Annotated in this window: 38 protein-coding genes and 1 tRNA gene; 29 read left to right on the forward strand and 10 right to left on the reverse strand. The window is 36.3% G+C overall.

The genetic code is table 11. The features are described from left to right. The 7 genes from RU96_RS10390 to RU96_RS10420 form a co-directional block, all read left to right on the forward strand. A partial coding sequence (locus RU96_RS10390; protein WP_143350965.1) for a L,D-transpeptidase family protein occupies positions 1 to 1,280 on the forward strand: 1,280 nt, incomplete at its 5' end. A 527-nt stretch (positions 1,281 to 1,807) separates the two neighbouring features. Beyond that, complete coding sequence (gene uvrC / locus RU96_RS10395; RefSeq protein ID WP_095006343.1) at positions 1,808 to 3,601, forward strand: excinuclease ABC subunit UvrC; 1,794 nt, start codon at positions 1,808 to 1,810, stop codon at positions 3,599 to 3,601. A 310-nt stretch (positions 3,602 to 3,911) separates the two neighbouring features. Then, complete coding sequence (locus RU96_RS10400) at positions 3,912 to 4,202, forward strand: hypothetical protein (RefSeq protein WP_249024180.1); 291 nt, start codon at positions 3,912 to 3,914, stop codon at positions 4,200 to 4,202. Positions 4,203 to 4,450: 248 nt separating this feature from the next. Further along, positions 4,451 to 4,762 (forward strand): PadR family transcriptional regulator, encoded by a 312-nt coding sequence (locus RU96_RS10405; RefSeq protein WP_071865453.1) that lies wholly within the window; start codon positions 4,451 to 4,453, stop codon positions 4,760 to 4,762. 60 nt (positions 4,763 to 4,822) lie between these two features. Continuing rightward, on the forward strand, positions 4,823 to 5,326 hold the full coding sequence (locus RU96_RS10410; protein WP_071865454.1) for a DUF2812 domain-containing protein: 504 nt from the start codon (positions 4,823 to 4,825) through the stop codon (positions 5,324 to 5,326). Positions 5,327 to 5,532: 206 nt separating this feature from the next. Then, complete coding sequence (locus tag RU96_RS10415) at positions 5,533 to 6,432, forward strand: ABC transporter ATP-binding protein (RefSeq protein WP_071865455.1); 900 nt, start codon at positions 5,533 to 5,535, stop codon at positions 6,430 to 6,432. Then, positions 6,425 to 7,681 (forward strand): ABC transporter permease, encoded by a 1,257-nt coding sequence (locus RU96_RS10420; protein ID WP_071865456.1) that lies wholly within the window; start codon positions 6,425 to 6,427, stop codon positions 7,679 to 7,681. The genes RU96_RS10415 and RU96_RS10420 overlap by 8 nt, the downstream gene beginning before the upstream one ends. Positions 7,682 to 7,844: 163 nt before the next feature. Here the strand turns inward: RU96_RS10420 and RU96_RS10425 are convergent, their stop codons facing one another. Both RU96_RS10425 and gloA read right to left on the reverse strand, forming a co-directional pair. Then, positions 7,845 to 8,555: a gamma-glutamyl-gamma-aminobutyrate hydrolase family protein gene (locus RU96_RS10425; RefSeq protein WP_071865457.1), complete on the reverse strand. Its 711-nt coding sequence runs from the start codon at positions 8,553 to 8,555 to the stop codon at positions 7,845 to 7,847. A gap of 129 nt (positions 8,556 to 8,684) precedes the next feature. Further along, on the reverse strand, positions 8,685 to 9,059 hold the full coding sequence (gene gloA, locus RU96_RS10430) for a lactoylglutathione lyase (RefSeq protein WP_071865458.1): 375 nt from the start codon (positions 9,057 to 9,059) through the stop codon (positions 8,685 to 8,687). 132 nt (positions 9,060 to 9,191) lie between these two features. On the opposite strand from gloA, the gene RU96_RS10435 reads away from it, so the two are divergent. From RU96_RS10435 to RU96_RS10455, 5 genes are all read left to right on the forward strand, one after another. Continuing rightward, positions 9,192 to 9,635 (forward strand): NUDIX hydrolase, encoded by a 444-nt coding sequence (locus RU96_RS10435; protein WP_071865459.1) that lies wholly within the window; start codon positions 9,192 to 9,194, stop codon positions 9,633 to 9,635. Positions 9,636 to 9,829: 194 nt separating this feature from the next. Continuing rightward, complete coding sequence (locus tag RU96_RS10440; RefSeq protein WP_071865460.1) at positions 9,830 to 11,545, forward strand: ABC transporter ATP-binding protein; 1,716 nt, start codon at positions 9,830 to 9,832, stop codon at positions 11,543 to 11,545. A 380-nt stretch (positions 11,546 to 11,925) separates the two neighbouring features. Continuing rightward, the gene (locus tag RU96_RS10445; protein WP_071865461.1) at positions 11,926 to 12,828 is read left to right on the forward strand and encodes an ROK family protein; all 903 of its coding nucleotides are present in this window, start codon (positions 11,926 to 11,928) and stop codon (positions 12,826 to 12,828) included. 35 nt (positions 12,829 to 12,863) lie between these two features. Continuing rightward, positions 12,864 to 15,107 carry a helix-turn-helix domain-containing protein gene (locus RU96_RS10450; protein WP_071865462.1) on the forward strand — a complete coding sequence of 748 codons (2,244 nt, stop codon included), beginning with the start codon at positions 12,864 to 12,866 and terminating at the stop codon, positions 15,105 to 15,107. A gap of 159 nt (positions 15,108 to 15,266) precedes the next feature. Continuing rightward, the gene (locus RU96_RS10455; protein WP_071865463.1) at positions 15,267 to 16,595 is read left to right on the forward strand and encodes a family 20 glycosylhydrolase; all 1,329 of its coding nucleotides are present in this window, start codon (positions 15,267 to 15,269) and stop codon (positions 16,593 to 16,595) included. 395 nt (positions 16,596 to 16,990) lie between these two features. Here the strand turns inward: RU96_RS10455 and RU96_RS10460 are convergent, their stop codons facing one another. The 4 genes from RU96_RS10460 to RU96_RS10475 all read right to left on the reverse strand — a co-directional run bounded on the left by RU96_RS10460 (position 16,991) and on the right by RU96_RS10475 (position 21,449). Then, positions 16,991 to 18,292, reverse strand: a complete 1,302-nt coding sequence (locus RU96_RS10460; RefSeq protein WP_071865464.1) for an alpha-L-fucosidase — start codon at positions 18,290 to 18,292, stop codon at positions 16,991 to 16,993. Positions 18,293 to 18,318: 26 nt separating this feature from the next. Then, positions 18,319 to 18,825 (reverse strand): hypothetical protein, encoded by a 507-nt coding sequence (locus RU96_RS10465; protein WP_071865465.1) that lies wholly within the window; start codon positions 18,823 to 18,825, stop codon positions 18,319 to 18,321. A gap of 33 nt (positions 18,826 to 18,858) precedes the next feature. Further along, positions 18,859 to 20,736: a beta-N-acetylhexosaminidase gene (locus tag RU96_RS10470; protein WP_071865466.1), complete on the reverse strand. Its 1,878-nt coding sequence runs from the start codon at positions 20,734 to 20,736 to the stop codon at positions 18,859 to 18,861. Positions 20,737 to 20,813: 77 nt separating this feature from the next. Further along, entirely contained in the window at positions 20,814 to 21,449 is a 636-nt protein-coding gene (locus tag RU96_RS10475; RefSeq protein ID WP_071865467.1) for a YesL family protein, read from the reverse strand. Positions 21,450 to 21,736: 287 nt separating this feature from the next. On the opposite strand from RU96_RS10475, the gene RU96_RS10480 reads away from it, so the two are divergent. The 7 genes from RU96_RS10480 (at position 21,737) to RU96_RS10510 (ending at position 30,020) form a co-directional block, all read left to right on the forward strand. Next, complete coding sequence (locus RU96_RS10480; RefSeq protein WP_071865468.1) at positions 21,737 to 23,080, forward strand: alpha-L-fucosidase; 1,344 nt, start codon at positions 21,737 to 21,739, stop codon at positions 23,078 to 23,080. 87 nt (positions 23,081 to 23,167) lie between these two features. Next, positions 23,168 to 24,124: an ABC transporter permease gene (locus RU96_RS10485; RefSeq protein WP_071865469.1), complete on the forward strand. Its 957-nt coding sequence runs from the start codon at positions 23,168 to 23,170 to the stop codon at positions 24,122 to 24,124. Positions 24,125 to 24,139: 15 nt separating this feature from the next. After that, a complete protein-coding gene (locus RU96_RS10490) occupies positions 24,140 to 25,048 on the forward strand; it encodes a carbohydrate ABC transporter permease (RefSeq protein ID WP_071865470.1) in 909 nt (302 codons plus the stop codon). A gap of 37 nt (positions 25,049 to 25,085) precedes the next feature. Then, positions 25,086 to 26,714 carry an extracellular solute-binding protein gene (locus tag RU96_RS10495; protein WP_071865471.1) on the forward strand — a complete coding sequence of 543 codons (1,629 nt, stop codon included), beginning with the start codon at positions 25,086 to 25,088 and terminating at the stop codon, positions 26,712 to 26,714. A 220-nt stretch (positions 26,715 to 26,934) separates the two neighbouring features. Then, positions 26,935 to 28,320, forward strand: coding sequence for a glycoside hydrolase family 1 protein (locus tag RU96_RS10500; RefSeq protein WP_071865472.1), 1,386 nt, complete (start codon positions 26,935 to 26,937; stop codon positions 28,318 to 28,320). Positions 28,321 to 28,416: 96 nt separating this feature from the next. Further along, on the forward strand, positions 28,417 to 29,244 hold the full coding sequence (locus RU96_RS10505; protein WP_071865473.1) for an MBL fold metallo-hydrolase: 828 nt from the start codon (positions 28,417 to 28,419) through the stop codon (positions 29,242 to 29,244). 143 nt (positions 29,245 to 29,387) lie between these two features. After that, the gene (locus RU96_RS10510; protein WP_071865485.1) at positions 29,388 to 30,020 is read left to right on the forward strand and encodes a YitT family protein; all 633 of its coding nucleotides are present in this window, start codon (positions 29,388 to 29,390) and stop codon (positions 30,018 to 30,020) included. A gap of 109 nt (positions 30,021 to 30,129) precedes the next feature. Here RU96_RS10510 and yidA read toward each other — a convergent pair whose 3' ends face one another. The 3 genes from yidA to RU96_RS10525 form a co-directional block, all read right to left on the reverse strand. Continuing rightward, entirely contained in the window at positions 30,130 to 30,942 is an 813-nt protein-coding gene (gene yidA / locus RU96_RS10515) for a sugar-phosphatase (protein ID WP_071865474.1), read from the reverse strand. A gap of 137 nt (positions 30,943 to 31,079) precedes the next feature. Next, a complete protein-coding gene (locus tag RU96_RS10520) occupies positions 31,080 to 32,438 on the reverse strand; it encodes an HD domain-containing protein (protein ID WP_282956608.1) in 1,359 nt (452 codons plus the stop codon). A 54-nt stretch (positions 32,439 to 32,492) separates the two neighbouring features. Beyond that, positions 32,493 to 33,299: a lipoate--protein ligase family protein gene (locus RU96_RS10525; protein WP_071865475.1), complete on the reverse strand. Its 807-nt coding sequence runs from the start codon at positions 33,297 to 33,299 to the stop codon at positions 32,493 to 32,495. A gap of 271 nt (positions 33,300 to 33,570) precedes the next feature. On the opposite strand from RU96_RS10525, the gene RU96_RS10530 reads away from it, so the two are divergent. The 4 genes from RU96_RS10530 to RU96_RS10545 all read left to right on the forward strand — a co-directional run bounded on the left by RU96_RS10530 (position 33,571) and on the right by RU96_RS10545 (position 36,698). Continuing rightward, positions 33,571 to 34,005 (forward strand): YwiB family protein, encoded by a 435-nt coding sequence (locus tag RU96_RS10530; protein ID WP_071865476.1) that lies wholly within the window; start codon positions 33,571 to 33,573, stop codon positions 34,003 to 34,005. A gap of 75 nt (positions 34,006 to 34,080) precedes the next feature. Next, positions 34,081 to 34,692, forward strand: a complete 612-nt coding sequence (rpoE, locus tag RU96_RS10535) for a DNA-directed RNA polymerase subunit delta (protein ID WP_071865477.1) — start codon at positions 34,081 to 34,083, stop codon at positions 34,690 to 34,692. Between the two features lie 176 nt (positions 34,693 to 34,868). Then, positions 34,869 to 35,393 carry a hypothetical protein gene (locus tag RU96_RS10540; RefSeq protein WP_245812943.1) on the forward strand — a complete coding sequence of 175 codons (525 nt, stop codon included), beginning with the start codon at positions 34,869 to 34,871 and terminating at the stop codon, positions 35,391 to 35,393. Continuing rightward, the gene (locus RU96_RS10545; protein WP_071865478.1) at positions 35,394 to 36,698 is read left to right on the forward strand and encodes a glycosyltransferase family 2 protein; all 1,305 of its coding nucleotides are present in this window, start codon (positions 35,394 to 35,396) and stop codon (positions 36,696 to 36,698) included. It begins immediately after the preceding gene. A gap of 79 nt (positions 36,699 to 36,777) precedes the next feature. On the opposite strand, the gene rpoN is transcribed toward RU96_RS10545, so the two are convergent. Beyond that, a complete protein-coding gene (rpoN, locus tag RU96_RS10550; protein WP_071865479.1) occupies positions 36,778 to 38,100 on the reverse strand; it encodes an RNA polymerase factor sigma-54 in 1,323 nt (440 codons plus the stop codon). Positions 38,101 to 38,152: 52 nt separating this feature from the next. Here rpoN and RU96_RS10555 point away from each other — a divergent pair. The 6 genes from RU96_RS10555 (at position 38,153) to eno (ending at position 44,366) form a co-directional block, all read left to right on the forward strand. Beyond that, a tRNA-Arg gene (locus RU96_RS10555) sits at positions 38,153 to 38,224 on the forward strand. A 478-nt stretch (positions 38,225 to 38,702) separates the two neighbouring features. Further along, positions 38,703 to 39,800, forward strand: a complete 1,098-nt coding sequence (locus RU96_RS10560; protein WP_211269912.1) for a sugar-binding transcriptional regulator — start codon at positions 38,703 to 38,705, stop codon at positions 39,798 to 39,800. Between the two features lie 38 nt (positions 39,801 to 39,838). Next, complete coding sequence (gene gap, locus RU96_RS10565; protein ID WP_071865481.1) at positions 39,839 to 40,840, forward strand: type I glyceraldehyde-3-phosphate dehydrogenase; 1,002 nt, start codon at positions 39,839 to 39,841, stop codon at positions 40,838 to 40,840. A gap of 103 nt (positions 40,841 to 40,943) precedes the next feature. Then, positions 40,944 to 42,134 (forward strand): phosphoglycerate kinase, encoded by a 1,191-nt coding sequence (locus RU96_RS10570; protein ID WP_071865482.1) that lies wholly within the window; start codon positions 40,944 to 40,946, stop codon positions 42,132 to 42,134. A 54-nt stretch (positions 42,135 to 42,188) separates the two neighbouring features. Next, on the forward strand, positions 42,189 to 42,944 hold the full coding sequence (tpiA, locus tag RU96_RS10575) for a triose-phosphate isomerase (RefSeq protein WP_071865483.1): 756 nt from the start codon (positions 42,189 to 42,191) through the stop codon (positions 42,942 to 42,944). Between the two features lie 117 nt (positions 42,945 to 43,061). After that, positions 43,062 to 44,366 carry a phosphopyruvate hydratase gene (eno, locus tag RU96_RS10580; protein WP_071865484.1) on the forward strand — a complete coding sequence of 435 codons (1,305 nt, stop codon included), beginning with the start codon at positions 43,062 to 43,064 and terminating at the stop codon, positions 44,364 to 44,366. Positions 44,367 to 44,433: the final 67 nt, after the last annotated feature.

The following is a 44,433-nucleotide window of genomic DNA, read 5'->3' on the forward strand; positions in this document are numbered from 1 at the left end:
GTCAAAGTATGAATTATTCAGGTCAGCACTTTAACGGTAAAAAGTACTACACTCTTTATGAAAATAAAAACAAAAAAGATACTTGGGTAGGTTATCTGGAAGCTAAAGATATTAAACTTGCTGCTGGTAGTCAAGGTGTCTATCAAAGTTTGAATCGTTATGTCACCATTACCAATAAAAACTATAATACTTGGAGTAATTTTAGTTGGAAAAAACGTGCGACGACTGCTTCAATGGCAACCAAAACTTACTTGGCTAAAGGTATGTATCGCCATTACAATGGGGCAACTTATTATAGTTTAAGCGATAATAAAAATCATTGGGTGGGCTACTTAAATGCTAGTGCTGCAAAACAAGCTACAAGTGCTGGCGGAATTGCCCAAAAAGAAAATCGCAAAGTAAGAATTAATTCAAAAACAGCAACTTTCTGGCGTAACTTTAATTGGCAGAAAAAAGAAAGTGCCGCAAAATACTATGGCAAAGTTTATACAGTGAAATGTAAATATCGTCATTTTAATGGTGCTTGGTATTATTCCATTTATAACGGCAATACTTGGATAGGCTATTTAAATGCAGGTTTTACCGGAACACCTCATACAATTTACAGTACTAAAAACATTAATCGTTACGTCCGGATTAATTCCAATAGTGGTAATTTTTATAGTCAGGCAGATCCCAACAGTAGTAAAAAAGGCGCGAAAAAGACTTATAAAGGCTACATGGCGCAAGCGACAAAAGAGGCAAAAACAAGTAGCGGTACGTATTATTATGTGGTCTTACCAGGTGGAGCTTTGGGCTGGTTAAAGGCAAGTGAAACGACGAATGTTCATAATCGTTTTTACATGTATACTACCGGTGGACGCTATCCTTCTTTAAAAGTTAAAAATTTGAATATTCAAGTTTCAGTCAAAAAACAACGGGTATATATTCGTTCAGGTTCTAAGACGATTTATACCATGTTATGTTCAACGGGTTTGGGCTTGTGGCCTAATAATTTAAGTACGCCTTATGGCAATTTCAAAATTCAAGCAGAACGAGGAAATTCCTTCTGGTTTGGTGGCTCTGGTGGTGCGTTTTATCGTTCTTACCACCAACATGGTGTGTACTTGTTCCACACTGTTCCAATTGCTTATCCTGGTACAACGACTGCCTTTAATCATATTGAAGGTATGAAATTAGGACGGCGGGCATCTCATGGTTGTATTCGGATGTCAGTAGCAGATGCGAAATGGTTCTATTATAATATGCCAGGAAACACACCAGTAAAAATTTATTATTAAATTGACACAAGTAAAAGCAGCGAAAAAATCTTTTCGCTGCTTTTGGCTTTTCCAGAGAGCTAAACGAGTTCCTTTAGCTTTTCTTATGATCCAGCACAGGCAGCAACTCTTCGGGAAAAATTCAAAAATTAGTTTCTGGTATAGTGCACCAGAAAGCAAATTTCTGAGATTTTTCCAAAGAGCTAACCACTGCCTTTAGCTTTTCTTTGATCTAGCTTCATGAACTAGCTCTCTACGGCAATAAGCCAAAATCTTGCGAAATTTGAGAAACAATTTAACAAGATTTCGTCTTATTGCTTGAGAGCTGAACGAGTTCCTTTAGCTTTTCTAGTGATCCAGCACAGGCAGCAACTCTTCGGGAAAAATTCAAAAATTAGTTTCTGGTAAAGTGCACCAGAAAGCAAATTTCTGAGATTTTTCCAAAGAGCTAACCACTGCCTTTAGCTTTTCTTATGATTTGACGTGCATGTTATAATGGAAGGTGCTTTTAAAGCATACCATTAGCAAAAGAAATGGGTGAAAAAGACGTGAATGAACGAATTAAAAATAAATTGGCACTTTTACCAGATCAGCCTGGCTGTTATCTAATGAAAGATAAAAATGGCACGATTATTTATGTCGGAAAAGCCAAAATTTTGAAAAATCGAGTCCGTTCTTACTTTACCGGTAGCCACGATACTAAAACAGAGCGACTGGTATCTGAGATTGAAGACTTTGAATATATTGTGACCGAATCAAATATTGAAGCGTTATTGCTTGAGATTAATTTAATTAAAAAGAACGATCCCAAATACAATATCATGTTAAAAGATGATAAGACGTATCCTTTTATTAAAATTACTAATGAAGCGTATCCACGCTTATTAATTACTCGTAAAGTTTTAAAAGATAAAGCGTTATATTTTGGGCCGTATCCAGATGTGGGAGCAGCTAATGAAACCAAAAAACTTTTAGACCGTCTTTTTCCTTTACGAAAATGTAAAGTATTACCAAAAGAAGTCTGTCTGTACTACCATATGGGGCAATGTTTAGCACCTTGTGTGTTTGATGTCCCAACGAAGGTTTATGAAGAAATGGTTGCTGAAATTAAACGCTTTTTAAGTGGAGGACACACGGAAATTCGCGACAATATTGCAGCAGAAATGGAAACGGCCGCTGCAAATTTGGAATTTGAAAAAGCAGCGGAATTACGGGACCAAATTAAAGCAATTGATACGGTAATGACCAAGCAAAAAATGACCCAAACTGACTTTATGGATCGCGATGTTTTTGGTTATGCAATTGATAAAGGTTGGATGTGCGTCCAAGTCTTTTTTGTCCGCCAAGGTAAATTAATTGAACGCGATGTTTCCATCTTTCCTTTTTATAATGAAGCCCAAGATGATTTTTTAACCTATATTGGACAATTCTATCAAGAAAACGAACATTTTATTCCAAAAGAAGTTTTAATCCCTGATGATATTGATAAAGAGTCTGTGGAAGCTTTATTGCAAACTAAAATTTTACAGCCTAAACGCGGTGAAAAGAAAAAATTAGTAGAATTGGCGAATAAAAATGCTGGCGTTGCGCTAAAAGAAAAATTTGATTTAATTGAACGTAAAGAAGAGCGAACAATTGGCGCAATTGAAAGTCTGGGAAATGCGATGGGTATTCCTACTCCTGTTCGAATTGAGGCCTTTGATAACTCTAATATTATGGGGACAAATCCGGTTTCTGCGATGGTAGTTTTTATTGATGGCAAACCGGCTAAAAATGAATACCGCAAATATAAAATTAAAACCGTAACAGGGCCAGATGACTATGCATCGATGCGGGAAGTGATTTATCGGCGTTATTCTCGTGTTTTAAAAGAAAACCTTCCTTTTCCTGATTTAATTGTCATTGATGGAGGCAAAGGACAAGTAGATGCGGCTAAGGAAGTTTTAGATAACCAGTTGGGGCTTGATATTCCGATTGCTGGTTTAGCAAAAAATGAGAAACATAAAACTAGTGAAATGCTCTTTGGCCCTGAATTAGAAGTGGTACCACTGGAACGAAATTCACCTGAATTTTTCTTATTACAACGAATTCAAGATGAAGTCCATCGTTTTGCGATTACTTTTCATCGGCAGCTTCGCAGTAAGAATAGTTTCGCGTCAAAATTAGACGGTATCGCAGGTCTTGGGCCCAAACGAAAAAAAGCTTTATTAAAAGAATTCAAATCGTTAAAAAATATTCAAGCTGCTTCATTAGCAGAAATTAAAGCGATTGGTATTCCAGAGGCAGTAGCCAAAACGATTCAAACAACATTAGCTGCAGATAAAAAAAATGAAGAACAATAAATTTTATGTTTTTTATCGTTTGGGACAAAAGGTTACTAGACTGTAAATGCAAACAGCTTAGTTATTTCATCCCAATTGTTAAAGCGTAAAAAACATCTAATCGTTCCAGACGAAATAAGTGGATTGATTTCAGCATAAGAAGCAATCTTAGAAAATTGCTACTCAAATTTTGGTGAAATTTCGGTTTATTTAAGAAGTTACTTCTTTCAATCCATTTGTTTAAAATTGGGGGTGTGACAAGCTTTTGTCACGCCTCTTTTTTGACAAAATCATTATTTTTTTCGTTGTTAAATTAAAGGGGGAAAAAATAATGTATTTGATTGTTAGTCCCAATCAACTGGGATATTTTAAGCCAGAAACAACAGCGCGACGTTTAAAGACGTTTTTACAAGCCGAATCAGATGAAGCTCTTTTTTTGGCGTACATTGATTTTATTCAAATTTGTCATAAATTGTTTGTTAAAGTCGCCCCTTTAAAACCTGCTCTTTATCAAAAAGAAGTCGATACAATTTATCGGCGCCCCGATTGGACACCGTATATGGCTTTTTATTTTGAAAAGTTAAGTGTTTTTTTCATAAGGATACTTGGGTTTATCTGTTAAAAAAATACCAACTATATCAACGGCAATTTTTAGTTCGCTTACTTTTTTTGCAAGCAGAAAGAAAAAGAATAAAAAGTTGGTTACGTTGGCATTTGATTTTGACAAATCCAGTTGGTTACAAGAATAGTAGCTAATTAAAAAAGCAAATAGGAGTGAAAAAAACAGCTTTCTATGATTGACAGTAGTGAAAGTCTAGCATACTATATCATTAAGTGATATATCATGGTGTGATATAGAGGAGGGTTAAAATGGAAGATGCGCTGTCAGATAGTGTATATGTGATTTTGCTCGTATTGTTAAAACCCCAACATGGTTATGGAATTATGAAAGAAATTAGTGAAATAACTAGTGGCGAAATGGAAATCGGTCCGGCTAGCATGTATACGAACTTAAAAAAATTACAAAAGGCTGGATTTATTACACTGACAGAAAATTCGGATCGCAAAAAAGTTTATCAGATTACAGCAAAAGGAAAAAAAGCATTGGCCAAAGATGTCCAAAGACGACGCATTTTTTATGAAGCTGGTGCAACGTTACTTGCAAATCACGACATTTACTGATTAAAAAAGTTGCCATAAAAGTGGTTCTTTTGACAGGTTATTTAAAAGTGAGGGGTATGTATGAGAATTGGGAATAGAAAATATTTATTAAGTTTAGGCGTTGCTTTTTATCCTGAAAAAGAAATGCTGCGCTTAAACCAGCAGGCACAGCTAGGCTGGCATTTTGTTAAGATGAACGTATTTGGCTTATTAGTCTTTCAAAAAGCAGCCCCGCAAAATCTTTTTTATGCGGTAGATTATTTTGCAGGACCAAAAGAGGAATTAGCTGACTATCTGGCGTTATATGCCAGTAGTGGTTGGAACCATGTCACGACATTTGGCAAACGTTATTGTTATTTTGTCAGTACTAATAAAAGCATACCACTTTTTACCGATGAACAAAGTTATCGTAGTCGAATTTTGCAAGAATGGCAGCAGCAATTACTGCGCTCTTGCTGGGCAACACTATTGGGAATTATTTTTTATTTTTGTGGCAAAATAATATTCGGTAGTGATTTGGTTACTTGGCCCCTTCTTTTTTTGGCGGCAACTTTATTGCTAGCCAGTTTTCCTGTTATTTTTTAATGTGTATGCTCACAACGAAATTAATCTATCAAAAAAGAACAGCCTATTATAAACAACCACTTAAATTTGCAAAAAAACAAAATATTATTCGCGACACACTAATATTGATGATTTTAGGAGGGCTTTTTGGCGCTTTATTAGCCTTTATTGTAATTTAGACAATTTTTTTATGATGGAACATAAACGAAATTAGGAGGAGTGAAGAAATGCTAACGGTTAAAAATTTGGAAAAAAGATTTGGAGATTATACAGCAGTTGATAACCTTTCTTTTACGATTCAAGATGGAACAATTATGGGATTGATTGGCCAAAATGGCGCGGGAAAAACAACGACTTTTCGCTTAATTTTAGATTTTTTGACGCCAGATAAAGGTGAAATTTTATGGAATGGGGAAAAGATTGGCAGTAAAGACTACAATATTATTGGTTACTTACCAGAAGAACGTGGACTCTATCCTAAAGTGACGATTGAAGACCAACTGATTTATTTTGCGGAATTACGAGGAAAAAAACGTAAGGATATTTTACCAGAAATCGACAAGTGGATGGATAAATTCGAAGTAAAAGGAAAAAAAACAGATAAAGTAAAGTCGTTATCAAAAGGGAACCAACAAAAAGTACAACTCATCGCCACTTTAATTCATGAACCGAAACTGGTTATTTTAGATGAACCGTTTAGTGGCTTGGATCCGGTTAATGCTGAACTTTTAAAAAATGGCATTATTGAATTGCGACAAAAAGGAGCCTGTGTCATTTTTTCCAGTCACAATATGGATAATGTGGAGAAAATATGCGATCACCTGATTATGTTAAAAAATGGTCAGACAGTTTTAAATGGTAAAGTCCATGAAATTCGTGAATCATTTGGCCGCAGCAAGCTCTTTTTAGAATCGTCTTTAACAAAAGAAGAGGTGGAAGGAATTGATGGGGTAGCTGAGGTAGTTAAAGCAGAAGATAATACCTTAGCCATTACCTTAAAAGATCCGGCGGCAGGGAAAGAAATTTTCATGCGCGCGACTCAAAATGGCTATATTCCGATGTTTAATCAGCAACCCCCAACCTTAGAAGAAATCTTTAAATGGAAAGCAGGTGATGACCATGAATAAGTTTTGGGTGATTGCAAAAGATGTTTATAAGAAAAATGTAAAGTCAGTCAGTTTCTTAATCTTAATTCTTGCACCCTTTATAATGGGAGCTTTTTATTACTTTACAGGTCAGCTGGCAGATAATTCAAGCGTTAATAAAATTGGTGTCTATTCTGAAAATGAAGCTCTAGCAAAGGCCTTTACCCAATTGAATCATGATGATTATGAATTCCAAGTAATTTCTTCAAAAGAAAAAGCTGAAAAAGAATTGTCAGCAGAAAAATTGGATGCCTTTTTAGTTTTAACCGCCAAAGAAGATAGTTTTACCGGCAAAGTCTATGCTGAGTCTTCGGTGGGACAAACGACGCAAATAATGTTACAACAACTATTAAGCCAAATGCAAAGTACTTCACGGGCAAAAGAAATTGGTCTAACTTCAGCAGAAGTAGCGCGTTTAAGTGAACCAGCCCAGCTCACCACACAAAAGGTCTCATTTGATAAGGCTGGTAATATGTCAGCAGAAACCGATCACAGTAGTTTACAAATGATTGTAACCAATGTTTCGGCGATTATTTTATTTATTTTTGTCGTAACGTATTCAAGTATTATTGCCCAAGAAATTGCTTCTGAAAAAGGTACTCGGATTATGGAAGTTATTTTATCAAGTACTAAAGCCCAGACCCATTTTTATGGGAAATTAACCGGTGTTTTAATGGTGGCCTTAACTCAGCTGGTGATTTATGGCGTCATGATTGTCTTTGGTTATCAGAAATTTAAAGATATGGATATTGTTAAACAATTCATCGGTGATACTTCTTTGGAGAGTCTTTTTGGTCCATTTCTAATTTTCTCAGCTATTTTTGTAATATTGGGAATTTTATTGTATGCCGTTTTAGCAGCGCTTTGTGGTTCTTTAGTGAATAAAGCCGAAGATACGTCAAAAGCGATTATTCCCGTGACTTATTTGTCAATGGGTGCTTACTTTTTAGCATTGTTTGTGGGAATGTTTGATCCGCAAAATATTGCGCTACGGATTTGTTCTTATATTCCTTTCTTTTCTTCTTTTGCGATGCCAGTACGTTTAGCCAATGATACTGCTAGTATCTCTAGCGCTATTGTTTCAGTGGTCATCTTAGCTGTCTTCACTATTTTCTTAATGCTGATTTCATCTGGTTTGTATAAATCAAATGTTTTAGTTTATAACGAAAATGGTGTGATTGCCGCCTTAAAACAATCCTTTACCATGATGAAATCAGAAAATAAAAAATAAAAGAAACAGCTTGTCTGAGGACGGATCGTTGTGGCGGTGTGACAAAAATTTTGTCACACCGTCTTTTTTGTAATACAGTTCTGACCAAAAAATTTCTGTCACAACTTTATTACAACAATCTCTCAGATAAGCTGTTTCCAATTTTGGCTTTCCTTACGAGTAATTAAGCAAACTTTTGCACGAAATAATTGAAAAATTCGCGTTCTTTTTCAACAGTAAAATAAGCTAATTCTGGATGCCATTGAACCCCCATAATCGAATGGTTGATACTTTCAATACCTTCAATAACGCCATCTGGTGCTGTTGCAGTGACGATAAATTCATCTGCTAGTGTATCTATTACTTGATGGTGAAAAGAGTTGACTTGGTAAGTTTGAGGAAGAAATTCTCCCAAGCGCGTATTGATATCAATTTCAACGGTATGAGTTGGTAGCTCAAATGGTGTTGGCACTTGTACATGTTTTAAAAGCGGGGCGTCTGCTAAACTTAAATCTTGTAAAAGGGTACCACCAAAAGCAACGTTTAGCAGTTGCATACCACGACAGACGCCAATAATCGGTTTTTTTGCTTTGAGGGCTTCTTTAACGAGTGCCATTTCAAATAAATCACGGCGATGATTGGTTGCTCCTAGTTTTTGATGAGGCAAAGCACCGTAACTTTCTGGCGATACATCTTGGCCCCCTGCTAAAAGTAATTTATCAATTTGTTGAACATAGCTTTTGGCATCTTCTACTGAACCAATGGGTAAGAGTAGCGGTAAACCACCGGCATTTTGTATGCCAGATACAAAGTTGCGGGGAGTATAGCTAATCCAGTGACTATCTGTGTCAATCATGGTTTGTTCATTGGCGGCAATGCCAATAATTGGTTTCATATTTTCACGTCCTTTTAAAAGAGAACTGTTATTAAAGAAGTTGACTAAAAATTGTACCGAGCATTTTTTAGTGAAAACTAAAAGTTAAAGGTAATGAAGGCCTTTATTAACAGTTCAATTTAAATCCTACTATTTTTCTCGGATAACTTCGATTTTATAACCGTCAGGATCAACTACAAAATAATAAGAAGGAGCCGTACCAGGTAAGCCTTTTAAGTCAGTTAGATTATATCCTGCTTCTTTTTGCTTTTTGTGTAAGGCTTCTAAATCACTAACGGCAATTGCAATATGACCATAACCATCACCCAAATCATAAGCACCATGATCGTAGTTATATGTTAATTCTAACTCGTAATCATCTTCTGGTAAGCTTAAGTAAACCAAAGTAAATTTATTTTCGGGAAAGTCACGGCGACTTTTTTCAACAAAGCCAAAAGCTCCCTCATAAAAGGCTAATGAAGCCTCTAAGTCTTTGACACGTACACAAGTATGAGCCATTTTCATAAAAAATCAGTCCTTTCTATTTTATAAAATCATCTTATCATAGCCAGTTAGCCCTGATAAGAAATACGCTTTGGCTTGTGAAAATAACAACATTTCGGTAAAATAAACAAAATGAAAAGTGGAGGTTGCAAAATGGAACCAGTGTTTGGGAAAAAGGAGCAAGACAAAACCTATCAAGCGCGCTATGGTGCTTATGTCGTAGTAAGTCGCAAAAAAGGACAAGAAGTTATTTTGGTACAAGCTCCAAATGGTGCCTATTTTTTACCGGGAGGAGAAATTGAAGGGGCTGAAACGCATCTTGAAGCTATAAAGCGGGAAATGTTAGAAGAATTGGGCTTTGAGGTTGTAGTGGGAAATTATTTAGGTGAAGCAGTAGAATATTTCTATTCAAGCCATCGGGATACATATTTTTATCATCCTGGTTATTTTTATGTGGTCAACAGTTGGGAAAAAGTTGCCGCCCCCACTGAAAAGACCAATAATTTACGTTGGGTGACACCTGATGAGGCGATGCTTTTGTTAAAACGGGGCAGTCATCGTTGGGCAGTGCAAAAGTGGATGCAAATAGAAAATTAAAAAATTACCGGACTTTAACCAAGCTAATCTTTTTGGTTGAAGTCTTTTTGTATTTTTACCAGAAAGAGGCGCGAATTGTACTGTGTTTTTGCCAAAATTTCGTTATAATGGATAAAGTTGTCTGCTGTTTTCGTGTTTCTGACAAGAAAAATCATCAGCGGTTTGTAGTAAATTATGTGTAAAGGAGAAAAAAGATGCTAAAACGTTTTTTTAAATATTATCGTCCTTATAAAGGACTATTCATCCTAGATTTTACCTGTGCTGTTTTAGCTGGTCTATTAGAGTTGGTATTTCCAGTGGCAGTCAATGAAGTTATTGATAAAATTATGCCCCAAAAAGAATTTCGCATTATTCTAATGGCTTGTTGCGCACTGTTTTTATTTTATATATTAAATACTGTTTTACAATATATCGTGGTCTTTTTTGGTCATAAATTGGGGGTTAACATTGAAACAGACATGCGTAAGGAATTGTTTGCGCATTTACAAACCCAACCGTATGAGTATTACGACAATCAAAAGACTGGTAAATTAATCAGCCGTTTGACCACCGATTTATTTGAAATTTCAGAAGTTGCCCACCATGGTCCAGAAGATATTTTTATTACGCTTATGACGTTAGCGGGTTCATTTTTATTAATGTTACATACCCATGTGAAACTAGCAATTGCAACTTTTGCTTTATTGCCTTTAATTACGATTGCACTAGTGTTTTTCAATAAAAAAATGACGAAAGTAAATACGCGCATATACGAAAACTTAGGCGAATTTAACGCTGGGGTTGAAGCTTCGGTTAGTGGTATTCGAGTAACCCAATCTTTTGCAAATGAAAATTTTGAGGCAACTCGTTTTGCGGGCTTGAGTGAAGCCTATCGACAATCGAAGATTTTGTTTTATCGTGTGATGGCGGTAAGTTCAGCTTATAACTATTTACTAATTCGGCTAATTAATTTATTTACTTTAATTTTTGGTTCTTATTATGTAATTCAAGGTGAGTTAACGAACGGTCAATTTGTTGGTTTTATATTATTAGCCAATGTTTTTGTGCGACCGATTGAAAAAGTGAATAATATGATTGAAAGTTATCCCAAAGGCATTGCTGGTTTTAAACGTTTAACAGAAGAATTAGATAAAAAACCTAATATTTTAGATCGTCCCGATGCTATTGCGGTGAAGGAATTAAAAGGCGATATTTTATATCGGGATGTTTCATTTTCTTATGGAGGCGAAAAACCAGTTTTAGACCATATTAATTTGGCTATTGCACCGGGAGAAACGGTGGCTTTTGTCGGTCAAAGTGGTTCTGGTAAAACAACTTTATGTAACTTATTGCCCCGCTTTTATGATGTAACCGGTGGTGCCATTACAATTGATGGCATCGATATTCGGCAAATGACATTAAAATCGTTACGCAATCAAATTGGGATTGTGCAACAAGATGTTTTCTTATTTCCAGGCAGTATTAAAGAAAATATCGCTTATGGTCGTTTAGATGCAAGCGATGAAGAAATCATGGCAGCCGCTAAGCTTGCTCATTTGGATGGCGTCTTAGCGCAAATGCCTGATGGAATTGAAACTCAAATCGGAGAACGTGGGGTAAAATTATCTGGGGGACAAAAACAAAGAGTTGCCATTGCACGCATGTTTTTAAAAAATCCGCCAATCTTAATATTAGATGAAGCAACTTCAGCGCTTGATACCGAGACAGAACAAGTCATTCAAGAATCGCTTAATTCGCTGGCTAAAGGCCGGACAACTTTAATCATCGCCCATCGATTAGCTTCTATTAAACACGCTAGCCGAATCGTTGTGGTCAGTCCAAAAGGAATCGTAGAACAAGGTAGCCATGAAGAATTAATGGCAAAAGGCGGCGCTTATCGGGCGCTTTATGAAGCACAGTTTAGAAAATAATAAAAAAATCGCTATTAAAGATTAGCCCCTACGTTAGATTAAAATCTATGTTAGGGGTTTTTATATAGCATAATCTGCTGGCGAGCGGCTAAAATTTGTTATGTAAGTACTAAAGTTTGTTGCTATAAATTTATTTATTTTATCCGTATACTAAAACAGTGTTATCGTGTTTTTGAACATAGAATCAAAAGTCTTTTAATTAATAAATTTTAGTGAATAACAAAAAAATGAAAGCGTAGACAACGTTATTTTAATACGTTATAATCAAAGCTGTTGCAAAAGCATACAAAATGTGATTTTTAAAAGTAATTAAGATTTCACATTTTGTTGCGATTTTACATAGGAAAAAGAAAACGAGTGAAGGAAAACGAGGTGCCAAAATGAAGATTGTCGCAGTTGATATCGGCGGAACAGGGGTAAAAACTGGCTTGTTAAAATTAAACGGAGAAATAATGCAAAGCCATGATTTTAAGACACCAAGAGAAAATTATGCGCTTTTAACCGAGCAACTTATTGCGCATATTACGAAATATTACGACCGTCAGTTTGATGGTATTGCCATTAGTAGCACGGGCTTAGTCGATCCGCTAACACAAGAAATTGGGATGAGCTCACCTATTTATGAACCTTTTGGTAAAAAATTAGTAAGTACATTATATAACCATTACCACGTTCCGGTGAGTGCAGAAAATGATGGGAATTGTGCGTTATTAGCCGAAAAATGGTTAGGAAATGGCAAAAATTGTCAAGATCTCGCGTTGATTGTCTTAGGGACTTCAGTCGGTGGGGCAGTTATGTTGAACGATCAATTGGTTCGTGGCAAACATTTATTGGCAGGGGAATTTGGTTTTATGCTATTTCCTGTTACATCCCCGCATAAAAAGTGGGAGATTTGGAGTATTACCGGTGCTACGCGTAGTTTAGTAAATGAGGTTGCTTGTAAAAAAGGGATAGCGGCTGAAAAATTAGATGGTCAAAAAGTCATAAAACTCTATCAAGCCAAAGATAAGAGTGCAATTTTAGCAATGGATCACTTCATCGAAGAACTAGCGGTTGCTTGTTACAATTTACAGTATATTTTAGATCCAGAAAAAATTTTAATTGGTGGGGGAATTTCAAAAGCGGAAATATTGTTACCGCTATTACAAATAAAAATCAATGAATTGGCGGCTAAAATTCCCAGCAATGTTTTAATCCCTAAAATTGAAAATTGCGCCTTCTTTAATCAATCTAACTTGTTGGGGGCTTGTTATGATTGGCAACAAAAATATCATTTGGATTAGCTAAAAGACGGTAGAAAAGTGATAGGGGAGAAAAAATGAAATTGAAGTTGAAGAAATTACCATTATTTCGTATGACTGGGCTGACGCGTTCCATTTTGTCTTATTTAGTCGTTTTTTTATTTCCATTTTTAATTGTTTCAGGAATTTGGTTTAAAACATCCAAAGACAGCATTAATCAACAAGTCACATTATCTGCACGCAATCATTTATTACAATTACAATCAGCCTTTGAGAATAATTTGATGCAATTAAATGATTTATCCCATCAAATTCCTTTTGATAACAAACTCTCTTTGGCACAAACAAATCATGCCTATTACGCCACAGAAGGACAACAAAGTCTAAAGAAAAGCCGATTAGCAGGTAGTATCGTAGCGGATGTCTTTTTGCTTTATTATGATAAGCCAGAGGCGCTTTTTTCGGCTGACGGTTGGCTTTCTCTTGATGTCTTTTTAAAAGAAGCTAAGGCAGAAAGCTTTGCTAAAAACCAAGTGGCAGAATTATTTCAAACTAAAGTACCAAAACTGGTTAATTTAGCGTCAAAAACAGCAATCAGTAAGCGCCTTTATTATCTTGTTCCCTTACAAAATCAAGACCAAGTAGCTTATGGAACAGCTATCTATGCCATTAAAGACTCCAGTATTCAACAACTTTTAGACCAATCAACTTTTGGTGAAGAAAGTTCCAACTTTATTGTCAATAAACAAAATGAAGTCTTATTTCATACTGGCAAAAAAGAACTCTTGACCTACTTGAAAGAAAAAGAACAACTGCAACAAGTAACAAAAAAGACTCACGTAAAAATTGAGCAACAAGACTATCAAATCCAAGCTTTGGACAAGTCTAGCTTTGATTTAGCTTATATTTCTTTAGTAGATCCTAATAATGCACTAGACTCAGTAAATCAAGTGCAGCGAAATTTGCTTTATTTTATTGGTTTTATTTTAATCATTGGGGCTATGGTAGTTTATGTCTTAGGCAGGCGCAGCTATCAACCGATGCGTCAGTTGGAAAAATTGATTGCAAATTACACGACCCAAGAAGTGAAAGAAGGGGAATATGCGCCGTCATTTGTGCATGAAAGAATTGAACAATTTCTAGACGAAAATAAAGCACTCCACCAAGAAATTAAACGACAAACACCCCATGCCAGAGAACAAGTTTTACGTAAATTAATTGGGGATAGGATTAAAACACAAGCGCAGTTGCAACTTTTATTAGACTCGGTGCACGTAAAACTGACTGGTCAACACTTTTTTGTTATGACAATTAGTACAAAAGAAAACACATTAAACGAATTTTCAACAGAGCATGACTTATTAATCGAATATTTACAAACGGTTAAAGGAAAAGGTTATACCGCCTATGCCACGGAAATTTTATCAACACAAGTGATTGCAATTTTAGTGGGCTATGAAGAGATAACTGGTGCCAAACGCATTGCAGAAGCTTTCCATCATGAAATTTTTGATTTAGTTGGGTTGCAGTTAACCATTGCCATCGGAGATCCGGTGGATAACTTGATTGAAATTAACCGCTCCTTTATTGAAGCATTGGCAGCTTTGGAATATGCCTATAGTCAAAAAAGTCAAAAAATTATTTTTTACGATGCATTAAAAGATGAAACGAAAAAAGCTGGGATTCATTATCCTGACTCAGAAGAAATGAAACTAGTACAAAGTTTAACGCAAGGGGATTATGCAGTAGCCACAGAAACCATTCACGCTTTAATTGAAGTGGGAGTAAAACAGGGCTCCCCGAATGCCCAAAAAATGTTTGGTTTTTATTTATTAAATACACTAACCAAGTTTGCTAGTAAAATTGATAGTCACGACGCGCTAATGGTGGCTGAAAAAGCGACTGATTTTCATAGTTTATATGATTTAGAACCGAATCTGTTGCAAATTGCTCAGCTTCTTTGCGCATTAGTGCAGGAAAAGCCACAAAATAAAGAATCGCAATTAAAGCAAGAATTATTTGACTTTATCAATAAAAATTATGCCGCCTCACAACTATCTTTGGAGTGGTTGGCTGAAGAATTTGACATGTCTGTTTCTTATTTAAGCCGTTTTATTAAAAAAGAAAGTGGGCTCACTTTCTCAAAATACATTCAAGAACTACGCTTAAATAAAATTAAACAAGCTTTAGTTGAAACCAATCGTCCGATTAAAGATATTATTCGTGATGCAGGATATTACGATGTTTCCAATTATACCCGTAAGTTTCGGACAATCGTAGGTGTAACGCCAGGGCAATACCGCACCTTACATCAAAATTAGCAGCCAGTAAATAGGTACAAACGGTATTTTATTATTATAGGAAAATAAAACATATAAATGAGAGCTTAAAATGACAAGCGAAGTTAAAGTCACACATTGTGGCAAAGACAGTAGCCTTTTATGATAAAAAAGTAAATAGAAATAAAGGAGCTTAATAAAATGATAACAGCCAGTAAAAATAGTCTAGCCAATGTGACCAAACGAATTAACTTACTTTGCCAAGAGCTACAAGTGGAAAAACCGAATTTTATTTTTGAACTCACTGATAATGTCACAGCTGATTTTGAAATTAAAAAAGAAGCAAATGGCATTTATATCAAAGCCCAAGAGGAAAAACAACTTTTTTACGGTGCCACCAAAGTCATGCAATCTCTACTGGTGAAAAGAAACTATAATAGCAGTTACAAAGGGGCGATTGCAGAACGCTGTGTGATGATTGACATGGGGCGTAAATTCTTTTCTTTGGCACAGTTAAAACAGTTAATTCGCAGTTTAGCGCTATTTCAATTCACACATCTACAACTCCACTTTTCTGAAAATGAAGGATTTCGGATTGAATCGGAATTGCATCCAGAAGTCGTGTCAAAAGCGCATTTAAAAAAATCAGAAGTAAGAGAAATTATTGCTTATGCAAATTACTTCTTTATTCAAGTTATCCCAGATTTTGATACGCCGGGGCATTTGCAAAAAATTTTGGCCCATTATCCTCAATATCAATTAACGTGTTTTGATGAAGCGGGAAATTTAACCAAAGACAAAAAAGCGTTAAATATCCTTGATCCGGCTGCCGTTAAATTGATTCAAGATTTTTATCGGGAGTATGGAGAGCTATTTGCTGAAAGTTGCTATTTTCATATTGGGGCTGACGAGTTTGTCGATTTTGATCAAATCGAGCGCTATCCGACTTTAAGTGCTTACGCAAAGGAAAAATATGGGACTGAGGCCAGTGGGATTGAAGTATTTATCGAATATGCGAACCAAACAATCGACTTTGTGCGTCAATTAGGTTTTATTCCGCGGGTTTGGAATGACGGCTTTTTCCGTTTGAATCGCTCAGAAAAGTTATCTCTATCACCAGACTGCGAAATTTCTTATTGGACGCGCTGGAATCAAAATATGGCACCGGTAGAAACTTTCTTTGAGAAAGGGTATGAAGTCATTAATCATAATGATAACTTTTTTTATTACGTTTTAGGAGAAGCTGCGAGTTATACTTATCCGACTTATGAAAAAATCAGTCAAGATTTTACTTTAACGACATATGCCGGCAATCAAGTAGTCGCCGAACAATACCTTTTACAAACGCCCCAAATTGCTTTAGCTATTTGGTCTGATATTCCGCAAGCTAAAACACAAGCAGAAGTTATTGCAGATGTTTTTTATCTGCAAGCTGCGCTCAGTCAAAAAGTATTTGCTGAAGAGCCTTTAAAAAAGACTGATTTTGAGCCACTTTTTGACATTTGGCAACAGTCTTTAAAAGTTGAATAAACGTATTTAACTCGCAAGTAATAAGCTGGAATTTCCGAAAAATGCTACTCAAATTTTTGCGAAATTTCAACTTATTACCGTAGAGAGTTCGTTTGTGAAACTAGACAATAAGAAAAGTTGAATAAACGCGTTTAACTTGCAAGTAATAAGCTGGAATTTCCGAAAAATGCTACTCAAATTTTTGTGAAATTTCAACTTATTACCGTAGAGAGTTCGTTTGTGAAACTCGACAATAAAAAAAGTTGAATAAACGCGTTTAACTTGCAAATAGAAGAAATAATTTAATAAATTATTCTTCACAGCGCTAAAATTTTTGACATATTTAGTCAGAAGTTGCTTCTTTCACATTGTTTATTCGCAAAAAAAGCTGTGACAAAAAGTTGTCACAGCTTTTTTTAGTCTTTTAATGTGATTTCAATGACTGGAACTAAGACAGGTGGTTTTTCAACCGGTAAAGTAATGACGATATCATCAGGGTCAATGATAGCCTCAGTGGAAGTGATGACTTCGTCTTTGTCAAAACCACGGTAAAAAATTTCTGATCCATCATTTAATAAACGAATAAATGAAACATCTTTTGCTAATCCTTTTAAATGCAGATTGCGATAAGGATAAGAAAAGAGGTGTAAATATAGTTTATTTGCATTTTGCGTATAACGACAATCAAGTGGTGCTTCATAGTTGGCCTTTGTACAGCCGATTATAGCATCCTGATGAAGTCGCATCCAATCCCCGATTTCTCTTAAGCGTAGTGCTGTTTTGTCATCAATTTCGCCCCGCGGATTCGGCCCAATATTCATTAAGAAATTCCCATTTTTAGCAACCGTATCAATTAACATTTTTAATAACATTTCACTTGATTTCCATTCGTAATTATCTCGATCGTAACCCCAAGTGCCATACATCGTTTGGCAAGCTTCCCACAAGACTGATTTTCCATCTTTTATAAATGGTTTGTCGGGTTGGAATTGTTCGGGGGTGGTCACGCCTCTGTTTAAATCAAGCCGGTCATTGATTAAAATATGGGGTTGTAACTGTAAGCAAAGTGCCTCTAGTCGCTCACTGTCCCAATCGAATGCGCCTTTACCTTTTGCAAAGCCCCAATCGCGGTGGGCATAAGAAAAATCAAACCAAATATAATCAATTTTCCCATAATCTGTTAGTAATTCTTCGACTTGGCCTGCTAAGTAATCTTGATATTTTTTTAGCTGGCGTAATTCATTACTCTTTTGATAAGTTTCGTTATTCCGCATTGGATGTAAGCCGTCGATGGGAAAATCTGGATGATGCCAATCAATTAAAGAGTGATAGAGTCCAATTTTAATGCCTACTTTTCGAAAGGCTGGCAAAAGTTCGGCTAAAAAATCCCGTTTAAAAGGTGTATTGGTAACTTTATAATCGGTTAAGTGGGAATCCCACAGTGCAAAACCTTCGTGGTGTTTAGTGGTAAAAACCATGTATTTTACCCCACAGTCTTTAGCTGCTTGCGCCCATTTTGTAGCATCAAATAAATCGGGATTAAAGTTTTTGAAATATTTTGCTTGATATTCTTTTGGATCGATTTGTTCTTTAGTCATAAACCACTCATGACGTGCGCCAACACTAAATAAACCAAAGTGAATAAATAAGCCAAAGCGATCATGAATAAACCAGCTGGGATCAGGGTAAGTACTAGGCCAATTGGCAAAATTTGTCATTTTAAGAGAACTCCATTTCTATTATGTTAATCAATGAAACTTGTGTCTGCCATATTTGTTTCTTTAATTTTCCAGCTACCATCTTCTTTGACAAATAAATGCCGTGCTTCTGAGATATGGTTGCGGTATTTTTCTTTTCCTTGATTGATAGTTTTTTGTTGTGCTTTAATTACCATTTGATTTTGCTCTTGTTTGATTACCTCAAAGCTCAACAGTTCGTGATGTAAATCGTAGGAGGCAAAAAATTTATCCATCTCTTTTTTAGTAGCGGCTTGGGCTTTTTTGATTAAAGTATCTGCATAAGCGGTGCTATCTTTAGCATTGGCGGCTTGTAGATTTTGTTGTAACAAGGTTAAGCCAGCTTTTGCCGCTTTTTGGTCCGTAATTTTACCAGTAATTTGGATACTTTCTGTCTTATCTTTTGATGGCGTAATAATAGCTTCTGCTGCCTTTTGATGGGGAAAAACATAGAAGAAAATAACGCCTGACAAGATAATAAGAGTTAAAATAAGTTTGCGATAACTTTTATTCATAACAACACTGCCTTTCTAATTTTTGTAAAATTTTTATACGTCAGATAACTTACTAGCAGAATAGATGCCATAAAAGAGGTTACGGCCAATCGTGCCAGGATCTAATGGATAAGGTCCGTCAAAAGGTAATCTTGGTGCATTGAGTTCTTCAAGCGTGTTAATTTTTCCTGTTACATATTGTTCTATACGCCAAATTGCCGTTTGACAGCGTTTTATTAATCCTGCATAACGTAACTCTAAAATTTCCCAGCCAAAAGGTTTGTACCATTCAAACCATAAATCGCGATGGGCTAGATGGAGTTTTTCTAGTGATAAAACCAATTCTTTTAGCTGTAAAATACTCTGTTTCAATTCCTCATCATTGTGATGTTGGTACGCCAAAAGAGTTGCAGTATTAATCGTTGCCTTTTTAGCTAAGACGTTTGCAAGTTGCTGGTAGTAAGCAAATAAAGTAGCACTTACGGTGGTTGGCTGAACAGTTTTTAAAGTTCTAGCTAAGTTTTTATACCAGTTTTTTAAATCATAGGGCTGTAACGTTTCTTCATAAAGCCCAAAAAGCAGATCTTGATAGAGAAGCAATTTACTAACATTGGAACCACCGGGATTATTTTTTGCCACGCCTGGTGTTTGATCAAAGCTATCTAGAAGTAGATAGTCATGAGCTGTTTGCCTATGAAAAAGTTTAAATCGTTTTTCTACTAATTGTTGACTAGGGCTTTTTGTATATTGTGCTTCGGCGAAATACTGAAGGCCTAAAAGTGCGGCAATATGCGCTGTTTCTTGGCCATCGTCACCCCATAACGTAGCGTAGACTTGTTTAATTTGTTGCTTTTTAGCAGCGCTAAGGCCCGCGCTAAGAGTAGCAATCGACTTGCCATAGTTTGGCGCTAAGCCATTCCAAGTCCAAACGCCACTTGCAAAAATTACGGGTTTTGCTAATTTTTTGTGATTTTTAAAATTTGTAAGATAATCTTTTTCTTCATGGTGATAATAATCCCAATAGACCATGGCAACGTTTGGGATATTTTGCACCAATGTTTTTTGGAAATGAACTTCAGGATCATAATAGTCTCCAGATTTACTACCAATCCGAAAGAACATATCACTCCACATCATTGCCTCTAAGCCATATTTTTCGCAAATAGGAATGACTTTATTTAAGTGTTTAGACATAATGCTAAAGGGATCTTCTAAACTATGTTGTTTTAAATAGCGGCCCAGACCTAATTGGTGGGCTTCATCCATACCAATGTGAATTTGTTTTGAGCGAAAAGAATTTGCACAAGTTTTAATCATACTTTCAATCAATAAATAAGTATTTTTATCATCCACTAAAAGAATGTCGGAAGTATCTTTTAGCTTGCGGGCGTAATTCCAACGTAACGGGTTACTAAGATGGGCTAATGTTTGAATCGCTGGAATTAATTCCACCCCCAAAATAGCAGCAAAATCATCTAATTCTTTTAATTCCGCTTGCGTATATCGGCCTCTAAAATGGCCAAAATAAGGATATTCTTCTATTTCATAAGTATCTTCTAAGTACAACATACAACTGTTTAATCCCATTTTTGCGATTAAAGTGAGCATTTTTTTTAATGCAGGTACCGTCATAACTGCATTGCGGGAAAAATCTAATAAGGGACCAATTTTTTCAAAATGAGGCTGTTCTTCATAATTAAAATGCTCGCCACACCGATTATGCCAAAGGGTGAGGGCGCGAAATAATTGCGGTAAATTACCGTAAATGAAAGTAGCTTTGTGAAAATTGGCATAAATTTGTAAGTGCTCACCTGGTTGTAATTGTAATTGGTAATCACTTTGTTCTTTTGAAGTGAGTTCCCAGTTCAAATTTTTAGCTACAATGTTGCAAAATAGCGGCGAAATACTAGCTCCGCTTAAATGGACTTTCATTTTTTTTCCATCCTTTATAAAAATTAAGTTTATTGTTAGGAAGTGTTACATGTACAATATTTTAATTCAAAGTATGACTAGCTTTTGGCGTTACAATTATTTGCTTCAATTTTTTTCATCGCTTGTAAAGAAAACCAGCTAATTGGTAAAAGTAAAAGCGGTACCGCTGCAATTAACATTAAGATGGGAAAAATTGTAGTAATAGCGGTGGCAACCGCAATTCCCACACCAATAGCAATCGTTTCAACAATACTTGCAATCATTAAAAAAAAGGCTTGTTTGAAATAATTTAAACAGCTGAGTTCGTAGCGCCAATAAACGGGAAATAAAAAGACTCCCACCAGTAGTGAAAAAACAAAAAAGATAAGTAAGAAAAGATGAATTAGCTGATTTTGTAGTAATTGACCAGCAACACGAATATCTAACCACAAGACAGCTAAGATAAATGTTTGGATAAAGCCTAAAAGATTAGTCTTTTTAAAGGCGACCTGATAGCTCTTTTTGAAATCTACAAAAAGTTGACTTGAAAATTCTTTAGTTTGAAAAAACTGAAAAAAGAGACTAATAACAGCACTTGTGGCAGGAAAAACCCCTAGCAAAATGCCTCCTTTTAAAACGCCGTACCACCAAAAAAATTGTAGTTTGACTAGTGCAATTAAAAATTCGCCTAAATTATAAGTTGCTTTGATCATACCTTTTTGTTTTTTTTCCATTGTTATGCCTCCATCGTATTAAAAATAGCAAAGTACAATTTTCTTATAAAAAAATGATAGCACTTACAAAGGTTGTAAAATAGGGGTTTATCTAAAATACATGCTGAGGTAAAAACTTACACATTCTACCAAATGCTAAAAAATCAAGCTCTTAAATCAAATTTGCAAAAAGAATGCGTTTACATATCCGCTTTTGTTTTACATATTGTTAGCTTTAATATTTACCGCTACATTAAAAGAGAAAAGAGCAAACAAAACTTAAAAACAAAATTGAAAGGAGTATTAACGTGACAGTAATTAGAGGCGATATTGAAGTAGCTAAAAATAGTGATGTCATTGATCATAATATTTATCCTGAAACAGAGATGTTAAAAAAACGATTGGAATGGTTTCAGGATTTGAAATTAGGTGTCATTTTTCATTACGGTCTTTATGCGCAAGCGGGGATTGTTGAATCGTGGCAATTATCGCAAAAAGATGAATGGGCTAGAACAGGGCGCGCGTTTCGGCAAGACTTTAAACAACTGCAACTGGACTATTGGAACTTAATTTCAAAATTTAACCCTACCCAGCTAGATGCCAAAAAGTGGGCGAAAACATGTAAAGAAGCTGGTTTTAAATATTGTATTTTTACGACGAAACATCACGATGGCTTTAATATGTTTAATACAATGGAAAGCGAATATAAAATAGGTGGGAAATTGAGTCCGTTTAAACGCGATATTTTAAAGGAAGTTTTTGAGGCTTTTCGGGCTGAAGAAATGGCAATAGGCGCTTATTATTCCAAAGCAGATTGGTACTCGCCTTTTTATTGGTTAGACGATGAGACGATAAAAGGACGTACGGCAAGTTATGATCCAACAGCGCATCCTGAAATTTGGGCGCGCTATAAAGAATTTGTCCACCGCCAGATTCATGAAATTACCCATAATTATGGAACAGTAGATTTATTGTGGCTTGATGCTGGGTGGTGTGGTCAAGGAAAAGAAGATTTAGATATGGATCAATTGGCTGAAATTGCTCGTGAGCAACAAGAGGAATTGATTATCGTTGATCGCATGATGGGGGGACGGCATGAAAATTATGTTACCCCGGAACGAAAAATTCCAAGTTATGCAGAAATTCCTAATAAGCCGTGGGAAAGTAATATTCCGATTGGGAATGATTGGGGGTATGTCCCAAGTGACACCTTTAAATCTAGCCAAGAATTAATTGAAACATTTGTAGAAGTAGTAGCCAAAGGGGGCAATTTAATTTTAGGCGTTGGACCTACTCCAGAAGGAACTTTTACTAAAGAAGAAACTGCGATTTTAAATGATATTGGTAATTGGCTTAAAATATATGGTCATGGCATTTATGAAACACGCGCTAAAGTCGAAGGAAAGATTAGTCCTTGGCAACTAACATATGCTAAAGATGAAACAAGACATTTCGCTTTTTGCAGTATCAACCAGTTACCAAAAAGAATCTATTTAAATGAAATTAAAGCCCAAATAACAGATCAACTAGTCGATATGAAAACAGGTGTACGACTTAAAATTTATCACGAAAATGAAAACGCTTATCTAAATGTGAAAGATATTGAACTACCAAAGGTTGGTATGATAGGAATTGAAATTATCACACATTGAAAAAAATCCACACATTGCTAAGAAAGCGGATACATGATTAGATAAAAACAACAGATCACGATAATCAAAAAACAAGGAGGACTAGAAATGGAATTATCATCAAGAGAGCTTTTAAAAAAGAAGCAAGAGAAGACACGCTGGGAAAAAATAAAATTAAAATTTTATACAGGACGTCAGTTGTACTTATTCGTCTTACCAGCTTTTATCGTCGTCCTTATTTTTTCTTATATTCCGATGTACGGTGTAATCATTGCGTTTAAAGATTTTATTCCTTCATTAGGAATTTGGGGTAGCCCGTGGGTTGGGTTCAAACATTTTCAACGTTTCTTTGAATCGTATTACTTTTGGGATTTACTTAAAAATACGTTAGGGATTAGCTTATATTCTTTAGCAGTTGGCTTTCCTTTACCAATTATTTTGGCTTTAGCTTTAAATGAGCTAAAAGATAGTCGCTTTAAAAAATTCACGCAAACTGTTACGTACGCACCGAATTTTATTTCAGTCGTAGTTGTCTGCGGGATGTTAATTGCCTTTTTAACTCCTTCCACCGGGATTATTAACCACTTATTAGACTTTTTAGGTTTTGAGCGAATTGCGTTTATGAATGATCCCCGCTGGTTTAAAACAGTTTATGTTTTATCTGGTGTTTGGCAAGGGACAGGTTGGGGTTCTGTGATTTATTTAGCAGCTTTGTCTGGTGTAGATACACAGCTTCATGAGGCTGCGACAGTGGATGGTGCCACACGTTTACAACGCGTTTTTTATATCAACATTCCGACGATTATTCCGACAATGGTTATTTTACTAATTATGAATGTCGGTAGCTTGATGTCTTTGGGCTATGAAAAAATTCTATTAATGCAAAATGCTTTAAATATGGATTCATCCAATGTTATTGCGACTTTTGTTTACAAACAAGGTCTATTAGATGCCCAATATAGTTATGCATCAGCGGTGGGACTTTTTAATGCTGCAATTAATGCGTTTTTATTAATTGTAGTCAATAAAATATCCCGTAAAGTCAGCGAAACAAGTTTGTGGTAGAAAAGGAGCAAGCAGATGAATACAAAAACTATTAGTGTATCTAAAACAGATCGACTTTTTATGGGCGTCGTCTACTTATTTATTGCCTTAGCACTATTTCTGGTTTTATATCCGTTAATTTATGTTGTAAGTGCCTCAATTTCGAGTCCAACAGCGGTCAATTCCGGTGAAATGTGGTTGTTACCAAAAAATATCACTTGGGAAGGGTATAAAACGATTTTAGGTTATGACACGATTTGGCAAGGATATTGGAATACGATTAAATATACCGCCATTGGAACATTTATTAATTTGGCATTAACGCTTCCTTGTGCTTATGCAATGGGGCGACCAGAATTTTACGGTCGTAATTTATTTATGAAATTTTTGATGGTGCCAATGTTTATTGGTGGTGGCTTAATTCCAAGTTATTTATTAATTAAAAACTTAGGGATGATTGATACAGTTTGGGCCATTACTTTACCAGGTGCGGTTTCTGTTTACAATATCGCCATTACTAGAACTTTTTTCCAAAGTACCATTCCAAGAGAGATGGAAGAAGCGGCGTTAATTGATGGCTGTACAGATTTTCAATTATTTTTCCGTATTATCTTACCACTTTCTATGCCAATCATTGCCGTAATGGGATTATTTTGTGGCGTAGCTCATTGGAACAGTTACTTTAGCGCATTGATTTATTTCACTGATAAATCTATGTACCCATTGCAACTTGTTTTAAGAGAAATACTGGTTAATTCTGACATGGCAAAAGAAGGTGCGGCTATGAGTTCTGCGGCGGCTGAAGTGGCCTTTAGTAAACAACAATTAGCAGCCGTGATTAAATACGGCGTCATGATTGTATCGACATTGCCGATTATTATGATTTATCCGTTTTTACAGCGTTACTTTGTGAAGGGCGTAATGGTTGGCTCACTAAAAGGCTAACCGTCAAAATATAAATTTTTTAAAGTGAGGGAATGAAATGAAAAAGAAATATGTGTTAATCGCGTCATTATTAATGGCAACATCTTTATTAGCTGCTTGTGGGAGTAAAGAAGGTTCTGCCACGCAAAAAGAAAATATTAAAGTTGAAGAAAAAGGTATGCCAATTGTTAAAGAGAAAATCAAAATGACGATGATGGCTCCGGGACTAACTAAAACTGAATGGGAAGATTTAGCCGCAGCCAAAGCTTTAGAAGACTTAACGAATATTGATTTTGACTATATTACACCACCCCAAACCGACTTTGAAACCAAATTAAACTTGGCTTTTGCTTCAGATGAATTACCAGATGTTATCTTTGGAGCAGGATCATCACTATTGAAAAATTCAGTTCAGTCTGATCAAGGGGCACAAGGAAATTTACTAGCTTTAGAAGATTTAATTAAAGAACACGCACCGAATTTAAATAAAATTTTGGAAGAAAATCCAGAATTTAAAAAATCGATTACAGCGCCAGATAGTCATATTTATTCACTACCACGCTTATATCCTGAAGAAACATCAAATCCTCTTTATATTTCACCACTTTGGTATAACGGAGAATGGTTAGAAAAACTTGGCGTAAAAGAATTACCAAAAAATACAGACGAACTATATACATTATTGAAACGTTTTAAAACAGAAGATCCAAATGGGAATGGCAAACAAGATGAAATTCCATTATCAGATGGTAACAAATTGTTAATTATTCGGACTTGGTTACTACCAGCATTTGGAATGAAGTCACAAACAATTGAAGAACAAGACGGCAAAGTTCGGTTTGCTGCGATGTCAAAAGACTATAAAGAATATTTAACTTTTATGAACAAACTATATTCTGAAGGTTTATTGGATAAAGAAGTCTTCTCACAATCACCTGATCAATTCCAAGGTAACACTGAAACAGATAAAGTTGGTTTGTTTAGTGCATATGCTTCTTACATGGCTACAGGTAAAAATCCAGCAGATGCTTTAAATGATCCAATGTTCCAACAAATAACTTCTGATATTCAAGATACACCACTAGCACCAGGGCATCCACGGGTTGGTACCGGTACTTTTGCGATTACTAAAAAATGTCCATCACCTGAAGCTGCAATTCGTTGGGCAGATTACTTGTATACAGAAGAAGGCGCTGATTTAGCAGGTAATGGTCCAGAAGGCGCATTTTGGCAATATGAAACCAATAAAGATGGTGAAAAAGTCCGCGTTTATGTCGGAGAAGATAAACAAAAAATGGAAGAAGATCGCGGTAAAATCGGGATTGACTATGGCTTAGTAACACCAGGTTTACAAAACGACTACGTTACTTCAATTAGAGAAACCGCAGATGCACCAGCTCGTAGCATTTGGTCTGAATTCCAAGAAAAAGAAACTAAAGCAAAAGTAACGCCTTATGAAGAAGTGCCATTCCCAGTTGTGTATATGACTAAAGAAGAAACAGATCAAATCGCAACTACTAGCACTGACATTTTAACTTATGTGGAACAAATGGAAGCCAAATTTATTACCGGTGTGGAAAGCTTAGATAACTGGGATAAATATGTGAAAAATCTAAAAGGCATGGACGTTGATAACTATGTGAAAGTTTATCAACAAGCATACGATCGCTGGGCAAAAGCTGAGTAAAACTTGCAAAAAAAGGTGCTCGGTATAGCAAAATTACCTTTTACAAAAATCAGATACCCATTTGTCTAACAGAGAGAAACTATTTTTTAAGGAATCTGATTTAGCTAAAAAGCTCTTTTAAAAATGCCGTTTATAGCTAATAAAGGGCTGTGACAAGTCTTTTGTCGCAGCCCTTTTCGATTTGACAACTATTTTTTTTACTGATTGGAGGAGGAAAAAAATGTATCAATTTCCAAAAGATTTTTTATGGGGAGCAGCGACTTCTGCGCCACAATCAGAAGGAGCAGCTTTACTTGATGGGAAAAGTCCTTCTACATGGGACAAGTGGTTTGAAATGGAACCGGAACTTTTTTATGACGGGGTGGGACCAAAAGATACATCCAATACGTATTATTGCTACAAAGAAGACGTCGCTAATATGAAAGCCATGCATTTAAATTCTTTTCGGACTTCAATTGCTTGGACTCGCTTATTACCAGATGGCAAAACATTAAATAAAAAAGCCGTGCGCTTTTATCGCAATTATTTTACTGAATTAATTGAAAATGGCATCGAACCCATTGTAAATTTGTTTCACTTTGATATGCCGTGGTGGCTAATGGAAAAAGGTGGTTGGGAAGCACGAGAATCTGTTGAACATTTTGCCTATTACGCCCGCGTTGCTTTTGAACAGTTTGGAGATTTAGTAAAAAAATGGGCGACGTTTAATGAACCTCTTGTTCATATTGAATGTGGCTATTTTGGCAATGCGCATTGGCCCAAAGTAAGGGATTTTAAACGGGCTTTACAAGTGGGGTACCACACATTATTAGCTCATGCCAAAGCTGTTGCTGAATATCGCAAAAGTATTCATGGGGATGGTAAGATTGCAATTATTTTAAATTTATCACCGGTTTATGCCAAAAGTGAAGCAAAAGCCGATCAAGAGGCTGCGCAGTGGGCAGATTTACTTTATATTCGTAGTTTTTTAGATGTAGCTGTTTACGGACGATTTCCTAAAGAACTGGTGACGTTATTAAAAGAAGCAGATTTATTACCTGTTACTGCCCAAAATGATAAAGAAATCTTTGCCAATAATACCGTTGATTTTTTAGGTTGTAATTATTATCAACCGTTACGCGTACAAGCCCCAAAAAATGCTCATTGTCCTATTAGTGAACCGCGGGATTTGTTTAACGGTTACGATTGGCCCCAAAAACGTATTAACCCGCATCGTGGTTGGGAAATTTATCCGACTGGGCTATATGATATTGCGATGCGTTTAAAAAATAGTTATCAAAATATTCCGTGGTTTGTTTCTGAAAATGGCATGGGAGTATCTGATGAAGAGCGCTTTACAAATAGTGAAGGGGTAATTGAGGATACGTATCGTATCGCATTTATCAAAGAACATTTAATCGCGTTACAGCGGGCAATTAACGACGGTTCGCCATGTTTTGGCTATCATTTATGGACTTTTGCTGATTGTTGGAGTTGGTTGAACGCTTATAAAAATCGCTATGGTTATTATCGGGTTGAGCTGGATGATCATTTTAAACGTACCCCTAAAAGTTCAAGTTTTTGGATGGCAGATGTGATTTTAAACAACGGCTTTAATCACGAATAGCGAGAATATTTAAGTAAATGTTATTTCTTAGTTAATGAGAAAAGATTCGTTTTTTACATGTTAATGAGATGGTTGAATTAAGGAGTAAAGATAAAGATGAAATTACAATATTTTGGTACCGCAGCAGCTGAAGGGGTACCGGCACTTTATTGCCAGTGTGATTTATGCAAAAAAGCGCTCAAAAATGGTGGGAAAGATCTTCGTAGTCGTTGCCAATCGCTAGTTGATGATTTTTTAATGATTGATTGGCCAGCAGATAGCTATTGGCACTATTTAACTTATCGTTATGATTTATACCACCTCGAGCATCTCTTAATTACCCATAGTCATTCTGATCATTTTTATCCCGAAGATTTGGTGTTGCGCTTAAGTGGTTATGTGAAAAATACGCCAGCAACATTAAACGTATACGGCAATGAAATGGTTGCATCATTTTTAGAGCGTGTCTTTGATTTAGAAGGTTATAAAGAGCAAGAACGCATCCAATTTCATTTGATTCAGGCTTTTGAACCTTTTCAAATTGAAAACTATCAAATTACCCCATTAATTGCAGATCATGATCCGCGGGAAAATTGTCTCATTTATGCTATTTCTGACGGCTTAAAAAATATGCTTTATGCACATGATACAGGAGAGTTTCCTTTAGCAACATGGGAGTATTTAGCAAAAAATGGTTCCTATTTTGATTATGTCTCGCTAGATTGTAATAGCCAAAACAATGATACTGTTCATAACCATATGGGCTTTCCCAATAATTTAAGGACAAAAGCTCGATTAGCCCAATTAGGCTTAGTGGATGAAAAAACTATTTTTACTTGCAGTCACTTTTCCCATAATAGTCAACTTACTCATGGTGAAATGGAGACGTTAGTTGCATCTGCAGGGTTTCAGGTCGCATATGATGGTTATGAGGTAATTTTTTAAGGTTAGATAAATAATGTAGAAAAAAGATAAGCTCGATATGAACAAGAAGAGTCAGGAAAATAGAGCGGGGGGGAAAATCATTAAAACGCAAATGTCTTCCTTTAATTAAGGGATGTTTATCTAAGAGTAGAAAGTGAGTGCAGATGCAAGAAAGTGTGTTATTCAAAAGCGAATGGAGGAAAATCAGTAAAATTTTGTTTGGCAATAGTTTACTGGCAATCGCCTATGCAAAATGGATGGTTCCCCACAAAATTATTAATGGCGGCGTCACGAGTTTAGCCCTGGTTTGTAGTAAATTACTGGGAATAGATCACGTCTTTTTAACGAATTTGATCACAGTATTGTTGTTAATTTTATGTTTTTGTTATTTGGGTAAAGAATTATTAGTTAAATCGTTTTTTAGTAGCATTTGTTACCTTAGTTTTTTCTCCTTTTTTTCAAATTTGCCACTGCGTTTATCCGTAAATTTTATCGTCGATTTTAGTTTGGCGTGTCTTTTTATCGCAGCAGGATACTACTTTTGTTTGTCAGCTACAGCATCGACAGTTGGAATGGATGTTGTAGCTTTAATTATTCAACAAAAAAGACCCAAATTTCAATTAGCGACCATTATCCGTAATTTAAATTTTGTCGTTTTATTATTAGGTTTTCTCGTTTATGGCGGCAAATCCGTTTTAATCGGTGTTGTCTTTAGTTTTTGCTATGCTTTTTTATTAGCAAAATTTTTAAAACCCAAAGAAAAGTTCAAAGCGCCTAAAAATTATCAAAACAACTAAAAACACGACCAGAAAACATCATTTGTTTTTTGGTCGCATTTTTTTATAGTTTATTGCTTGTAAAGCTATTACTTTTAATGGTGTTTAATACCGGAGGCAACATTTTTTATTAGCAGAATTTTTCGATAGCTTCTTTAACCCCGTCTTCGTCGTTTGAAGCCGTGGTAATATAGTCAGCAACGGCTTTAGTTTTTTCCACGGCGTTTTGCATGGCAACGCCAATTCCAGCGTATTCCAACATTGCCATATCATTTTCATTATCGCCAATTGCCATTACTTCTGCCTGTTCAATTGCTAAGTGTTCGGCTAGTTTTTTTAAGGCAATACCTTTATTGGCACCTTTGTGTAAGATTTCCAAATAAAAAGGAGCGCTTTTTACAATATTATATTGTTCTTTAAATTCAGCTGGTAGTTGGGTAATGGCATGATCTAAAATTTCGGGTTCATCAATCATCATCATTTTAATCATTTCGTAATCGTTATGGATCATTTCATCGGAAGTACGATATTTAATGGGCATGTGAACCAACGTTGATTCGTGAACCGTATATGGACTGATATTGCGATTGGCTGTGAAAATGGCATCGACTCCTGAAACATGGAAATGGACGCCTAATTTTTGAGCGATATAATTGATTTTTAAATAATCATTTTTCGTTAAGTTGGCTGAAAAAACAGTGTGTTGGGTAGCAACGTTTTGCACCAACGAGCCGTTATAGGTAATCACATAATCGTCAGCACTTAATAAATCTAGTGCCTTTAAATACTCTGTTACACCAGGAAGGGGACGACCGGTGCATAAAACGATGCGGATGTTCTTTTGTTTGGCTTCTTGTAGTGCTTTTTTGACGCCTTCACTTAATTGACCAGCACTATCGAGTAAAGTGCCGTCAATATCAATTGCAACTAGTTTGATACTCATGAAAATCCTCCTAAAATGAATCACTTTATTTATTTTTGCTACTGAAATTGTCTTAAAGTGACAAGATACGTGTTCTATTCTACTAAAAGAAAACTCCCTTTTCTAGTAGTGAAGTAAAGGGAGTTAAATTAATGCAGTTATTCTACTAATTCACCATTTTTAATATGGCGGGCAAATTCAGCATAGGTTTCGCTAAATAAATCATAATTATCTTGTAAAGTACGATCGACCATTTCTTTTGGAAAGTAATAGCGATGATCGCCAGTTTTTTGGCCAGCTAAGGCGGCAACAAGTTGGCTGACTTTTGAAAGTTCCACTAAGGTGCCATCTTTTTGTTGCAATTCGATTTGGGTACGATGGACACCAGATTTTGGCCGGTAAAAATCATAAGGCAAATCATAGCTGGAATTGATGGCGGTATAGTACTTGGGATTGTAGCCGACTTCTTCGACTAATTTACATAGTTTTTCAATTAAAGCAGTTTGATTTTCTTTAAATTTTGCCGATTTTAATGGTTTTCGCGATAACCAGCGATTAGCTAAGTCACTTAAAATCGCATCGTCTTCATCCACCCACTGAATAAAATAAGTGATTAAAACACCATCATCAAGCTTCAGGTAATCGGCTAAAGTAAAGTCTTCTTTTAAAAAGGGAATTAATAGTTGTGAGTGTTGTTGGAATATATCTGAATTTTCGTTATAAAGTTCATGGGCACGATTTAATAGATGTTCCAATAAGACTTCCATACTCCGGGAAACTTGGTGGAAATAGACTTGAACATACATTTGATAACGACTAACAATGTAATCTTCCACCGCATGCATCCCATTCATTGAAAAGGCGATACCACCTTCATAAGGACGGATGACCCGCAAGATACGAGTTAAATCAAAAGTACCGTATTCAGTGCCGGTAAAATAAGCATCCCGTAACAAATAGTCCATCCGATCGGCATCAATTTGACTAGAAATCATTTGGACAACTTGGGGGTTGGGATAGTCATGGGTAATGACACTGGCAACTTTTTCAGGAAAACCTGCTGCGACTTTATTTAAAATTTGATAAACCTCAGTTTCAGGCGAGGTGATAATTTCAACTGTGATTTTTTCGTGATCGGTATGAAAGATATGTTCAAAAGTATGAGAAAAAGGCCCGTGGCCGACATCGTGTAATAATGCAGCGCACAACGCGACAAGCCGTTCATTGTCATCCCAACCACCAGCGCCAATTTTTGAAACCGAAAAATTTCGTTCAAAAATATCACAAATGCGACGGGTAATCTCATAAACGCCTAAAGAATGAGAAAAACGGCTGTGTTCGGCTCCATGAAAGGTAAATGAAGAGGTCCCCAGCTGTTTTACGCGTCTTAGCCGTTGCACTTCTTTTGAGTTGATTAAATCTAAAATTACTTGGTGTTGAACGTGAATATAGTTATGAACAGGATCGCGAAAAACTTTTTCAATTGGCAATTTTTGATCCTTATATAAAGTCATCATCGTGTTCCTCCTTTTGGTTGGTGAGTTTTTAAGTTACAAGCTACATTTGAATAGCTAGAGTGTATCAAGAATTTGATTGCGGGTAATCATGTGACTGAGTTTGTCTTTATAAGTAGCAAGTCGATCTGCTTCATTCAGCCAATCACGACTATTAATAGAACTGATTGTATCATTTGTAAGCTCACTAAAGGCGTTTAAAAAGCGTTTCTTTGTTTCTACAATGGAAACTTCTTCTCCCATGACCGCAGTCACAGTGGTCATACTGGTGGGGTTTACCGGCGGATAGCCATCTTGGCCAAATTTTTCTGATAAACTTGTTAAATAGAAATCTCTCACAACTTCCCCGCGGGTAAGTTGCGAGCCAGTAACGCTTAAGTACATCATAACAGCGATTCCTGCTTTAATTTTTCGTTGGGCAATACCAGCGATTTTTTTTCCGTTACAACTTAAGTCATAACTTCCCGGACAATAAGAATCAAAAACTTCACCAGGCGTAATAATAAGTTCGGGAAAAGCTAGTTTAGTTAAGTGATACATCATTTCATAAGCAGAACTTGTGGTATGTTCACCTTGGGGAATTAAAAGCGAAATATTTAATATACCCGCGTCGCTTATAACACCCAAGCCACCGGCGCTGCGCACTACTGGCGGATAACCTGCTTTTTGCAGGTGAGCTACTCCTTGTTTTAGGTTTAAAACACGAGTATCTTTCATACCTAAAATCATGGTGTTTTCCAGTTGCCAAAAATGCAGCAGCGGCTGGTTGGCCTGACTGACGGCTTCTATTAAGACATCGGTTAAGGCAAAAGGCAAAAGAGCCTGTTGATTGGCATAAATCGGTTGATCTAAACTTAAATTCATAACTTAACTCCTAAATATCTAGTTTTGTTGTCATCTTAAAAAAGTGCTAAAAGTAGGAGACTTTTGTGACAAACTTTTAATAGCAGAAAAAATATTCCACTTTTCTTTCATTATATACGAAAAAGACTTGAAAAAATAACAGAAGGCCTCAAGATAGACGCAATGTTTGACAAAAGAGGCAAAACTGTGAAGAATGAAACTAAAGGTGAAAAGTATCGTGGCTTTTTAAAATACTTTTTTACAATGACTGTGGGAAGTGGAGGATACAACAATGGATTTAAAAAATGGCGTACCGGTTTCAATCCATCTGAAAACAAAAGTAAAGCAACATCATGAAGTACAAGATTTTAGTTTTGAGTTGCCGGGACAATTGGTAACAATTGGGGATAAACTGTATATTCGCTATCAAGAAGTACAAGAAAATGGGGAAAAAATTCCTGTTATTATTAAGATTATGCCAGATGGAACCGTGCAATTGACACGTTCAGGGGAAATGCGGTTGCGTTTAAAATTTGATTATAAGAAAAAATTAGAAACTAGCTATACGACGCCTTATGGGGTAATGTACTTTGGCACATTTACACGAAATCTACACATTAGTTTAAAAGATCGCCCAACCTCTGGGACTATTTTTATTGACTATGACTTGTACATGGCAGACGAACGAGTTGGAGAATATCAAATTAGCTTAGATTTCACAGCATAATTTTGCGAAATAAATTGATTTTTTCAAAACATTTTTGTATGATAAAGCGTAGACTGCGAAAGGACGTGTCCTATTTTGGAAATTACAGTATTTGAAGGGGCAAACAAAAACGAGTTGTCCATGATCGAAGTGGCTCATGCGATTTTAGAGCAAAAGGGCGACGTAATGGAGTTTTCAGATTTAGTAAACCAAATTCAAACCTATTTGGGTAAATCTGACAGCGAAATTCGTGATTCATTGGCCCAATTTTATACCGATTTAAACATTGACGGCAGCTTTATCTCATTAGGTGAGAATCGTTGGGGCTTGCGTTCATGGTATGCAATTGATTCAATTGACGAAGAATTGTCTCATGGTCTTGATGAAGACGAAGAAGACACACCACGCAAACGTAAACGTAAAAAGGTTAATGCCTTTATTAACGACGATGAAGATGCGATCGACTATAACGATGATGATCCAGAAGACGCTGATCCAGAAGATGAAGAAGACGACAAAGAATTGTATGACGATGATGATGAAGACGATGAAGAAATCTCAGCTTACAACAGCGACTTACAAGAAATTGGCGCCGACGATAATTCTGATGACGAAGAAGAAGTCCCTGGAAACATCGAAGAAGATCTAACCATTATCGATGATGACGATGATTTAGATGACTTTGATGACGATGATGAAGACGAGTAATAAAATTAGCAAAAAGAAAAATTTATTTTAAAGCATTCCACAAAAGTTAGACCAAAACGCTAACTTTTGTGGAGTGCTATTTTTTATAGCAAAAAGGAATTTTAATGTAACAAAACCCGTTTAATTTGCAAATTTTTATTCCATACGAAATACTAAAATGAAAGGAGGGAATGCTTGTGAATGAAGAAAAAGAAACAGTGAAGTCAGAAACAGCAGCTAAAAAAGACGAAAATACGGTTTTTGAGGACAAATTTTTTGAAAAAGGTCACTTTTGGCTAAAATTACGTACGATCGTGCTGACTATAATTGCTTGGCTGGGAGTCGTGATTCCTGTTTATTGGACGGTAACTTCGACATTGTTACGCCATCATAAAAACGTGAATCCTGTTTGGCATTATCAAGAAGGTATTGATACGTTTTACTTTTTATTAAAAGTCTTTGTGCTATTTTTTATCGCAGCTACTATTTTTACTGTGCTGATGACCTTGCGGAGCAATCGGCGTATAAAAGATAAGTACAGTCAGAAATTTACTTATGACTTTGATGCAATGTTAACAAAAAGACGCGCTTTGGATCAGTTTTACACGGAACGTTTTGGTTCGTTTGAAAAACGGGCAACTGAAAAAACGTATTCGGTGCCACCGGAAAAAAATATTACTAAAGAAGAATTAGATGCGATTTTAAAAAAAGGAGGGAAGTAGATGAAACTTCTGCAAACGGGTAATACATATCTCGATTTTATTGTAAATGTTGTTTTATTTGTCCTTTTTACTTATCCAATTTTAGGTGCGTTCATGTGGTTTATTGGAGTAGTAAGTTATCGTTTTTTATTTCGCTATCAGAAACTAGACTTTAAAGAAATTGTTCCTTTAGATCAACCCTGTGTCTCCATTATGGTACCAGCCCATAATGAAGAAGCTGTAATCGAAAAAACGTTACATTATTTACTTCATGAATTAAATTATTCAAATTATGAAGTAATCGTGGTAGATGACGGATCAACGGACAAAACACCTCAAATTCTAGCCGACCTAGCTGCACGAGAGGAACGTTTACGGGTGATTACGATTGAAAAAAATAAAGGAAAAGCCCACGCGTTTGATATTGGCTTTGCTTTTTGTAATGGTGAATTTATTTTAAGTAATGATGCGGATACAATTCCTGAACCCGATGCACTAGGCAAATATATTAATTATTTTAAGACTTCAAACGATGATAATATTGGTGCTGTTACTGGTAACATGGACGTTTTAAATCGTTCGAAAATTATTGAAAAAGCACAGACGGTGGAATTTTCAAGTATTGTTGGGGTAATTAAGCGTAGTCAACAAGGAACATTAAATACAATGTATGCTTTTAGTGGTGCTAATACGATGTATCGGAAAACAGCACTGTTAGATGCGGGATTATTTCGCCAAGATCGCGCCACAGAAGATATTAGTATTGCTTGGGACGAGCAACTCTTAGGCTGGGTACCGGTTTTTGCGCCAGATATTATGTTTTATATGATGGTGCCAGATACACTTTCAATGCTTTACCGCCAACGTAAGCGCTGGGCAAAAGGTGGTACAGAAGTATGGTTAACCAATTTTCCTAAAATTGCCTTACATCCGTTTAAGCACTTTAATCAGTTGGTGATGTTTGTCGATCAAACATTAAGTATTCTCTGGTCACTTTTCTTTTGGTTCTCAAGTTTAATCTTTGTGATAACACTATTGTATTTTCTTGTAACTCAAAACTATGAACGGATTTTCCATATGTTCGCGATGGCTTTTATCTTTGTTAATTTCCAAATGGTAGCAGGCTTTTTACAACTTGGCGCTGCCTTATTTATCGATGACAAGGGTAGAAAATTGCGTTACTTTATTTTTGCGCCATTTTATATGCTCTTGTATTGGATGATGAACGCGTTAACGATTTTAACGACATTAATTCCCGCCATCAAAACAATTATGGGATATGGTAGTGGGACGTGGGTAAGTCCGGAAAGAAAACCAAACGAATAAAAATGTAAAAGCCCCTGCGCTTTAGATCTTCTTAAAAGAAAATCTAAATGCACAGGGGCTCTTTTAATAAGATGTGAGACTAGTCAAAGCGTTTGCGTTTACTAGAGCTGGGGATTTTTAAAGCATCGCGATACTTAGCGACTGTACGGCGGGAAATTTCAATTCCTTCAGCTTTTAGTAAATCAACTAATTTTTGATCAGATAATGGTTTATTTTTGTCTTCTTCTGCGACTAGAGTTTGTAAACGGGATTTCACATTATCGGTGGACAAATCTTCGCCACTTTCATTTTGAATGCCAACTTTTTGGCTAAAGAAGTGTTTTAATTCAAAGATGCCAAAATCTGTTTCTAAATATTTCCCATTCACAGCTCGACTGACAGTGGACTCGTGAATTTCTAATTCTTCGGCGATATCTTTTAAAATTAAAGGCTTGATTGGGCGCTGTTCATCTAAGAAAAACGCTTGTTGGTGAGTAATAATTGCTTGTCCTACCCGTAAAATCGTATCGCCACGCTGTTGGACCATCTTTTTTAGTGATTCGAAATCTTGTTTCTTTTCATTTAAATATTTTTTAGTCTCATCATCGGCTTTTTTAGTCATCTGGTCAAAATAGCTTTGTTGAAAATGCATCTCTGGCATGCCGCGACGATTGCTGGAGATCTTAATTTTGCCACTGGCACTCACTTTAACAGTTAAATCAGGAATAATATAAAGGCCATCTGTTGTACCAAAGCTAGCACCAGGAGTGGGGGTTAGCGTTTGAATATAGTCAAATACTTCTTGAACTTCACTGATCGGGATTATTAGTTTTTTGGCTAATTCAGGCCATTTACGATTGACCAGTTCTTCAAAGTGTTCTTCTAAAATAAGATATGCTAAATTAGGCGCGGTATCATCCCGCTCTGTTTGTAACATTAAGCATTCTTGTAAATTGCGGGCCCCGACGCCTGCTGGATCTAATTGTTGTAGTAAAGTCAACGCATCTAAGACTTGAATTTTTGTAGCTTGCATTTTTTTTGCCACTTCTGCTAAATCAATCGTCAAAAAACCGTTTAAATCAATGTATTCAATCAAAAATAAAACAATATCCCGTAAAAAAGTATCACGATAATTCAAATGAACTTGATCGAGTAAATACTCAAATAATGAAATTCGATCATCGGGGATTTGACTTAAATAATTTAATTCTTCGCCACTAGAAGAACGAGGTTTTGAATAAGTTAGCGCATAATTTGCTTCTGAAACTTCAATTAATGGATTTTCCATCGCTTGTGTTTCAACAAATTCAGCTAATTCATCAATTGAAAATTGTAAAACTTGAATCGATTGCTGTAACGACTGCGTCATAGCAAGCTTTTGCGATTGTTTTTGTTTTTGTGAAAAACTTTGTTGAAATTTCATGTATTTTCCTCTTGATTTTATTCTGATTATTAGCTAAACTAACATGTGTTCGGCGCTCTTAGTGTAGTGGATATCACGTAAGATTCCGGTTCTTGAGACAGGGGTTCGATTCCCTTAGAGCGCGTCACTGACATCTTCTAGCTAAGAAGATGTCTTTTTTTATGGTAAAAGGACCATCTTATTTGATAAAAATGAAACAGAACTACAAAAGGCTTTGGTGCCAGCGCTATAAACGAATTTGCGTTGGTAATAAGCGAAAAGAATCATTCTGCTTTTCTGGTGGGAGAAAAAACGCTCTCACAACCACTGAGTTATTTTAACATGATTTTTAAAGGAAATGAATATTTCGGAAATGATTCTTATTATTTTTCCTAAGATCAATTATGCTATTGCACAAATTAGTTGTGTTTTTTTTTATTTTAATTAGGTTGTGCAAAATATCACTTAGCGTCAAATCAATTAGTAAAGCGATTTTACTGAAAAGAAGTGAATTTAGCGGGATTTTTTCTTCGCGTTTTAGTTGCACATTCGCCATGAAAATGGTACTATTACTTCCGTAAGGTTAATGGATTTTGACCTACAGGAAATTTTTTTTGGTCTTGATGGGTCGAAATAGGTCTACGATGGACGAAAAACGTCCACCGTTAAAAAGGAGAGTAATCATGCTTGATGACTTAAAATTGATCGAAGCAGTTGCTCCTGATATCCTCCATGTTTTGCAAGAACGATATAAGATTTTGCGCAACATTTATTGGATGCAGCCTATTGGTCGCCGAAATTTAGCAGATAGTTTAAATATGACCGAACGGGTTTTACGAACTGAAACCGATCTATTAAAACGATTGGCGTTAATTGATGTCACCAAAAGTGGGATGAGTTTAACTAAAACTGGTGAAAAAGTTTTTACTGATTTAGGCAAAGTCATGGATCAATTGTTTGGTATGCATCAATTGGAAAAGCAGTTGGCCAATTATTTTGGCATTACACGTTGCGTCATTTCTGCAGGAGATAGCGATCGTCAAGAAAAAGTCGTGAAAAACTTTGGTGAAAGTTTAAATGAATCTTTGGATTTACTTTTACCAGAAGGCAAAAATATTATCGCAGTTATGGGTGGGACAACGATGGCCCAAGTTGCGGAATGTTTGACAAACCTTGAAAGTGACGAACGACATAACCTTTTTGTTCCCGCCAGAGGTGGTATTGGAGAAGCTCTGACTGTACAAGCCAACTCAGTTTCTGCTATGATGGCTATGAGGTCTAATGGGGAACATCGGGCATTATATGTCCCAGAGCAACTCAGTTCAGATACGTATCGTTCGTTGATGAAAGAGCCCTCGATTCTGGAGGTCTTAAACTTGATAAGCCATGCCAACTGTGTTATTCATAGTATTGGACGGGCACTGCACATGGCGGCTAGACGCAAGATGAGTGAAAAAGAAATCTTGATGTTAAAAAAAGCCAATGCAGTTGCAGAATCATTTGGCTATTTCTTTGATGAAACTGGCAAAGTGGTTTATAAAGTCCCGCGTATTGGTTTACAATTAAAAGATTTACAAAAGGTGCCAATTATTTTGGCTATTGCTGGTGGCAAAAGTAAAGCCAAAGCAATTAATGCCTATATGCAAAATGCACCAAAACAAACGTGGCTTCTAACAGATGAAGCTGCTGCTAATGAGATTTTAAAAGGGGCAACCCTTTAAAATAAAAAACCTGATTTTCATAAGGAGGAAATCGCAATATGACAGTTAAAGTAGGTATCAATGGTTTTGGACGTATCGGTCGTTTAGCATTCCGTCGTATCCAAGATGTAGAAGGAATTGAAGTTGTTGCAATCAATGACTTGACAGATGCTAAAATGTTAGCTCATTTATTAAAATACGATACAACTCAAGGACGTTTCAACGGTTCTGTTGAAGTAAACGACGGTTCTTTCACTGTAAACGGTAAAGAAGTTAAAGTTTTATCTAACCGTAACCCTGAAGAATTACCTTGGGGCGACCTAGGCGTAGATATCGTGTTGGAATCAACAGGTTTCTTCACTTCTAAAGAAAAAGCTGAATTACACTTAAAAGGTGGCGCTAAACGCGTTATTATTACAGCTCCTGGTGGAAACGACGTACCAACAATCGTTTATAACGTTAACCATGAAACATTAACTGGTAAAGAAACAGTTATCTCTGGTGCTTCTTGTACTACTAACTGTTTAGCTCCTATGGCTAAAACTTTAAATGACAAATTTGGTGTTGTTGAAGGTTTAATGACAACTATCCACGCTTACACTGGCGACCAAATGACTTTAGATGGACCACACCCTAAAGGCGACTTCCGTCGTGCGCGTGCTGCTGCTGAAAACATCGTTCCTAACACAACTGGTGCTGCTAAAGCTATCGGCTTAGTAATCCCAGAATTGAACGGTAAATTAGACGGCGCTGCACAACGTGTTCCAATCGCAACTGGTTCATTAACTGAATTAGTAACAGTTCTTGACAAAGAAGTTACTGCTGATGAAGTAAATGCAGCGATGAAAGAAGCATCTAACGAATCTTATGGTTACAACACTGACGAAATCGTATCTTCTGATATTGTTGGTATGACTTACGGTTCATTATTTGACGAAACTCAAACTAAAGTATTGACAGTCGGTGGCAAACAATTAGTTAAAACTGTTGCTTGGTATGACAACGAAATGTCTTACACTGCACAATTAGTTCGTACTTTAGAATACTTCGCTAAATTATAAGATTTGCGCCTTTGCGTAATCTAATGTAGTACTTTTTAAAGCGGGGAAGCGACGCGCTTCTCCGCTTTTTTTATGAAATAAATTTAGGAGGCAAATTTTAAAGATGGCTAAAAAAACAATCGAAGACATTCAATTAAAAGATAAAAAAGTTTTAGTCCGTGTTGACTTTAACGTTCCTTTAAAAGATGGTGTAATCGGAGATGATACTCGTATCAAAGCTGCATTACCAACAATCAAATACGTTATCGACAACGGCGGTAAAGCAATTTTATTCTCTCACTTAGGTCGTGTGAAAACACAAGAAGATAAAGAAGGTAAATCTTTAGCTCCAGTTGCAAAACGCTTAGGTGAATTATTAGGTAAAGATGTAACATTTGTACCTGAAACACGCGGTAAAGAATTAGAAGACGCAATTGCAAATATGCAAGATGGCGATGTATTAGTATTTGAAAACACTCGTTTTGAAGACATCGACGGCAAAAAAGAAAGCGGCAATGACGCTGAATTAGGTAAATATTGGGCTTCTTTAGGTGATGTATTTGTAAACGATGCATTCGGTACTGCTCACCGTGCTCATGCTTCTAACGTAGGGATTGCTTCAACTGGTATCCCAACTGTTGCTGGCTTCTTAATGGAAAAAGAAATCAAATTCATCGGTGAAGCTGTTGAAAATCCTAAACGTCCAATGGTTGCTATCCTTGGTGGCGCAAAAGTATCAGATAAAATTGGCGTAATTGAAAACTTGATTCCAAAAGCTGACAAAATTTTGATCGGCGGCGGTATGACATATACTTTCTACGCAGCTAAAGGCATGAAAATTGGTAAATCATTAGTTGAAACAGACAAAATCGACTTAGCAAAAAGTTTAATCGAAAAAGCTGGCGACAAATTAGTCTTACCAATTGACAATATCTGTGCAGCAGAATTTTCAAATGACGTCCCAACACAAACAGTTGAAGGAGAAATTGAAGGCGACGTAATGGCATTAGACATTGGTCCTGCTTCAATCGCTTTGTTTGCTGAAACATTAGCAGGTGCAAAAACTGTTGTTTGGAACGGACCTATGGGTGTTTTTGAAATGTCTAACTTCGCCAATGGTACAATTGGTGTATGTGAAGCTATTGCAAACCTTGAAGATGCAACAACAATCATCGGTGGTGGGGACTCTGCAGCGGCTGCAGAACAATTAGGCTTTGCAGACAAATTTACTCACATCTCAACTGGTGGCGGTGCTTCTTTAGAATTATTAGAAGGTAAAACATTACCAGGTTTAGCTGCCATTAACGATAAATAATTTAAAGCGTAATAAGAATATTACTGTTTAATTTAAAAAGAGGAGTTGCACAAAATGCGTAAACCAATTATCGCGGGTAACTGGAAAATGAATAAAACATTATCAGAAGCACAAAGCTTTGCAGAAGCAGTGAAATCAGCTGTTCCTTCAAAAGATGTTGTGGATTCTGTGATTGGTTCACCAGCATTATTTTTAGCACCATTAGCTTGGAGCTTAAAAGATTCTGATGTTCAATTATCTGCTCAAAACTGTTACTGGGAAAACGAAGGAGCATTCACTGGTGAAAACTCACCAGCTGCTATTGCAGATCTTGGCGTCCAATATGTGATTATTGGTCACTCTGAACGTCGCGAATATTTCCATGAAACAGACGAAGAAATCAATAAAAAAGCCAAAGCAATTTTTGCTAACGGTATGACACCAATCTTGTGCTGTGGTGAATCTTTAGAAACTTATGAAGCAGGCAAAACTGCTGAATGGATCGAAGGACAAATCACTGCAGGTTTAGCTGATTTATCTGCTGAACAAGTTTCAAGCATGGTAATTGCTTATGAACCAATCTGGGCAATCGGTACTGGTAAATCTGCTGATGCCAACATCGCAGACGAAATTTGTGGCGTGGTACGTCAAACTGTTGCAAAATTATACGGTTCAGAAGTAGCTGATAAAGTACGTATTCAATACGGTGGTTCAGTTAAACCTGAAAACATTGCAGAATATATGGCAAAAGAAAACGTTGACGGCGCATTAGTCGGTGGCGCAAGCTTACAAGCTGATTCATTCTTAGCCTTATTAGATGCAGTTAAGTAATCTAACAACAACATTAAAAAGCTGAGTTTTGATTTGCAGAAATGCACAAAATTCACTAAAATTGTGGATGAAGGGTTTTAACCCTTTTGAAATACAAATCAAAGGAGAGAGACAAACATGTCAATTATTACTGATGTTTACGCACGCGAAGTCCTTGATTCACGTGGTAACCCAACAATCGAAGTAGAAGTATACACAGAATCAGGTGCTTTTGGTCGCGGTATGGTTCCTTCAGGTGCTTCAACTGGTGAATACGAAGCCGTTGAATTACGTGATGGCGACAAATCTCGTTACGGCGGCAAAGGCGTTCAAAAAGCCGTAGACAACGTAAACAACATTATTGCAGAAGCTATCATTGGCTACGATGTTCGTGACCAAATGGCGATCGACAAAGCAATGATCGAATTAGACGGAACTCCTAACAAAGGTAAATTAGGTGCCAACGCAATTTTAGGCGTTTCAATCGCTGTTGCTCGTGCAGCTGCTGACTACTTGGAAGTACCTTTATACCACTACTTAGGCGGTTTCAATACTAAAGTGTTGCCAACTCCTATGATGAACATCATCAATGGTGGTTCTCACTCAGATGCGCCAATCGCATTCCAAGAATTCATGATCTTGCCTGTAGGTGCACCTACATTTAAAGAAGGCTTGCGTATGGGTGCTGAAGTATTCCACGCATTGAAATCTATCTTATCAGAACGCGGCTTAGAAACTTCAGTCGGTGATGAAGGTGGTTTCGCACCTCGTTTTGAAGGTACTGAAGATGCTGTTGAAACAATCGTTAAAGCAGTTGAAAAAGCTGGCTACAAAATCGGCGACGATGTACGCTTAGGTTTTGACTGTGCAGCTTCTGAATTCTACGAAAACGGTGTTTACGACTATTCTAAATTCGAAGGTGAAGGCGGAGCAAAACGTACTTCTGAAGAACAAGTAGCTTACTTGAAAGAATTAGTTGAAAAATATCCATTCATCATCACTATTGAAGATGGTATGGACGAAAACGACTGGGATGGCTGGGAAAAATTAACAGCTGAACTAGGCGATAAAGTTCAATTAGTAGGTGACGATTTATTCGTTACAAACACTGAAAAATTATCTGAAGGTATCGAACGTAACGTTGGTAACTCAATCCTTATCAAAGTTAACCAAATCGGTACATTAACAGAAACATTCAACGCTATTGAAATGGCTAAAGAAGCTGGTTACACAGCAGTTGTTTCTCACCGTTCTGGTGAAACAGAAGATTCAACAATCTCTGATATCGCTGTTGCAACAAACGCTGGCCAAATCAAAACTGGTTCTCTTTCACGTACTGACCGAATTGCTAAATACAACCAATTATTACGTATCGAAGACCAATTAGGCGAAGTTGCTGAATACAAAGGCGTTAACGCATTCTACAACTTGAAAAACAAATAATCACTGAATTATTTGAAGACTCCAGACTTATGTCTGGGGTCTTTTTTTATTATTGTCTTTAGACCTA

The sequence above is a fragment of the Enterococcus canintestini genome (assembly GCF_001885735.1).
In the GTDB taxonomy this organism is placed as follows: Bacteria; Bacillota; Bacilli; order Lactobacillales; family Enterococcaceae; genus Enterococcus_C; species Enterococcus_C canintestini.

Excerpts from the sequence above, each read along its gene's own strand:
- RU96_RS10400 (WP_249024180.1), top strand. The coding sequence starts at position 3,912 with ATGTATTTGATTGTTAGTCCCAATCAACTGGGATATTTTAAGCCAGAA.
- RU96_RS10405 (WP_071865453.1), top strand. The coding sequence starts at position 4,451 with ATGGAAGATGCGCTGTCAGATAGTGTATATGTGATTTTGCTCGTATTG.
- RU96_RS10410 (WP_071865454.1), top strand. The coding sequence starts at position 4,823 with ATGAGAATTGGGAATAGAAAATATTTATTAAGTTTAGGCGTTGCTTTT.
- RU96_RS10415 (WP_071865455.1), top strand. The coding sequence starts at position 5,533 with ATGCTAACGGTTAAAAATTTGGAAAAAAGATTTGGAGATTATACAGCA.
- RU96_RS10420 (WP_071865456.1), top strand. The coding sequence starts at position 6,425 with ATGAATAAGTTTTGGGTGATTGCAAAAGATGTTTATAAGAAAAATGTA.
- RU96_RS10425 (WP_071865457.1), bottom strand. The coding sequence starts at position 8,555 with ATGAAACCAATTATTGGCATTGCCGCCAATGAACAAACCATGATTGAC.
- gloA (WP_071865458.1), bottom strand. The coding sequence starts at position 9,059 with ATGAAAATGGCTCATACTTGTGTACGTGTCAAAGACTTAGAGGCTTCA.
- RU96_RS10435 (WP_071865459.1), top strand. The coding sequence starts at position 9,192 with ATGGAACCAGTGTTTGGGAAAAAGGAGCAAGACAAAACCTATCAAGCG.
- RU96_RS10440 (WP_071865460.1), top strand. The coding sequence starts at position 9,830 with ATGCTAAAACGTTTTTTTAAATATTATCGTCCTTATAAAGGACTATTC.
- RU96_RS10445 (WP_071865461.1), top strand. The coding sequence starts at position 11,926 with ATGAAGATTGTCGCAGTTGATATCGGCGGAACAGGGGTAAAAACTGGC.
- RU96_RS10450 (WP_071865462.1), top strand. The coding sequence starts at position 12,864 with ATGAAATTGAAGTTGAAGAAATTACCATTATTTCGTATGACTGGGCTG.
- RU96_RS10455 (WP_071865463.1), top strand. The coding sequence starts at position 15,267 with ATGATAACAGCCAGTAAAAATAGTCTAGCCAATGTGACCAAACGAATT.
- RU96_RS10460 (WP_071865464.1), bottom strand. The coding sequence starts at position 18,292 with ATGACAAATTTTGCCAATTGGCCTAGTACTTACCCTGATCCCAGCTGG.
- RU96_RS10465 (WP_071865465.1), bottom strand. The coding sequence starts at position 18,825 with ATGAATAAAAGTTATCGCAAACTTATTTTAACTCTTATTATCTTGTCA.
- RU96_RS10470 (WP_071865466.1), bottom strand. The coding sequence starts at position 20,736 with ATGAAAGTCCATTTAAGCGGAGCTAGTATTTCGCCGCTATTTTGCAAC.
- RU96_RS10475 (WP_071865467.1), bottom strand. The coding sequence starts at position 21,449 with ATGGAAAAAAAACAAAAAGGTATGATCAAAGCAACTTATAATTTAGGC.
- RU96_RS10485 (WP_071865469.1), top strand. The coding sequence starts at position 23,168 with ATGGAATTATCATCAAGAGAGCTTTTAAAAAAGAAGCAAGAGAAGACA.
- RU96_RS10490 (WP_071865470.1), top strand. The coding sequence starts at position 24,140 with ATGAATACAAAAACTATTAGTGTATCTAAAACAGATCGACTTTTTATG.
- RU96_RS10495 (WP_071865471.1), top strand. The coding sequence starts at position 25,086 with ATGAAAAAGAAATATGTGTTAATCGCGTCATTATTAATGGCAACATCT.
- RU96_RS10500 (WP_071865472.1), top strand. The coding sequence starts at position 26,935 with ATGTATCAATTTCCAAAAGATTTTTTATGGGGAGCAGCGACTTCTGCG.
- RU96_RS10505 (WP_071865473.1), top strand. The coding sequence starts at position 28,417 with ATGAAATTACAATATTTTGGTACCGCAGCAGCTGAAGGGGTACCGGCA.
- RU96_RS10510 (WP_071865485.1), top strand. The coding sequence starts at position 29,388 with ATGCAAGAAAGTGTGTTATTCAAAAGCGAATGGAGGAAAATCAGTAAA.
- yidA (WP_071865474.1), bottom strand. The coding sequence starts at position 30,942 with ATGAGTATCAAACTAGTTGCAATTGATATTGACGGCACTTTACTCGAT.
- RU96_RS10520 (WP_282956608.1), bottom strand. The coding sequence starts at position 32,438 with ATGATGACTTTATATAAGGATCAAAAATTGCCAATTGAAAAAGTTTTT.
- RU96_RS10525 (WP_071865475.1), bottom strand. The coding sequence starts at position 33,299 with ATGAATTTAAGTTTAGATCAACCGATTTATGCCAATCAACAGGCTCTT.
- RU96_RS10530 (WP_071865476.1), top strand. The coding sequence starts at position 33,571 with ATGGATTTAAAAAATGGCGTACCGGTTTCAATCCATCTGAAAACAAAA.
- RU96_RS10545 (WP_071865478.1), top strand. The coding sequence starts at position 35,394 with ATGAAACTTCTGCAAACGGGTAATACATATCTCGATTTTATTGTAAAT.
- rpoN (WP_071865479.1), bottom strand. The coding sequence starts at position 38,100 with ATGAAATTTCAACAAAGTTTTTCACAAAAACAAAAACAATCGCAAAAG.
- RU96_RS10560 (WP_211269912.1), top strand. The coding sequence starts at position 38,703 with ATGGGTCGAAATAGGTCTACGATGGACGAAAAACGTCCACCGTTAAAA.
- gap (WP_071865481.1), top strand. The coding sequence starts at position 39,839 with ATGACAGTTAAAGTAGGTATCAATGGTTTTGGACGTATCGGTCGTTTA.
- RU96_RS10570 (WP_071865482.1), top strand. The coding sequence starts at position 40,944 with ATGGCTAAAAAAACAATCGAAGACATTCAATTAAAAGATAAAAAAGTT.
- tpiA (WP_071865483.1), top strand. The coding sequence starts at position 42,189 with ATGCGTAAACCAATTATCGCGGGTAACTGGAAAATGAATAAAACATTA.
- eno (WP_071865484.1), top strand. The coding sequence starts at position 43,062 with ATGTCAATTATTACTGATGTTTACGCACGCGAAGTCCTTGATTCACGT.